The organism is Bacteroides sp. 3_1_13 (assembly GCF_001185845.1).
GTDB classification, from domain to species: Bacteria; Bacteroidota; Bacteroidia; order Bacteroidales; family Bacteroidaceae; genus Bacteroides; species Bacteroides xylanisolvens.
Window position 1 is genome coordinate 115,344 of record NZ_KQ236955.1, and the last position, 57,671, is coordinate 173,014.

At 40.3% G+C, this 57,671-nt stretch carries 48 protein-coding genes (2 of these 48 cut by a window edge); 23 read left to right on the forward strand and 25 right to left on the reverse strand.

The features are described from left to right. Positions 1–67, reverse strand: the start of a protein-coding gene (locus HMPREF9009_RS00395; protein ID WP_049701149.1) for a hypothetical protein. The gene continues 518 nt to the left of window position 1, outside the view; only the first 67 of its 585 coding nucleotides appear in the window; the start codon lies at positions 65–67; its stop codon lies beyond the left edge, outside the window. A 138-nt stretch (positions 68–205) separates the two neighbouring features. Here HMPREF9009_RS00395 and HMPREF9009_RS00400 point away from each other — a divergent pair, with 138 nt between their 5' ends. Together HMPREF9009_RS00400 and HMPREF9009_RS00405 are read left to right on the forward strand one after the other, a co-directional pair. Next, positions 206–2,269 carry a HelD family protein gene (locus HMPREF9009_RS00400; protein ID WP_049701150.1) on the forward strand — a complete coding sequence of 688 codons (2,064 nt, stop codon included), beginning with the start codon at positions 206–208 and terminating at the stop codon, positions 2,267–2,269. Positions 2,270–2,367: 98 nt separating this feature from the next. Further along, positions 2,368–2,664 carry a DUF1905 domain-containing protein gene (locus tag HMPREF9009_RS00405; protein ID WP_049701151.1) on the forward strand — a complete coding sequence of 99 codons (297 nt, stop codon included), beginning with the start codon at positions 2,368–2,370 and terminating at the stop codon, positions 2,662–2,664. A gap of 91 nt (positions 2,665–2,755) precedes the next feature. Here HMPREF9009_RS00405 and HMPREF9009_RS00410 read toward each other — a convergent pair whose 3' ends face one another. The 10 genes from HMPREF9009_RS00410 to HMPREF9009_RS00460 form a co-directional block, all read right to left on the reverse strand. After that, a complete protein-coding gene (locus tag HMPREF9009_RS00410; protein ID WP_049701152.1) occupies positions 2,756–4,312 on the reverse strand; it encodes an ATP-binding protein in 1,557 nt (518 codons plus the stop codon). A 147-nt stretch (positions 4,313–4,459) separates the two neighbouring features. Then, positions 4,460–5,380 carry an N-acetylmuramoyl-L-alanine amidase gene (locus HMPREF9009_RS00415; protein WP_049701153.1) on the reverse strand — a complete coding sequence of 307 codons (921 nt, stop codon included), beginning with the start codon at positions 5,378–5,380 and terminating at the stop codon, positions 4,460–4,462. Between the two features lie 30 nt (positions 5,381–5,410). Next, entirely contained in the window at positions 5,411–5,761 is a 351-nt protein-coding gene (locus tag HMPREF9009_RS00420; protein WP_049701154.1) for a hypothetical protein, read from the reverse strand. Between the two features lie 85 nt (positions 5,762–5,846). Next, positions 5,847–6,365, reverse strand: a complete 519-nt coding sequence (locus tag HMPREF9009_RS00425; RefSeq protein ID WP_049701155.1) for an HU family DNA-binding protein — start codon at positions 6,363–6,365, stop codon at positions 5,847–5,849. 357 nt (positions 6,366–6,722) lie between these two features. Then, positions 6,723–7,424 (reverse strand): TonB family protein, encoded by a 702-nt coding sequence (locus tag HMPREF9009_RS00435; protein WP_049701157.1) that lies wholly within the window; start codon positions 7,422–7,424, stop codon positions 6,723–6,725. 70 nt (positions 7,425–7,494) lie between these two features. Next, positions 7,495–7,932 carry a LytR/AlgR family response regulator transcription factor gene (locus tag HMPREF9009_RS00440; RefSeq protein ID WP_022274898.1) on the reverse strand — a complete coding sequence of 146 codons (438 nt, stop codon included), beginning with the start codon at positions 7,930–7,932 and terminating at the stop codon, positions 7,495–7,497. 128 nt (positions 7,933–8,060) lie between these two features. Continuing rightward, complete coding sequence (locus HMPREF9009_RS00445) at positions 8,061–8,822, reverse strand: LytR/AlgR family response regulator transcription factor (protein ID WP_022274897.1); 762 nt, start codon at positions 8,820–8,822, stop codon at positions 8,061–8,063. A gap of 2 nt (positions 8,823–8,824) precedes the next feature. Then, positions 8,825–10,021, reverse strand: a complete 1,197-nt coding sequence (locus tag HMPREF9009_RS00450; protein ID WP_049701158.1) for a sensor histidine kinase — start codon at positions 10,019–10,021, stop codon at positions 8,825–8,827. 158 nt (positions 10,022–10,179) lie between these two features. Next, positions 10,180–11,385, reverse strand: coding sequence for a membrane protein (locus HMPREF9009_RS00455; protein ID WP_049701159.1), 1,206 nt, complete (start codon positions 11,383–11,385; stop codon positions 10,180–10,182). Beyond that, on the reverse strand, positions 11,372–12,691 hold the full coding sequence (locus HMPREF9009_RS00460; protein ID WP_049701160.1) for a DUF4270 family protein: 1,320 nt from the start codon (positions 12,689–12,691) through the stop codon (positions 11,372–11,374). The genes HMPREF9009_RS00455 and HMPREF9009_RS00460 overlap by 14 nt, the downstream gene beginning before the upstream one ends. A 245-nt stretch (positions 12,692–12,936) precedes the next feature. Here HMPREF9009_RS00460 and HMPREF9009_RS00465 point away from each other — a divergent pair, with 245 nt between their 5' ends. The 3 genes from HMPREF9009_RS00465 (at position 12,937) to HMPREF9009_RS00475 (ending at position 15,210) form a co-directional block, all read left to right on the forward strand. Continuing rightward, positions 12,937–13,953 (forward strand): Kelch repeat-containing protein, encoded by a 1,017-nt coding sequence (locus tag HMPREF9009_RS00465; protein WP_049702183.1) that lies wholly within the window; start codon positions 12,937–12,939, stop codon positions 13,951–13,953. Further along, positions 13,940–14,287, forward strand: a complete 348-nt coding sequence (locus HMPREF9009_RS00470) for a DUF4907 domain-containing protein (RefSeq protein WP_049702184.1) — start codon at positions 13,940–13,942, stop codon at positions 14,285–14,287. The genes HMPREF9009_RS00465 and HMPREF9009_RS00470 overlap by 14 nt, the downstream gene beginning before the upstream one ends. A 443-nt stretch (positions 14,288–14,730) precedes the next feature. Continuing rightward, positions 14,731–15,210: a hypothetical protein gene (locus HMPREF9009_RS00475; protein WP_049701161.1), complete on the forward strand. Its 480-nt coding sequence runs from the start codon at positions 14,731–14,733 to the stop codon at positions 15,208–15,210. A 452-nt stretch (positions 15,211–15,662) separates the two neighbouring features. Here HMPREF9009_RS00475 and HMPREF9009_RS00480 read toward each other — a convergent pair whose 3' ends face one another. Together HMPREF9009_RS00480 and HMPREF9009_RS00485 are read right to left on the reverse strand one after the other, a co-directional pair. Further along, on the reverse strand, positions 15,663–17,942 hold the full coding sequence (locus HMPREF9009_RS00480) for a DUF2357 domain-containing protein (protein WP_049701162.1): 2,280 nt from the start codon (positions 17,940–17,942) through the stop codon (positions 15,663–15,665). 3 nt (positions 17,943–17,945) lie between these two features. Continuing rightward, positions 17,946–19,832: an McrB family protein gene (locus HMPREF9009_RS00485; protein WP_049701163.1), complete on the reverse strand. Its 1,887-nt coding sequence runs from the start codon at positions 19,830–19,832 to the stop codon at positions 17,946–17,948. 372 nt (positions 19,833–20,204) lie between these two features. Between HMPREF9009_RS00485 and HMPREF9009_RS00490 the strand changes: the two genes are divergently transcribed. Further along, entirely contained in the window at positions 20,205–20,891 is a 687-nt protein-coding gene (locus HMPREF9009_RS00490; RefSeq protein WP_151922102.1) for an N-acetyltransferase, read from the forward strand. Positions 20,892–20,996: 105 nt separating this feature from the next. Here HMPREF9009_RS00490 and HMPREF9009_RS00495 read toward each other — a convergent pair whose 3' ends face one another. Continuing rightward, positions 20,997–21,704, reverse strand: coding sequence for a TIGR02757 family protein (locus HMPREF9009_RS00495; RefSeq protein ID WP_049701165.1), 708 nt, complete (start codon positions 21,702–21,704; stop codon positions 20,997–20,999). A 42-nt stretch (positions 21,705–21,746) separates the two neighbouring features. Further along, positions 21,747–23,039, reverse strand: a complete 1,293-nt coding sequence (locus HMPREF9009_RS00500) for an MATE family efflux transporter (protein ID WP_049701166.1) — start codon at positions 23,037–23,039, stop codon at positions 21,747–21,749. A 439-nt stretch (positions 23,040–23,478) separates the two neighbouring features. Between HMPREF9009_RS00500 and HMPREF9009_RS00505 the strand changes: the two genes are divergently transcribed. Next, positions 23,479–24,645, forward strand: coding sequence for an amino acid kinase family protein (locus HMPREF9009_RS00505; protein WP_049701167.1), 1,167 nt, complete (start codon positions 23,479–23,481; stop codon positions 24,643–24,645). Between the two features lie 60 nt (positions 24,646–24,705). Here HMPREF9009_RS00505 and HMPREF9009_RS00510 read toward each other — a convergent pair whose 3' ends face one another. Beyond that, a complete protein-coding gene (locus HMPREF9009_RS00510) occupies positions 24,706–26,046 on the reverse strand; it encodes a sigma-54-dependent transcriptional regulator (RefSeq protein ID WP_009040193.1) in 1,341 nt (446 codons plus the stop codon). A 130-nt stretch (positions 26,047–26,176) separates the two neighbouring features. On the opposite strand from HMPREF9009_RS00510, the gene HMPREF9009_RS00515 reads away from it, so the two are divergent. From HMPREF9009_RS00515 to HMPREF9009_RS00530, 4 genes are all read left to right on the forward strand, one after another. Continuing rightward, a complete protein-coding gene (locus tag HMPREF9009_RS00515; protein ID WP_049702185.1) occupies positions 26,177–28,702 on the forward strand; it encodes an FAD-dependent oxidoreductase in 2,526 nt (841 codons plus the stop codon). 31 nt (positions 28,703–28,733) lie between these two features. Continuing rightward, positions 28,734–29,084, forward strand: a complete 351-nt coding sequence (locus tag HMPREF9009_RS00520) for a winged helix DNA-binding protein (protein ID WP_004314299.1) — start codon at positions 28,734–28,736, stop codon at positions 29,082–29,084. A gap of 227 nt (positions 29,085–29,311) precedes the next feature. Then, positions 29,312–29,947, forward strand: coding sequence for a DUF4136 domain-containing protein (locus tag HMPREF9009_RS00525; RefSeq protein ID WP_004314298.1), 636 nt, complete (start codon positions 29,312–29,314; stop codon positions 29,945–29,947). Positions 29,948–29,962: 15 nt separating this feature from the next. Beyond that, positions 29,963–30,589, forward strand: a complete 627-nt coding sequence (locus HMPREF9009_RS00530) for an outer membrane beta-barrel protein (protein WP_049701168.1) — start codon at positions 29,963–29,965, stop codon at positions 30,587–30,589. Between the two features lie 88 nt (positions 30,590–30,677). Here the strand turns inward: HMPREF9009_RS00530 and HMPREF9009_RS00535 are convergent, their stop codons facing one another. Genes HMPREF9009_RS00535 through HMPREF9009_RS00545 form a run of 3 tightly spaced genes read right to left on the reverse strand, consistent with a single transcriptional unit; the run spans position 30,678 to position 35,331 of the window. Next, a complete protein-coding gene (locus HMPREF9009_RS00535; protein WP_049701169.1) occupies positions 30,678–33,689 on the reverse strand; it encodes a glycoside hydrolase family 3 N-terminal domain-containing protein in 3,012 nt (1,003 codons plus the stop codon). Continuing rightward, the gene (locus HMPREF9009_RS00540) at positions 33,686–34,519 is read right to left on the reverse strand and encodes a bifunctional metallophosphatase/5'-nucleotidase (RefSeq protein WP_049701170.1); all 834 of its coding nucleotides are present in this window, start codon (positions 34,517–34,519) and stop codon (positions 33,686–33,688) included. The genes HMPREF9009_RS00535 and HMPREF9009_RS00540 overlap by 4 nt, the downstream gene beginning before the upstream one ends. Positions 34,520–34,545: 26 nt before the next feature. Continuing rightward, on the reverse strand, positions 34,546–35,331 hold the full coding sequence (locus HMPREF9009_RS00545) for a 5'-nucleotidase C-terminal domain-containing protein (protein ID WP_049701171.1): 786 nt from the start codon (positions 35,329–35,331) through the stop codon (positions 34,546–34,548). Positions 35,332–35,486: 155 nt separating this feature from the next. On the opposite strand from HMPREF9009_RS00545, the gene rplS reads away from it, so the two are divergent. Further along, positions 35,487–35,840 carry a 50S ribosomal protein L19 gene (gene rplS / locus HMPREF9009_RS00550; protein WP_008026232.1) on the forward strand — a complete coding sequence of 118 codons (354 nt, stop codon included), beginning with the start codon at positions 35,487–35,489 and terminating at the stop codon, positions 35,838–35,840. 453 nt (positions 35,841–36,293) lie between these two features. On the opposite strand, the gene HMPREF9009_RS00555 is transcribed toward rplS, so the two are convergent. Both HMPREF9009_RS00555 and HMPREF9009_RS00560 read right to left on the reverse strand, forming a co-directional pair. Beyond that, the gene (locus tag HMPREF9009_RS00555; RefSeq protein ID WP_157446463.1) at positions 36,294–37,427 is read right to left on the reverse strand and encodes a hypothetical protein; all 1,134 of its coding nucleotides are present in this window, start codon (positions 37,425–37,427) and stop codon (positions 36,294–36,296) included. A 182-nt stretch (positions 37,428–37,609) separates the two neighbouring features. Next, a complete protein-coding gene (locus tag HMPREF9009_RS00560; protein WP_049701173.1) occupies positions 37,610–38,590 on the reverse strand; it encodes an ROK family protein in 981 nt (326 codons plus the stop codon). 180 nt (positions 38,591–38,770) lie between these two features. Between HMPREF9009_RS00560 and HMPREF9009_RS00565 the strand changes: the two genes are divergently transcribed. The 6 genes from HMPREF9009_RS00565 to msrB all read left to right on the forward strand — a co-directional run bounded on the left by HMPREF9009_RS00565 (position 38,771) and on the right by msrB (position 45,713). After that, on the forward strand, positions 38,771–39,487 hold the full coding sequence (locus tag HMPREF9009_RS00565; protein WP_049701174.1) for an ABC transporter ATP-binding protein: 717 nt from the start codon (positions 38,771–38,773) through the stop codon (positions 39,485–39,487). 103 nt (positions 39,488–39,590) lie between these two features. Continuing rightward, positions 39,591–40,850, forward strand: a complete 1,260-nt coding sequence (locus HMPREF9009_RS00570) for an ABC transporter permease (protein ID WP_008026227.1) — start codon at positions 39,591–39,593, stop codon at positions 40,848–40,850. 4 nt (positions 40,851–40,854) lie between these two features. After that, a complete protein-coding gene (locus HMPREF9009_RS00575; RefSeq protein ID WP_049701175.1) occupies positions 40,855–42,096 on the forward strand; it encodes an ABC transporter permease in 1,242 nt (413 codons plus the stop codon). 56 nt (positions 42,097–42,152) lie between these two features. Beyond that, the gene (locus HMPREF9009_RS00580; RefSeq protein WP_008644983.1) at positions 42,153–43,253 is read left to right on the forward strand and encodes an efflux RND transporter periplasmic adaptor subunit; all 1,101 of its coding nucleotides are present in this window, start codon (positions 42,153–42,155) and stop codon (positions 43,251–43,253) included. A 9-nt stretch (positions 43,254–43,262) separates the two neighbouring features. Then, entirely contained in the window at positions 43,263–44,600 is a 1,338-nt protein-coding gene (locus HMPREF9009_RS00585) for a TolC family protein (protein ID WP_008644982.1), read from the forward strand. An 84-nt stretch (positions 44,601–44,684) separates the two neighbouring features. Beyond that, positions 44,685–45,713, forward strand: a complete 1,029-nt coding sequence (gene msrB, locus HMPREF9009_RS00590) for a peptide-methionine (R)-S-oxide reductase MsrB (RefSeq protein ID WP_049701176.1) — start codon at positions 44,685–44,687, stop codon at positions 45,711–45,713. Between the two features lie 142 nt (positions 45,714–45,855). Here the strand turns inward: msrB and HMPREF9009_RS00595 are convergent, their stop codons facing one another. Then, positions 45,856–46,371: a DUF3836 domain-containing protein gene (locus HMPREF9009_RS00595; protein ID WP_009040190.1), complete on the reverse strand. Its 516-nt coding sequence runs from the start codon at positions 46,369–46,371 to the stop codon at positions 45,856–45,858. Between the two features lie 313 nt (positions 46,372–46,684). On the opposite strand from HMPREF9009_RS00595, the gene HMPREF9009_RS00600 reads away from it, so the two are divergent. Continuing rightward, complete coding sequence (locus HMPREF9009_RS00600) at positions 46,685–48,643, forward strand: biosynthetic peptidoglycan transglycosylase (RefSeq protein WP_049701177.1); 1,959 nt, start codon at positions 46,685–46,687, stop codon at positions 48,641–48,643. A 27-nt stretch (positions 48,644–48,670) separates the two neighbouring features. Here HMPREF9009_RS00600 and HMPREF9009_RS00605 read toward each other — a convergent pair whose 3' ends face one another. From HMPREF9009_RS00605 to HMPREF9009_RS00615, 3 genes are all read right to left on the reverse strand, one after another. After that, positions 48,671–49,906: a hypothetical protein gene (locus HMPREF9009_RS00605; RefSeq protein ID WP_049702186.1), complete on the reverse strand. Its 1,236-nt coding sequence runs from the start codon at positions 49,904–49,906 to the stop codon at positions 48,671–48,673. Positions 49,907–49,992: 86 nt separating this feature from the next. Beyond that, positions 49,993–50,685 (reverse strand): DUF4476 domain-containing protein, encoded by a 693-nt coding sequence (locus HMPREF9009_RS00610; RefSeq protein ID WP_004314989.1) that lies wholly within the window; start codon positions 50,683–50,685, stop codon positions 49,993–49,995. Between the two features lie 115 nt (positions 50,686–50,800). Beyond that, positions 50,801–51,640 carry a CvfB family protein gene (locus tag HMPREF9009_RS00615; protein ID WP_004314988.1) on the reverse strand — a complete coding sequence of 280 codons (840 nt, stop codon included), beginning with the start codon at positions 51,638–51,640 and terminating at the stop codon, positions 50,801–50,803. A gap of 217 nt (positions 51,641–51,857) precedes the next feature. Between HMPREF9009_RS00615 and HMPREF9009_RS00620 the strand changes: the two genes are divergently transcribed. The 4 genes from HMPREF9009_RS00620 to HMPREF9009_RS00635 all read left to right on the forward strand — a co-directional run. Further along, on the forward strand, positions 51,858–53,924 hold the full coding sequence (locus HMPREF9009_RS00620) for an arylsulfatase (RefSeq protein WP_049701178.1): 2,067 nt from the start codon (positions 51,858–51,860) through the stop codon (positions 53,922–53,924). A gap of 140 nt (positions 53,925–54,064) precedes the next feature. Further along, complete coding sequence (locus HMPREF9009_RS00625) at positions 54,065–55,507, forward strand: sulfatase family protein (protein WP_049701179.1); 1,443 nt, start codon at positions 54,065–54,067, stop codon at positions 55,505–55,507. Between the two features lie 129 nt (positions 55,508–55,636). Continuing rightward, positions 55,637–57,019, forward strand: coding sequence for a sulfatase family protein (locus HMPREF9009_RS00630; protein WP_049701180.1), 1,383 nt, complete (start codon positions 55,637–55,639; stop codon positions 57,017–57,019). Positions 57,020–57,146: 127 nt separating this feature from the next. Then, positions 57,147–57,671: the start of a SusC/RagA family TonB-linked outer membrane protein gene (locus HMPREF9009_RS00635; protein WP_053095295.1), read on the forward strand. Its footprint extends 2,637 nt past the window's final position; 525 of the gene's 3,162 nt are visible here — the first part of the coding sequence; it begins with the start codon at positions 57,147–57,149; its stop codon lies beyond the right edge, outside the window.

Below are 57,671 nucleotides of genomic sequence, written 5' to 3' on the forward strand. Positions count from 1 at the left end.
TACGGGTATCCTCTATAATCTCCCAAGCTTTCTGCTGGTTACGTTTTGCCAATTCAAGAATATTCATCTTTTTCCTTATTAAATAAGTATGCAAAAATAGGAAAAAGGATACATATATAGCTATAAATAACTATTTAATCCCTAAATGGGTTGAGCTAACTTTGCCTGCAATTTCAATTCTTCATCATACAACTAAAAAGAGATTATGATATTCAATCAAACAGAGAAACAGGAAAATGAGTATTTACAGCAAGTCATAACCACTATCCATGATACGATTAACACTACCAGTACTTCCGTCAAAGAGCATATAGACACCCTGCAGGAGTACAAGGATTATCTATGGTCGAACAAAGATATCGATCCCCACGAAATCCGTTCCATGCGCGAAAGCATATTAAATCATTTTGCATTAGGTGAAAATGTAATTGACAAACGCAGGCGACTAAGCAAAATACTGGATATCCCCTATTTCGGACGAATCGACTTTCAGGAAAAGAAAGACAAAAGCCAAGTTAGTCCGATCTATATAGGAATACATACTTTCTATGACTTCAATCAAAAAAAGAATCTGATTTACGATTGGCGAGCTCCTATTTCAAGCATGTTCTACGATCATGAATTAGGCGAGGCGTTCTACTCTTCCCCGGCAGGCAAAATTAACGGAGCGATCTCACTCAAACGCCAATATCGTATTCGCAAAGGAAAAATGGAGTATATGATTGAAAGTTCCATAACTGTTCATGACGATATTCTGCAAAAAGAACTATCTTCCAATGCCGACAACAAAATGAAAAATATCGTCACGACAATTCAGAGGGAACAAAATCAGATTATCCGCAATGAAAACGCTTCTGTACTTATTATACAAGGTGTTGCCGGTTCAGGAAAAACCTCTATCGCGCTCCATCGTATTGCCTACCTGCTTTATGCACAGAAAGGACAGATTTCTTCCAAAGACATATTAATCATCTCCCCCAATAAAGTATTTGCCGATTACATTTCTAATGTACTTCCGGAACTTGGCGAAGAGATCGTTCCCGAAACCAGCATGGAGCAAATTCTGTCGGATGTAATTGACAACAAATATAAACACCAGAATTTCTTCGACCAAGTGACGGAACTATTAGAAAACCCGACACCCGACTTTATCGAACGGATTCAATACAAAGCCTCCTTCGAGTTTATATCACTACTTGACAAATTCATCCTTTACATGGAAAACAACTATTTCAAAGCAACAGACGTAAAACTCACCAAATATATCACCGTTCCTGCCGAATTTATTAACGAACAGTTCAAACGATTCCACCGCTATCCCATACGTCAACGATTTGAGACTATGACAGATTACATTCTGGAGATGATGCAACTACAATATAATCTCACAGTTAGCACTCCGGAGAAAAACCAACTAAAGAAAGAGATAAAAAAGATGTTCGCGGGCAATAACGATCTCCAAATCTATAAAGACTTTTTTGAATGGATCGGAAAACCGGAGATGTTCAAGACACGCAAAAATCGCATACTGGAGTATGCGGACTTAGCTCCTTTGGCTTATCTGCATATCGCATTAGATGGGAACAACGCCCAATCTTATGTCAAACACCTTCTGATAGACGAAATGCAAGACTATTCTCCCATACAATACAAAGTGATTCAAAAACTTTATCCGTGTCGAAAAACAATTCTTGGAGACGCTTCCCAATCCGTCAATCCTTATGGATCTTCCACTGCCGGTATGATTCAAAAAGCATTTGTAACAGGAGAAATAATGAAACTTTGCAAAAGCTATCGTTCTACTTTTGAGATTACCAGTTTTGCACAAAAAATTCAATCGAACAATGAATTAGAACCGATTATGAGACATGGAGAACACCCCAAGATTCTTCCATTCAAAAGTACAGAAGAAGAGATCCAAGGTATTGCGGATTTAGTAAACTCCTTCAGGAACTCCCATTATACCTCATTAGGGATCATCTGCAAAACAGAATCCCAAGCAAAAGAACTTGTTCAAAAACTCCAGATATATGCAAACGACATCTCACTTTTGTCAAATCAAAGTTCTGCTTATGTGAAAGGGATTATCATCACTTCTGCCCATATGGCGAAAGGACTAGAATTTGACGAAGTAATCATTCCGCAAACAGATGATAAGAACTATCATTCCAATATTGACAAAAGTATGCTTTATGTGGCAGTCACAAGGGCTATGCACAAGTTAACTTTGACTTATTCTACCACTTTGCCCAGTTGCCAATTCCTATAATAGATGTGTATTCAAACAAACATCGAAAATTAATTAAAAGAAAAAATTATAGCTAATCTCCTATTATTTTCTATTTTTGTACAATGGAAAATAAGGGAATGAAATACGAGTTTACCACAAAAGTTTGGAACTACTCATCAACCGTTGGAACAGGCGGTTGGCACATAGCCTGCCTGCCGAAAGAAATGTCCAAAGAGATAAGAGAGAATCTCGGATTCTTAGAGGAAGGCTGGGGACGGTTGAAGATGACGGCCAAAATCGGCAATACCCAATGGGAAACCGCAATCTGGTTTGACACCAAACTTGATACTTATTTACTTCCTTTCAAAGCAGAAATCAGAAAAAAGGAAAAGATCACAACTGATAAAGAAATAGAGATTATGATTTGGATTTAAAACAAGTGATAAGAAGAACTACCCGCAAAACAAGAGCCGCTTGAACAATCTCAAACGGCTCCGTAACTCCTTTAACAACATGGTTATCGAGCTAATATAACCACCGGTCTATATTCCTTTTTTCTGCACTGAACTCCACTCCAATTTTAACCAACTCACGCCCGTCTACCTGATAAGGTATCAGATAGCCTTTTTCATCAATCTGCTGCAAAGCCTGTTCGGCAGTACCATTCAGTTTAAATTCAAATACATAAATATACTTCGGAGTTTTCACCACTGCATCCGCCCGTCCGCGGGCACTAAGAACCTCTGCTCCGGTAAATTGTCCCATCAATTTGAATACTAAGTAAAATACAACTTGATAATGTCGTTCGGTCTTTTCATTCAGTTCATAAGGGAAATCTGCGAAGAAAGCCTGTAAGCGGGTAAGAAAAGCGTCAACATCACCACTTTCCAATTCACGTACAAATTTACCTAGATAAAAGCCCCGTTCATCATCTACCACTGATGTGTAATAAGGAACCCAAAAATCCATAAATCCATATCGCACTTCATCATTGGGAAATTTCAGCAGGTAGTTTCCAAAACGCTTGTCATACCCCTTTATAGTCAAATAGCCACTCTGATAAATCAACGGAATCGGATTATTAGCATCTACCCTATATTCCATAAACGAAGAAGCATTGGCTTCTACCCCATCAATCAACGTACGCAAATCATACTCACTCTTTTTAAGCAGTTCGACTAAAAAAGTAGGAGTACCGGTTTGGAACCAATAGTTACTAAACTTATACCCGTCAAAAACATTAAGCACACTGAATGGATTGAATACTCCTTCCGCAAACTCACAAAAATGATAGCCATCATATAAAGCCGTCATCTTGTTCAATGTTTCTTCATAAGTCAGTTCATTCGTTTCTGCCAATCGATTCAGTTCAGGAATAAAAGTATCCTCCAATTCTTGTCGTGTAATACCACAAATTGTGGCATATTGAGACGTCATGCTGATATCATTCAGCTGATTCAAATCATTACACATGCCAGTTTGTGCAAACTTAGTCACACCTGTAAGTAAAACAAAATGGAGATAACGATCAGAGCTTTTCAGTACACTATAAAAAGCATTCAAGGTTTTACGATAATCATCAAGCAAAACATCATTGCTCAATACTTTCAATAAAAGTTTATCATATCCATCAACAAGCACTACTACTCCACGACCAGACTGTTCACTGGCACGACGAATTGCACCGGCAAAACGTCCTGAAAGAGTTTCCTCATCCTCTCCTTTGCCATATTTCAGTTCCCATTGCGTCAACTGCCTACTAAGAATTTCGGCTAGAGCCTGGGAAGAATCATGTTTTCTCACGTTCAAATCCAAATGCAGTACGGGATATTTCCTCCAATCCTTTTCCATACCAGCAATAGCCAACCCTCCAAATAATTCTTTCTTGCCCTCAAAATAGGCTTTAAAAGTAGAGAGTAGCAGGCTTTTCCCAAAACGACGAGGACGAGTTAAAAGATAGGCTTTACCTGTGTTAGCTATTCGCCATACAAGAGTGGTTTTATCCACATAGAGATAATCTCCTTTACGAAGTTTCTCAAAATCATGTATTCCAATTGGAAGTTTGCGCAATACTCCGTTCATTATTTTTCCTCTATTTTGATTATTCAAAGATACGCATTTCCACGGGAATACACATACAAACTCCACAAAAAAGTACACAGTTTCACAGACAGCACTACCATGACTCCATTTTTCATCAAACTAGTTTTGTACCAGACAAACAACATCTCACTTCCTCTTCACTTTGCAAATCCAACACACAATAACCAGAACCAACAAAATAATTCCGTACCAATACCCACTTCCGATTATCCTATTAGTAGTTTTTTCAACTCCCGTTTTATGAATCTCTGTCTTAGCACTCATATCCGACAAACTCACAGACTGTGAATTCACTTCTTGAAGAAGTTGTTTCTCATTAACGTTTTTCCTATCCACCACAGTCTTCACCACCATCCCAGCCTTCAATCCAAGCGTATCCACAGGAAACACAAACACCATCTGTTCGATATGCTCTTCCACCACCTCCGAATCCTTTTCCGAAGCAACCTCGTTTTTAACAAGACTTTTTCCTGAGCTACTATTCAAGCTTGAATCAACCCTTATGTCACTCTCCCTGTTTACTACCTCTTTCTTACTCCTACACCCCGACAACAACACCGGCACAGCTAAGGCCACCAGCAACACAAACAGTAACTCCCTCCCACTCCTCAAAAACTCCTTCACATCAAAACAGGGACAAACCTTCACATATTCATAAGGTTCAATCACTCCGTCACCATTCAAATCCGGTGAAGTATCCCGATGTCCCAACACTTGGAGAATATTATATTCCCGCTGCAAATCCATAATAATCTGATAAAGCACCCGTTTTTGAGCATTCGTCCGGGTATCTGCCGGACGCCCGTTCGCATCCAATCCACCGATATAACATATCCCGACACTCCGCTCATTCCAACCTTTACAATGAGCACCGGCCAGAGAAACATCCCGCCCCTTTTCCAATTTCCCATCCAAACGGACCACATAGTGATACCCGATACCGTTGAACCCACGTTCCCGGTGCCAACAGTCAATATCCGCAGCAGTAAAATCCTGCCCGGCTTTCGTAGCCGAACAATGTACTATGATAGAATCTATATTTCTCATGATTATTCATTATTAGTTCAAACGCACCTGTTAATAATCCGAAGGTGGCATACGCTTCACACACCCTCTGGTCTCACACTTCTTCACTTCCGACTCCTTCTGTATCAACTCCACTTCATGACATTTATGTATCCAGTCAATCTTCTCTTCCTGCTCCTTGCGAAGTTCAATATAAAGCCCGTCTATCTTCTCGTCACGTTGAGTCAGCCGTTCTTCCAGCCAGTCCACCTTTTTACGGCGATTTTCTTCTTCCATACTGTTCACGGACGCTTCCTCTTTCCGTGCATCCGTCTTACGGCAAGTGATATACCTCACTAACCATTTCACAGCTTCCAAACCACCCATAGCGGTAAAAAAAGCAAGGATTGTAGTTATTTGCATATTTATATTTTTACGTAGTTATAAAGAAAGAATGAGGCCGAAGCCCCATTCCATACAAACCAGACAGTTCTCAACGATCTATGAATCAAGCCGCCGGATCCGGTGCTTCACCATTACCACCCGAACCACCATCCGGATCCGGAGTTTCACCCCCATCATCAGAACCGTCACCAATGCTACCCGAATCATTAATATGATCCAAATCCTTGAACTTCAATCCATCCGAACGGGTAGTCGTTCCCGTAAATAGACGAATGTCCGAATTGGCACGAAAACAAACACGAAGCCCTGAAATATTGGCGATAGTAAAGTCTTCAGCTTTCTCTGTTCCCTTGCTCTGCGCAGAGAGGAAGAAATACCCTAATCCCTTAATATTCACCGAACGTCCCGAAAGCAAAGTTTTACGCAACAGGGTACGAAAATCTTTCAATACACTAATCGTTTCACCTTCACTTACACCGGAAGTGGACGAAATATCTTTTGCAAACTCATCTAATGTTGCACTCGTATCATACTGATAAGAAATCACCGGATACACTTTCTTTCCTGCCTCTTTGTTTGTAGGATCACACAAACGTTGAACTCTTCTAAACCTAATTGCCATAATTTTTGTCCTTTCTTTTTTTAATGAATTACTGTTTTAATTACTTCTTCGCTAACGTTAACGATGCAAAGATGCAGTATATTCATCGGACATGAAACGACAAGTATTTGTCGGCTCTACAAGCAGTCTGAACAGTATTTTTAAGTCTAAAAACTACCAAATAAGAAGAAAAAAGCGACAAGGAAGGAAGCTAGGGAACAAACAAAAACAAATAATAAATCAAAAGTATATAGACAATATTAGAGAAATAAACCGCCTTGATATATTATGATACACCAAGATAAGTTTATTTCTCCAATATATTATTAGTATGATATTTCTTAAAGGAATATTCGAATATGAATATTCACGCTTTAACTACTTATTCTTTTTATCAATGGTTATTATACTATTATCCATATCACTGACTCTAACAGACATCGTCTTTATAACAACAGAATCCTCTCCCACACCAGGTTCTCCATAAACAATCATAGAACCATAATTTTTCCCATCCATTCTTTTAACAGAAAGTTTCGCATTACTTGTTTCTACTCCGATAATAGACATTTTCGGCTTAAAGACCAAAGTCCCATCTGACAAATTAAAGTTCATAGTAACCCTATAATCCATATCCTCTTTTATAGGCACACATTTGGGAATTTCTTTTATAACCCGAAGCACTTCTTCATTCAAATCAGAATAAAGACCTTTGATAATCCTACCATTCGCCACCTCGCCATTTTTAGTCATGGTAAAACCAACTATTATATCCCCTTCTACTTTGTTATCAATCGCTTTGGGCAGATAATCAATATGCTTTCCAAGGTAGGTAAATACAACCTGCATATTATTCGAACAACAAGAACCGTTATTATGTAAAGAATCAGTTTTTATTTGAGAAATAATAACCGTATCATTTTTCATACCCGACATAATAATAGTATTAACACTTGTCTTATCAACACAATTCTGTGCTTTACCAGAAGAATAAGCTACCATCACTAAAAGAAGAACTAGGGACAGCCATAAAATAGCGTTCTTCATCCCTGTTTTTAAAGATTTCATTTCGTAATTCATAAGATTGTTTTTTTAAATGTGATACATCAAAAATATTTATAATTCATACTACATAACCTATTAAATCAATCTATATTTGTATGCGCAGTCTGCTCATTAACATAGGTAGATAAGAATCACTGACCGGAATCAAAGTACCTTCGATACGGATTCTTTTCCGTTCAATATAATTTATATGAGACAGTGAAATGATATAAGAGCGATGTACACGACAAAAATTCTCTCCAAGACATTCTTCAAAACGTTTCAGACTCACTTGTGAAAGAATAGGTTTTCCTTCTATACGGTGTACTTTAACATAATCACCACCGTACCCTTCCAAATATAAAATATCCTCTTGATTAAGACGCACAATCTTGGAGCCTTCACGAAGATAAACAGCTTGTTCAGCCCGCTTGTTAGCTAACAACTCATTGACTTCCGCCAAAGTGCGGTCAATCTTTTCTAAATACTCCATCAAATCATTGAGCGTAGAAACATCGCCGTCCAAAGTGATACATTTCAGCATAACATCTCGTTTAATTTGTTCTTATTATCTGTTACAAATTAAAGGGAAACATTAGCAAACTAAAGTTAAACTCCGGCAAACAGGGATTCTTCGCAGGTGAGACGTACAATAAGCAAAGGTGAACAGATTCAATTATCTTCCTGCATAAGCCACTTTTTGAATACCGGAGTCTTTACCTTACTTATTATAATACGCTCCGGAACAGGCAATAGTAAGTTTACAGAAAGTCGGTTGCCCAACCAAAGATTTACATCTTTAATTGATTTACGGGATATAATAAATTGACGATTAGCACGAAAGAAAAGCCGTTTATCCAGTTGTTCACCAAGTGTATCCAGTGTACGGTCTACAGGATGTTTTTTACCGTCAAAGGTATAGGCAGTAACTTTCTCCCGAGTAGTATAAAAATAATAAATATCATCTACCGAAAGCGGATAGAACTTATCAGCAAGCATTATCAGCAACTTTTTTACCTCATTACGATTTTTAATAGCAGAATTAGTTTGTCGAATATGCTCCTCTCGTTCCGCCGGATTGAAAAGGAAAAACTTATTCAAAGCATGTTCTAATGTATTGAGTGTAACAGGTTTCAACAAATAATCAATGCTGGTCACCTGAAAAGCCTGTAAAGCATACTCATCATAAGCAGTTGTAAATACTACAGGAGCAGCAATTTCCACTTGCTCAAAAATTTTAAAAGCCAGTCCGTCCGCCAAATGAATATCCATGAAAATAATATCCGGTTGCGATGAACATCTGAACCACTCCACACTTTCTTCAATACTTTCCAGTTCAGCAATCACTTCAATCTCCGTGACCGAATTTTGTTGCAAAACAGCTTTCAAACTGTTTACTGCTGCTGTTTCATCTTCAATAATTATTGCTTTCATATTCACTCCGGTGTATTTAATAAAGGCAGAGAAACCACAAAGTATCCATTAGAATTATCTATCTGTATATTCTTGCCAACCAACATCAGATAACGTCCCTGAAGATTCTTTAATCCAATCCCATTACAGACACACTCTTCCATTTTGGGTTGAATAAAATTTGAAACGGCTAATAAATCTTCTGAAGTTGTATAAATCTCAATCTGTAAAGGATGTTGCATGCTAATAACATTGTGCTTAACCACATTTTCAATCAATGGAAGCAAACTTAGGATGGGTAAACGCTTCTGTAAGCAAATATCAGCTATCCGAATTGAGAAAAACAACTTATTCTCATATCGTACACTTAGTAAATAAGTATATGCCTTAATAAATTGCAGTTCTTCATCGAGGCTTACCAATGTCTTATGATTACTTTGCAGAATATACCGGAAAACATTAGATAATCCATTCAGATACTCAAGTGTCTTTTCCTGCTCTCCCATACGAATTAATGAATTAAGCCCATTCAACGAATTGAAAAAGAAATGCGGGTTGATTTGTCCCATCAGTGCATTATATGAGTTTTGCAGTTTCTCTACTTTTATCTTCTCATACTCTAATTTCATTTCCTGCTTTTTATCAAGCAAGTGAAGTAACAGCATACTTAACATAATAGTCAACAATACAAAAATATGCTCTATCAATAAAGGATTCGAATAAGCTGTTGAAAACACGGTATTCACCCCTACCCGAACCTTATCCGGTTCCAGTACAGAACCAGAAACTGTATCAAGCGTCTTTCCCGAAACCTCTGTTATCATAATTGAACGCTCTGCACAATCGTGAAGAACAGATACATTACATACCTTTCCCATTATAGCCGTATTTATAACAGGATATGCCCTGTACAGCCCTAAAGCAACAATAAAAATACTTCCCATTGCAAGTCCTATCGTCTTCACTTCTTTATGTTGAAACACCTTATCACCCCATCTGTATGTCCATCTATAAAGAACAAACAATACAAAAGAGAAAAAGAAAAACCATAAGACAGAGAACCACAATTCATATTTCTCTATCGCATAAGAAGAACCAGGCAATTTTGAGTCCATCATCAGATCATAACGGCGTATCAACAATGCAAAATTGGCGAAAAGAGAAAGAATCACCGATAGGGTGAATCCAATAAAAAATTCATTTCTTGTTGATCGCAGCATAAGCTCTTTTATTTTTTAATCTACAAAAATAATCAATCTATTCACTTTCCGGCAAGCAGTCCGGTGAAACGGATAAAACAGGCGGTAAAACGCCCGCATTTTATGAGTAAACGGAAAATTAAGCTTTATATTGCACCCCACCCATTCATTTATTTCTATTATTTGAGTTTACTGTGATAGAATATCTCACCTAATGTAAAAGAAACAGTAGCACCTATCACATCCCGATTTAACGTACCTTTTTTCAGTTGCATACGGTCATAAAAAATGCTGGTATCTATTCTTCCTCTAAATACAGGCAAACTCAGTCCTGCATTAAATCGCAAAGAAAATCCCGTGTTTCCATTAATCGTCATATACGAACTGGAAATATTAATTCCCGTCTTATAGGCTACTTGCTTCCAGAAGCTATCTGAAGAATAACCATTGGGAAAATAACATACTCCGATGCGACATTCATTTACATCCCTGAATTCAATTCGACTGTCCGTCGATGTCAAAGAGCTATATTGCTGAAAAGCATAATCTAAAGCATACGTCCATTTCTTATATTGTAGACATCCACCTATGCCAAAATATTGAGGCAAACTTTGTTTTTGACTTCTTTGTTTCTTCTTTTCATGTGCGTTGCCATTTACTATATATTTAGCATTAGTAATATCAAGTTTTTGCCGATAACCATAAACCGCTCCTAATGTGTAAGACAAATCATGGTTCAATGCACGGTGATACTGAACACCTAAATTAGCATAAAGTGCTCGTGCATGCATCTTCCTATCAACAATCAAGTCACTTTGTTGCTCAGACAACACAATGTTACCAAACAAATAACTGATATTCATTCCCAACGACCAATGTTGAGACAGGAGATAAGCATTAGACCAAGTAACTTTTGAAATTCCCCCACTTCCTATAAAGGCAGCATCATAATTTTCATGAGGATTTCCTTCTACCGGCTGGGAAGACTGAAAATAATAACCTACCGAACTATAAGGAGTCAGACTGACTGCCGTATACCACCGCGGAATCACCCGGCCTCCCAACATTAAAGCAGAAAAACTTCCTGTAAAAGCCTGATTCGAACTTCCCCCGGAAGTATACGATTCATTTTTTAGAAATATGGAAAGTTCCGTCAACAGCCGTTTACTCTCCAGCGCTGTCAATCCTGCCGGGTTCTCAATATTAATAAGTGTATTATTTCGCATCCCGTAGGAAACACCACCCATAGCTGCATTTTGTCCGTAAAGTCCGGATTCCAATTCTCCAATACCAAACATAGAATAAGGAGATGAAGTCATAACGTTCTGTGCCTGTGATTTTAGCGCAACCAACAAAAGAAAGATTATGCAGTTAATAGCTTTCATATATTTTATAATTTAGTTGTAAAATAATAGGATGCTGCCCATTGGGGTCACCGAAAGTCAGGTTCTTCAGTGTCTTGGTATAATCATCACTATTAAATACCAACTGAAGATTATGTTTATATTTACCAGAAGTTCCCAACTCATCTTTCATAAACTTGGTAACATCAAAATAGTAATATGTATTTCCGAGAAACAAATCATCTTTCACCAGCTTTCCACCCTGTACCTGCTTTCCTAAATAGTCTTTTACAGCATCAGTCACTACATTATTTTCATCTGCTATGTATAGAAAGATACTATCCGGCAACGCATTATATCCCGAATAAGTCCCATATTCAGGATATATTTTCAATCCGGCTTTTTCGATATGTATATACTCTCCCTGTTCCATAATATTATTAAGATAAGGAAATTCAAGACGAGTGTACCAGCCGATACCACTGAACAATATTCCACGATTTCCTAATTTTTCAGAAGGTATCTCTACCTTTTTCAACGGATAAGGTTCCATAGGAGTACCGTGGCGTTCATGAGTCAACTGATTAAATTGCGTAGTTGTATTCGGCGAGAAAACCAGCTTCTGTTGATTCTCATATCCCCCTTCAATATGATAATGCAATACCAAAGCCGACAATGAATCCGAAACTTGAAAACTCAGCAATGAATAACTTTGCTTTTCATCAGGCATTATAACAATCCCTTTAAAATAATCTTCAAAATGATTGATAGCAACAGACTCATCATGATTGTGAAAACGGGTCAGCAAATCTTGTCCTAACTCATCAGGCAAACGTATTTCCAGTTTCTCTGTAACATGAGGCCTAGGTATAAAAGAATAACTGGCTATCGGTTCGGATTCATAAGCAAATGAAGAATTATTATACAAATAACCATTATCATTCAGAAGAATTTTCTCCGTAAGTAAATGAATAAAATATCGTTGCTGTAAAGTCGTATCACCAACAAAATCACCACTACTGGAAAGTACCAACATTAATGAGTCAAACTTCACCGTCACATCCGCTTCTGTCGAATATTGAGGCCGCACGTAAGGTATGTAGCTGGCAGCAGAGACCTTCCCCCATACCGGATGCACATATCTTCCCGCAAGAACAACCTGTTTGCCGGAAGTTTCCAAAGAATCTATCAGCACAGCAGTCATGACAATGGTACTTGTATCCATACTTATATTGCGCAAATCCGAATCAACCAACCTGTCCCCAAAAGTATTGCGCTCATCATAGCACGATATCACTCCTAAAAATGTGACTAAACAAAAGCCAATAACAATCAACAATTTATGCATATTCTATTTTTGCGGCAAAAGAGGGAATAAGCATTCATTCATACAATTTTATCCCGCCAACCAATACATATCTTCCGGCAACATGCCATTAACAAAGGCAAACCATGTATTAAATATAGCAAGGCCGTTTACCTTCTCAAATACTCAATTTACGGCATAAATCCGGACGCTTACCGATTCGATTTGTCAAGCACGTGAAAGCCTTGTTCTTTTGTATCCATAAAATAATAACAATGTATAATATGATGAAACATCAAAATTTATTAGCACTTCTGTTAACAATGTTCTCTGTTATCACAGTTTCTTGTAGTAACGATGACGAGGATGAAGATTTAATGGGTAAATGGTATCGTGTTTCCGATTTTGACGGCCTGGCACGTGGAGAAGCAACCTCTTTCACTATCGGTAACAAGGGGTATCTCACCGGTGGTTATGACGCTAGAAAACACCTGAATGATCTATGGGAATATGATATGGAACTCGACTTTTGGACACAAAAAGCTTCTTTCCCGGGAACTTCCCGTAGTTCATCCACAGCATTTTCCGTTGGCGGCAAAGGATACTTCGGAACAGGTTATGACGGAAAAAACTACTACAATGATTTCTGGGAATATAATCCGGGCACAAATGCCTGGAGTTCAAAAAAGGATTATCCGGGTAGCGCGCGAAATGATGCCATAGCATTTGGGTTATCAGATAAAGGTTATCTAGGTAGCGGCTATAACGGAAACTATCTGAAAGATTTCTATTGTTATGATCCGCAAACTGATACATGGGAACAAATTGTCAGCCTGGGTGGAAGTAAACGTCGGGGAGCTGCCTGCTTTGTGATAAATGATATTGCTTATGTTTGTTCCGGATTCAATAATGGTGAATACGTTAAAGATTTCTGGAAATATGATCCTTCTCAAAAGCGTTGGATTCAACTTCGTGATATCACAGATACCTCAGATGCAACATACGACAATAAATATAACAGTATCACACGAATTTACGGAGTTGCCTTTGTCATTGACGGGCAAGCATACCTAACCTGTGGTGGAGCGCCTGACTTACGCAGCAATACTTGGAAATACTCTCCTACTAATGATTTATGGGAAGAAGTTGCCAAATTCAAAGGTGCTCCACGCACAGCAACCGCCTCCTTCTCTAATGGCGACAAAGGTTTCATTGTTACAGGCAGAAGCAATAATTACCGCTTTGACGACATATGGGAACTTCATCCATACGAATATGACGATGACAATTATGAAAATAATTAATATCAAAATCAGAACTTGCGTACTTTGGATTAGTTTACTGTCATTACTAACCATCATTCTTCTTCATCACTCAATTATGGTAATTGAGGATGAAGGAGAACCGAAAGCTGAACTGGAAATATTTCAATATGAAAATGGTTGGGGATATCAAATTGTCATGAATCAGAAGATTTTGATATACCAACCCACTATCCCGGCTCTTGATACAGTAATCCCTTTCCCTGACGAGGTCAGCACACGTAAAGTAGGTATTCTAGTCTTAAAACGATTTAATGCTCACCGCAATTTTTCTGTATCAAAGCAAGAAGTTCTTCAATGCTTACCTTCTTATTAACTTTTTTCTATTGTACTATTCTTAAGGTATAGTTTCAAAACAACTATTCCATTTATACTATTTGGCTTATATACATTCAGAATGTATATAAGCCAAATTCAATATACAAACGAAATTTCAATACATTTCTAATCAAATAAATTACATCCTATAACAATAAATCAAAAGCAACAAACATAGTTTTATTAACCTAACTTCCAAACAACTTCTCCCTTTAAAAGGAAGAGGGCGTTTCTCAGTATGCAACGGGTCGTTTCTTTAAAAGAAACGACCCGTTGGTTTTAAAGGAAATTAGGCACATATAAAGCACTATTATACAACGAATTACCCAGTTCATTCAATCATATACTTTCAGCAAAGTTTTTCAATACAAGAAAAAGAATATCAATATCAAAAAATTACAATCTAACAGCAATTATTTTACAAATCAAATCTAAAAAACAATGGTTACAGTTACTTTTCAAATCAAGCCCTATCTAGCGGCTTACATGTACACACGCTACAAAAATCACCTTGACCTCCCCCCAGACCGTTCTTCCTCCGCACTTTCTGCCATCCATCTCCTCGACACCCACCCCATCTACCACTTCCTCCACCAACTCTCCACTCCCCATCCTCCCAATATTTCATGGCACGAAACCGGAAATATCACTTTCACTCTCCCCCACCCAAGAAACGGTAAAAATCCAAATATATATAATTATATAGGTCATGACAGTGCACTTATCATCGAAAAGGCAATGGAAGTAGAAATGAAGGCCGAACTTTACGAATTTCTACTAGACAACAAATACTGCCATGGCATCATGTTCAAAAAGTCGATGGAAACTTTCGTTGAACATTATAATATGGTAGAATTAGTGGAAGAAGAAAGTTTGATAAGAGGGTTTCAGAGGTGGAGGAAGATGATGAAAGGAAAATAATCATTATATGAAAACAAGAACTTTTTCAATCAAACATTATAATTATCAAAAATACTTTTCATTAATTTGTCAAAAACAAGACATAAAGCTATGAAATACTATATAAATCTTTTTTCTCTTAGCATTGCATTGGCATTTTCTGATATTATTTGGAATCACATATCATTTACCCAAAAGTTACCAAATGATAGTACCTGATGGACTTATATGGTATTTTCCACTCTCAGACTTTGGCCTAAAGAAAATTGTGAATACTTTAAACAAGTTATTTTACAACAACAATCTGAAATGAAAGATTATCCTTTTCTTAAAAAAGTACGTTCATTCACAAAAATCAAAGTTTCCTGTGAGAAAGAAACAGTCATAAAAATACCTGATGAAACATCACAAGCAAATGGCGAAATTCGCCCTAAAAGAAATACAGCAACTGTCTCAAATCAAACGTTAACCACCTATGAGACTTTAACTTTCATCAAATCAGCCAACGAAACAGAAAAAGCACTTGCAGACAAATTCCCTTTCTTATATCCATCTAAAAGCCTTATATCCCATTTCATGCCTTCAAATTCAGGTTCAGGTATTCCTTCTATATTATAAATTAAATAGTAATCTCCCGAAGGTTCTTTATACCCTATTTTTTTCAACTTCTCTTTCGAAAAGATCCGAGGCCCTTTAGGAACCAATTTATATAATCTTCCAGTCAATAATTCTCGTTCGCCATGTAATAATAAATAACGCGCAGATATAACTTCTTTACTCAAATGTAGAGAACCATTAGCACTACCAGTACGAGTATTATATAATTTTCTTTTTAGAATCCAATCTAATTGTTGTTCATTTTTATAATACCCAATTAAGACGTATGTCTCATCAGGTAATAGATCACGATTGGCCCCATAAGGTTCTGGCAGAGGCTCACGTAAACTACGATTATTATTTTTACTCAATACAGAATATGTATGATAAGCTAGCTTCTCACGTAAAGAGGTGCGATTTAAGAAATTATCAACTACATCATCAAGAAAAGTTAGAAAAGCCTGTATACTCTTATCATAATCCTTAGGCGAAATAGCAAAGGCTCCTAGCCCAGGAATGATTTCATGAAAGCCATGAATAACTTGATTTTCTGTTCCTGGATAAAGGATATAAGCTCCTCCTGTTCTTCGAATAGCATCTTTATAGGCATGCATTTTTAATAAATCAGCGCGCTTATAAGTTCCTCGCTCTTCCTCTCGCTTCATCTCCGATAAGTCATCGGATACTTCATCATTATTCTTATTTGTATTGTCACGAAGAAATAATTGTTCTATTCTATATTTCGCATCAAAATGTATATGCGTAATCAACTCTTCTCGTTCAGCTTCTTCACTAGTTATGTCTCCTGGCCATATTGTCAATGTATAGTCGGGACGAAAATTCCGAGTCCAGCTTCCTGATAATTGATAGTTATCTGTATAACTAAAAGTTCGATTATAAGAAAAACATATATTTAATTTACGACTATCTGTCTCATATATGCCACTCAACATAATCATTTTACCTTGCTTTAAGGTTAGGTTTAACTCATTACTACAATCAATGAGCTCTTCTTTACTTTTTGAGGGAATGTGAAACTTCTGGCTCAAAACATCTAATAATTTGAAGAAAAGCCAATACTCGTACAATCTGGCAACATCCTTTTTTCCAGCTCCATACACATCTTCACCACCTTGCCAAGTAAGCCGAGCAGCCATATCAAACATTAACCATTTCTGAAAGATTTCCCGATACCCTTCTTTTCTTTGTAAAATTGGACTATTTAAAGGCAGTACATTTATTTCTGAAATATTACGGAACAAAGGATATGACAGATACTGTAACAACTTCTCACAAACTAAAGAAGCTTCCTGTTTTAATCGTTGTCCAGCCTTAGAATGATGTTGTATAGAAGAACAAAATGTTAAAAATGAACGCAACACATACTTTATAAAACGATTTTCTGGAATATCGGCAGTTTCTTTTCTAAAAGCAACAGGTACACAGCGTGGCAATGTATCGAAACGATCTTTCAAAGGATGTTGATTAGACAAAGAAACTCTATTAGTTGCACGAGCAAGTTGTCTTAGCGTATGTTGCCCCCAACGTTTTACATTACAAAGTTGCCTTTCTTCTTCTGAATCAATCCATCTCTTAACTGGAGACAATTGAATCTGATACATCGCATCTGCAAAAGAGTCACTATCAACAAGCGAACGAACAAAAGCAAAACGCTGATAATCTGATCTAGGATCTTTAGTTATATCTACCTCATAACGTTGTATCACAGGAGAACTTTGCTGCATAAGTAGCTCTGTACAAAACTCTGTGATATCCTCTAACATTCTACGGTAGTCATCACGATAACCGACTTTGGCGGAACGAATCTCAAAAGCAACCTCACCTACCTTTTTATTATCCTCTTTTTGTAAAACATCAATACTATATGTACCCACATAAATTCCTGTAGATATACATCCACGACTAATTGCTTGGCGACTTTTGCTATTAGTTAAAATATCTCTATCTTCTTGTAAATAGTAGCTATTCTTATCAAGCTCAAAATCATACATACAACCTTCTTGTAATTGAAAAGGAGATTCTCCATATTCTTTGGCGTCCTCACTTTTAAACAAAGTATTCTTTCGCCTAGCAAAAACATATAAGGTTGTACAATCACCATTATTTAAAGCAATATGTATTGATAACTCATCCATACGTCATGCTTCAGCAAAACTAGTAAAACCATTATCCAACGCTACACAATACATACGCCATATTTTTTCTGCAGACAGCGGATATTTAAATTGGTCATTGTGAACAAACTCTATTGTATTTTCCAGGGTTAACTCGGAACCCTTAACAAGGCAAAGATTCCATAATGCTTTTAGTACAGGTTCCACTTTCTTACGAGAACCATGTAGTTTTGGCAACAATTTTTGTATAATTGCGGCATCAACAATAGCATCACCTTCCAACTTTGTATTAACTTTCTCTGCTAAAGCCATAAATCGAAAAATCTCACAGGCTGTGCGATACCCAAATTCTGCATGTATTTTTTTCAACTCATAAAAGAAACATTCTAAAGAAGTAATAATAGACGCTTTACGCTCTTCAGAGATTTGCAAGCCCCAAGAATCAACTGCCAATTTTACGAAGGAAGTTGCTTGCTCAACGCCTTTATTATTGATAATATCTTTATGAATAGGCTGAAGCTTCTGTAAGAAATCTTTCATGTCCTTCTCCATAATACGAAATTCTAAGACATTAGCACGGTCTAAAACCTTAGGGCTAAACATATAAGTCGTTTCATCTACATTAATCGTTCCTATTATAAATAAGTTACGAGGCAATTTTATAACAGGAGTAATTTCTCTATCTATACAATTCTTCATTAAAGGAATCCCTTCTTCTGACTCCATTACACTCAAAAAATCAGAAAAGTAACGTTCAACATAACTTAGATTCATTTCATCAAGAATTAAGAAGTATGGCTTTCTTGGATTCTTGTTTGCTTCTATTATAAGATCCAATGCTCCATTATCGGGTTTTACATAAGCTCCTTTTTCCAGTGCATTAGGATATCCAATCAAGAATTCTCGATTTGTCCAATCTGCTCCAACAGGAATCATACAAACCTGTTTATCTATATCCTCACAAATCCATTTTGCAAACATCATAGCTAATTGCGTCTTACCAGAACCAGCTAGACCACTTAAAATAACAAAAGGCTTTGTCAACAATGACAAGATAAAACGAGAAACAAACTCTGATGAGAAAACAAGCCCTGTAGAATTTAAATCGTTCATAAATGATTCAGGCTCAAAATCTTTCTCGTCGTACTTTTTACTTTGACCAGATAAAGCAATCAACGAGTCTTTATCTGAAGTTATTATGCTCTTATACTGGGCTATTATTCTTTTCAAGTCTTCTTCAATTAAAGTATAATTCAAAGGTTTGGTTGTATCGTACACCGCATAAACATAAGAATCTCCATATCTATCCGGTATTATATTTCTTTTTTTAAAATAGGAATTAATCGTTTCTACATTAGTATCTAAATTCCAGGTAACAACCGGTACAGTCCCTTCGCTGACGCCATAAGCCAATACCAAAATATTATACTTTTTGTAAAAGAGATATACAGGATATATTCCATTACTAGTTTTTTGTCCCTGTGCTAAAAAAGAAATCCATGGTACACGTGCTAAACTAGCCATTCCGAAGCTTACTTTCACTTGCAAATCATCAAAATACCTTATATAATCCTTAGTTTTCAAACTATTACCTTTAGCTTGTTCCAAAAACTTTACTAATGTTTCCGATATAGAATTGGATTCGTTCTTCAAAACAATTTTAAAACCATTATCTTTCAATATCTTAAAACAAGTAGTACCTTTTCCGCCTTCAAATTCATTACGATCTAATTCTTCTCCATTTGCAAAAATATTAGCATAAGCTAAAACCAATTTAGGTGGAAACCTTTTTCCATTGTATAACAGATCATAAGTGGACGAATGAGCTTGAGGTGGAATACCCTCTTCTTCTATTTTACGGATACCCTGAAGAATATCATCGCGTTTTATGTTTCTAGGTAATTCTTTCATAATAAAGTTATTTGTACTTTTAACTTCCTAACTAAATCACCGTAAAAGTACAAATTATTTAGAAAAATCAAACAACAAACGGGTATATCATAATTATTATTTTACAGGGTGTTATAATAACAACTATCATCGTACTATACCCAAAGGGGGATATTAAAAGTCCTAATCATCATTTTTACACCCGAAACAGACAAATTAAATCGACTTTCTCAGTTATAATCAAATAAGGCCAAATTACCTAGACAAAAATCATTTGGAAAAACATCAAGCCAATGTGGTCGCTATCTGATGTACATTTTCTTAAAAGAACAGGGAAAAAAATTCCATTCTCAAAAACAATCACTATATTCGCAAATCAATAATACTTTATTTATGAACACTGACATTATTACATTCTTAAGATTAAACTATAGTTTATCATCAAGCACTGGATATATTGAAGAGGAGCGTTATATCAATAAATACAACATCGAAGTATATGAAATCCAAATAGATAAAAACGACAAAGAAAGTGCTTCATTAATAGGAAAAGTAAACGTTAAACTTTTCTTATGGGAGCTATGTATAGAAGATAATTATTGGGTTGATGATTTATTTTCCCAACTCGATCATAATGAACTAGGAGGTCTATTATTTGATTATGATACTAATAGTTTAAAAAAAGAATGGCAAGAAGAAATCGACGAATCATTCAACTCAAATATTCTATATTTAGATCGAATTGAAATTCTACCTGAATATCGCGGAAAAGGATATGGTAAACTTATCACGAAAGATATCCTGCTTAGATTAAATAGTTCATATGGAATTGCAATCCTAAAAGCTTTTCCATTACAATTAGAAGTTACTCATCCTAACTCTTCTAAACAGGATAGTGAATGGAATACTAAAATGAATTTTAAACAAATGGAACAGGATAGTAATATCGCAAAAAAACAGTTATACAATTTTTATAAGAAAATGGGATTTAAACGTTATAAACGTAGTGAATACTTTTACCTGAACCCTGCTTTTCAAAATCCCCAATTAGACAAAATAAATATTAATGAATTATCCTAACAACATTTTAATAACTCTCTAATTTTTCGATTATAATCGAAAACAGTTCGCTTAACGTAGACTTTTCCGGTTATAATCGAAAATTTCATTTTATCAGGTCATGCATTAAATCTCCCCATTCACCCCTAAGCCGAACAAGGCGAAATCGCCCAGGCAAGGGTCATCCGGGAAAACCTCAGCCAATGCTGCCGTTATCTGACGGGCATTTTTCAGAGAAAATGTTTCCGCATCCGTCAACTTGAAATAATGGGCTACCCGGCATACATGTGTATCCAAGGGAACAAGCAAATCCCTGCGATCAAAACTCTCCCAAATGCCCAAATCGACTTCCGAGTCCCGACGAATCATCCAACGCAAAAACATATTCAGTTTCTTTTGAGGGCTTTTGGCAGAGACTTCAAGAAATGCACATAGCTTTTCCATCGGTATTCCGGGGTATGTCTTCAAGGCTTCTTCCAGACTTTCAAACTGTGTATAAGCAATGTATAGTCGCTGGAAATATCCATAGAAATCAGCATGTGACAGCATCCGATAAAAACTACCGGTTGCTCCCGATGGGAAATCTCTCTCCCACTGACGGGACAGTACATACTGATAAGGCGAATCTCCCATTAGCCCGTGCAATTCGTCCGCTTTCTTCAAAATCTGTTTGCGATTGCCAAAACTCATAATCGCCGTCAGCAAACCGCTGACTTCGATATCCTGTTTCAGCGTATAACGATGGGGAAACTGCACCGGGTCACTTTGTATAAAGTCTGCGCGATGATACATCTCCGCACACATTAAAAGTTTATTCTTTATATCTTCAGTCATTTCGAGAAAGTATCAAGTATTGAAAGTACAAAAATACATATTCTAGTTGGATTTCCTCTTTAAGTAAATGACGGATTGTATCCCTAATAAAATAACAAACAAATATTCTGCCGTCATATACACAGTCAGAGAAGCATGAAAACATTCACTTAACAGATACAGATAAATCAAATATACAAGAATGGTGATTAACTGGAAGATAAAGGCGAGCTTCGTCTTTCCTGTACCGGTAACAGCATTGATATAAACATATCCGGGCAGTGCAAAAGCATAATTCAACAGCATAACTATAAAAGGATAGAAAGCTAGTCTCACCAGATTATCGTTATTCGTATAAAATCCGATAACCCATTGGTTACCCCAAAGAGCCATAACTATCAATGGAACTCCCACGGCATAACCCAACCTAAGAACTTTATAGCAAACGGGAAAAAGTTCCTTCCCCTGCCCCGCCCCAATTAGATTGCTGACTAATGAACCAGTAGTGGATGCAAAAGAGTTGACAATCACAAAAAAGACGGTAGAAACACTACGAGTAATATTGGAAATAGCAAGCTCTGTCCTTCCCAGATGCTCGATAGCAACAAAAAACAGAAACCAGGGAGCAACGCTGATAAAAGAGTGAAGCATACTCCATACAGATAGCCTCAACAACTTTATTAACAATTTTCCATCATAAACGACCTTCAGCCCATATTTCACTTTATCTACCCTCACCCACATATATAATAGGAGTACGATAAAAGCTCCGAACTCTGCTAAAGAAGAAGCCATAGCCGCTCCGGATATGCCCAGATTCAGTTTGAATATCAGCAGATAGTTAAAAGGAATATTGATACAGATAGCCATGATAGCTGCTGCGGACAATGCTTTGGTCGTTGTTATCCCTACCAGAAAAGACCGGAAAGCTAAAAAAGGAAATGAGAACAACAAGCCGAAGCTACGCCAATCCAGATAATGAATCACTGCCCGGTAAATCTCATCCGAAGTTATCAACCGGTGCAGGATCAAGGGAGAAGCCAAATGGAGCAATAGGCAAAGAATGATTGCCATTCCCGACAGGAAATATAATCCCTGAAAAAATGTACGTCCCGTCTCTTTATAATGTTGTTCCCCATTTCTCCGGGCAATCATTACCTGCAGCCCGATGCTGAATCCGAAGCCCAGCATATAAACAGCCAAATAATAGATTCCAGAAAGCGCAGAAGCTCCCAGTTCGACTTCTCCCACATGCCCCAAGAAAATAGCGTCGGTAATATTGATTAATTGTTCCATCAGAATGCTCATCATCACAGGAAAGTTGATGAGCCATATTTGCTTATATGTATAATTCATTGCTCAACTTAAAAATAACACGATACGGCATACCACATCATAGCAGCACACAGTTCCGTAAATTTATAAAAATGGATATAAAACTCTTTGGCAGGCGAGTAGTTGCCTGTCGGATAGCTGAATAGCCCTGTTAGAAATGATGCTATTCGTTGAGCTTAGCTAGATACAGAGTTTCATAAATGGACGAATATTACTGGTTTATCAATCAATTACGCAACAAAGATAAGAAATCTTATTTTCATATCCCAATGTGGTATGGTATTAGCAGATTACTTATAGTAAAGAAATGTATTAAAAACATTGATTGCAACATTAACAGATTGATTTATATAGATATACCATATTCTAAAGCTAAGGAATGATTCTTAAATATCTTTCTCTTTTGAAAAAAGGCATATCATTTTGAAAAGAGTAGTAACCAATAAATAATCAGACAACAATGAAAGTTTGTAAATTCGAGAAAATTAAAGATGAGGATGAAATGAAGCAAGTAATCAATTGTATTCAGAAAGAACATCCTTATGTAGCTGTAGTCCCTATATTGGCACAATTACAGGAGTGGTTACAGGCTATTTCCATCAGTTGGTTTCACGAAGAAGATGAAGCTTCTCATGCCACAGTCAATGCCATCGAAGCATATTGCTATACCCTTGCCAATCATCTCATTACAGATTTGCACTTAAATCAGGAAATTAAGAACCGGATTCTGGAGTGCATAAAAAAAATACATATACTTGTAGAAGACAAAGCAGATTTGCTGATTGATAAAATGATAAAAGCCGAGGTATACGGATTATCCAGCGATTTATTCACTTATTGTTTACGTCAACAGGGGCTTCGTGCCCAAACATTAGATACCGGCAAACTTATACAGATCAACCTGGAAAGAAAGCCGGATATCCCATATATTCAGGAATCTATCCAACAATACATTGACGAGAACCGGAATGTGGATATTTTTATCGCCCCACTTTCCATTTGCAGGAATGTGTATGGTGAAATAGACTTCATGAGCGAACAACGCAATGATTACTATGCAACAGTGCTTGCCACCCTATTCAAAGCGGACGAAATGCTGTTATCCACCCCTATCAACCATATCTACGCAAACCGGAATTGCCTGCGAGAACAACATTCACTAACTTACATAGAAGCCGAACAACTGATTAACAGCGGAGTACACCTGCTCTACGCAGATTGTATCACCCTTGCGGCACGCTCTAATATAGTTATCCGCCTAACCGATACACACGATCTGTTAACAGAACGCCTCTATATATCTTCCCATGACACAGGCAACAGTGTCAAAGCCATCCTCTCACAGGATTCGGCTACCTTTGTACGTTTTACCTCATTGAATGTATTGCCCGGATATTTGTTTATGGGTAAGATATTGGAAGTTATCAACAAATATCAAATCAATGTCATCTCAATGGCCTCATCCAATGTATCTATCTCGATGATGCTGACAGCCAGCCGGGACACCCTGCGAATCATTGAAAGGGAACTACACAAATATGCCGAAATGGTAATGGACGAAAATATGTCTGTAATACATATCATCGGCTCACACTATCTGTGCACAGCACAGATAAAAACCAACTAATCAGTTCGCTATCCAAACAATTTCTCGAAAGCCAGTGCGTGGCCTGATTAAAATGTATATTCAGATTTTATATTCCTCTATCTTCCGATACAACGTAGTAAGTCCGATTTTCAACAAGCGGGCAGCTTCCGTTTTATTCCCTTTCGTATATTCCAACACACGCGCAATATGCCTGCGCTCCATTGCAGCCAGTTCAAAACTACCTGTACTATCGTCCGAACATTCATAATGAGTGTTCTGGATTTCCAAAGGAAGGTCGCAGATATCCAGCCGTCCACCTTCGCAAACAATCAGGCTACGCTCAATCACATTTCTCAACTCACGGATATTCCCTTTCCACGGCTGTTGTTCCAGCGCTTCCAAAAAAGCAGGAGTCATCTCATTGACGGCATACGAAAGTTTTTCAGAGAAACTTTTGGCGAAAGCAGTCGCAAGAATCCTGATATCACCGGTACGTTCGCGAAGCGAAGGAAGATGCACCTGAAAAACCGAAAGACGATAAAACAAGTCCTCACGGAAATGCCCGGCTTTGATCTCCTCCTGCAAATTCCGGTTGGTAGCAGCGATGATACGCACATTGACTCTTGTCGGCTTGGTATCACCGATCTTTATATATTCTCCTGTTTCAAGGATACGCAGTAACTTTGCCTGCAATTCGAAAGCCATCTCTCCGATTTCATCCAGAAAGATCGTTCCGTTATTGGCCTCTTCAAAAAGCCCTTTCTTATCTTTCAACGCACCGGTAAACGAACCTGCCTTATGTCCGAACATCTCGCTTTCGAGCAGTTCTTTGCTGAAAGACGAACAGTTGACCGCCACAAAATTCTGTTTGCTCCGCTTGCTGTTATAATGTATAGCCTGCGCAAAGACCTCCTTTCCTGTTCCGGTTTCTCCGGTCAGCAATACGGGAACATCTGTCACAGATACCTTCTGCGCCAAAGACACCGACTCTTTCAGCACTTTTGACTCCCCCAGGATAGAATCGAACGAGTACATCTGCCCGACCTTCTTTTCCAGTTTTTCGAGACGGACATTCATTTTTGCTTTCTCTACGGCACGACTAATGAGAGGGATAATCTTGTTATTATCATCTCCTTTTGTTATATAATCAAACGCACCGTTTTTGATAGCCTGCACCCCGTCGGGAATATTGCCGTGGGCAGTAAGAAGGATCACTTCTACATTGGGAGCAATTTTTTTGATATTCAAAACCAGATCCACTCCGTTTCCATCAGGAAGAAAAACATCGCATAAAGCTACGTCGGGCGATTGAATTTCCAGTTGTTTGATGGCAGTTTTGCAATCACCTGCCTGACACACTTCATAGCCCTCAAGTTCCAGCATACGAGCTAAAAGGCTGCGAATCTGGACTTCATCGTCAATAATAAGAATTTTATTCATACAAATTGTCTACATTAATATAGAAGAATGAAAAACAGGGTGCGCAAATATAGTTTTTTTATCTGAATCCATGAACATTTCTTCGACCCTGTTTGTTATTTCCACAGGAAACTATTTACACTATAAACAGATGAAAATAATTATTATTGGGGGAGTTGCAGGAGGAGCCACCACTGCTGCCCGAATCAGACGAGTAGATGAAACAGCAGAAATTATCCTTTTGGAAAAAGGAAAGTATATATCATACGCCAATTGCGGCCTTCCTTATTATATAGGAGGAGTGATAGAGGAACGGGATAAATTGTTCGTGCAAACGCCCGAAGCCTTTTCTACGCGCTTCCGTGTGGATGTACGTACAGAAAACGAAGCGATTTTCATTGACCGGAAAAGAAAGACAGTGACCATCCGGCAAAGCAGTGAAGACACTTATGAGGAGAGCTATGATAAATTAGTCATCTCCACCGGAGCTTCCCCGGTGCGTCCTCCTCTTCCGGGAATCGACCTTAGCGGAATCTTCACGTTAAGGAATGTCACCGACACGGATCGGATCAAAGAATATATCAAGAGCCACGCTCCGCGAAAAGCCGTTATCGTAGGAGCCGGATTTATCGGTCTGGAAATGGCGGAAAACTTACATACACAGGGAGCGAAAGTGTCGATTGTGGAAATGGGCAATCAAGTGATGGCTCCTATTGACTTCTCGATGGCATCGCTCGTCCACCAGCACTTGATGGATAAAGGAGTCAATCTTTATCTGGAACAAGCTGTCGCCTCTTTTAGCCGGGAGGGAAAAGGGTTGAAAGTAACGTTCAAAAATGGTCAGTCCATTTCTGCCGATATCGTTATCCTATCGATCGGAGTACGCCCGGAAACCAGTCTGGCACGAGCTGCCGAACTGACTATCGGCCCCGCAGGAGGTATTGCCGTGAATGATTACCTGCAAACGTCTGATGAATCGATTTATGCCATCGGTGACGCAATCGAGTTCCGCCATCCGATCACCGGAAAACCCTGGCTCAACTATCTTGCCGGACCTGCCAACCGTCAGGGACGCATCGTTGCAGACAACGTTCTCGGGGCAAAAATACCTTACGAAGGTTCTATCGGCACTTCAATCGCAAAAGTTTTCGATATGACCGTTGCTTCAACCGGTTTACCCGGCAAGCGCCTGCGCCAGGAAGAGATAGATTATATGTCATCTACCATCCATCCCGCCTCTCATGCCGGCTACTATCCGGATGCCATGCCGATGAGTATCAAAATCACTTTCGACAAAAAGACGGGAAAATTGTACGGCGGGCAAATCGTCGGTTACGACGGAGTGGACAAACGGATTGACGAACTCGCGCTTGTCATCAAACACGAGGGAACGATCTACGACCTGATGAAAGTGGAACAAGCGTATGCTCCTCCGTTCTCTTCGGCCAAAGATCCGGTAGCACTGGCAGGATATGTAGCGGAAGACATCATTACCGGCAAAACCAATCCAGTATATTGGAGAGAGTTGCGGGACATTGAAATGAAAAATAAGTTCCTGCTGGATGTCCGCACCCCGGACGAATATTCTTTAGGCAGCTTACCGGGCGCCGTAAATATTCCGCTGGATGAGCTTCGTGACCGGCTGGCCGAACTGCCGAAAGATAAAATGATTTATACCTTCTGCGCTGTCGGACTACGGGGGTATCTTGCCTACCGGATATTGACTCAACATGGATTTGACAAGGTGCGTAATCTCTCGGGAGGACTGAAGACTTATCGAGCCGCCACTGCTCCGATTATCATACGCGAAGAAAATGGAAATGAAATAGACGAATCACCCGAACAACAAGGAGGTAGTCCCCAAGTTGGGCAACCTGCGGTTGCTAAGGTTTCGGATACCACGGTTACTGCCACTGCTGCCGTCACCGCCGATGCCCTTGCAACCCCCGCTAAAACAGTTCGGGTAGACGCCTGCGGGTTACAATGTCCCGGCCCGATTTTGAAAATGAAGAAAACAATGGATACACTGGCGTCAGGTGAACGGGTGGAAATCACCTCAACCGATCCGGGATTTCCGCGTGACGCCGCCGCATGGTGCAGTTCAACGGGCAATCAACTGATTTCGAAAGACAGCTCCGGAGGAAAATCTGTTGTTGTCATAGAAAAAGGAGAACCAAAATCGTGCAATATTGTTACTTCATGTGAGGGCAAAGGAAAAACCTTTATCATGTTTAGTGATGATTTGGATAAAGCTTTGGCTACTTTTGTACTAGCAAACGGCGCAGCAGCTACGGGACAAAAAGTCACCATCTTCTTTACGTTCTGGGGACTGAACGTCATCAAGAAGTTGCACAAACCGGAAACCGAAAAGGATATTTTCGGAAAAATGTTTGGCATGATGCTGCCTTCCAGCTCCAAAAAGCTGAAACTTTCTAAGATGAGTATGGGCGGAATAGGCGGAAAAATGATGCGGTATATCATGAACAAAAAAGGGATTGATTCACTGGAATCCCTGCGCCAGCAAGCGCTGGAAAACGGTGTGGAATTTATTGCTTGCCAGATGTCAATGGACGTGATGGGAGTCAAACAAGAAGAACTCCTGGACGAGGTGACCATTGGCGGCGTAGCAACGTATATGGAACGGGCGGATAACGCAAACGTTAATCTATTTATTTAAAAAATGAACAAATGAAATATTTAAATAAGGTATGAAAACAATATGTGCAATGCGTGATGTATTCAAAGCAATGGGAAACTTTGAAACAGCATTTGAAAAAATGTACCAGATAACGCTTAATGAAGCAATGATATTGTGTGCCCTTAAAGAGGCTTCGGACAAAGTGACGGCTACCAACCTGTCTAAACAAACCGAACTAAGCCCCTCACACACATCCAAAATGCTGCGGATACTGGAAGAAAAAGGACTAATCGTCCGATCACTCGGAAGTGAAGACCGGAGACAGATGTATTTCCATCTGACTCAATTGGGTAAACAACGGGTAACTGAACTGGAACTTGATAAGGTAGAAATACCGGATCTACTAAAACCTCTGTTTTAATAAACGGATTTTTCAAATAAATATCTGTAAATAATAAACGGTGAGCAAACTCCCTGATAATAGGGCAGAGCGCTCACCGTTTTTCTTTCCGCCGGGCCAAAGAAATATGTTAATTTTCCGGCAAAAGAAATTTCCACGCGAACCTTTTTCCACCTTTCTTGTTGTTTGTATCAAAAGCCCAAGGTACCTGGGCGTGATTTTTATATAACCTAAACATTATAAAAGATATGAAGAAATTAATTCCTATTTTATTGGCGGTCTTTGCACTCGCTTCATGTGAAAAAGACCCGGACATGGGTAAACTGGATGACAATTATCTGGTATACACTAACTACGACAAGAAAGCCGATTTCAAAGTTCCTACATTCTATCTGGCACCACAGATTCTGGTCATCAGTGATAGTAAAGAACCGGAATATCTCGAAGGTGAAGGCGCAGAACAAATTCTGGCAGCTTATACAGACAATATGGAAGCTAGAGGTTACGAAGCAGCAGCTGACCAGGAAAGCGCAGATCTTGGTATCCAAGTGAGCTACATCGCAAGTACTTATTATTTCACCAGCTACACACAACCTGAATGGTGGTGGGGTTATCCCGGATATTGGGGTCCTGGCTACTGGGGTGGCAACTGGGGTGGTGGATGGTACTACCCGTATGCAGTAACTTATAGTTATAGCACCAACTCCTTCCTGACAGAAATGGTGAACTTGAAAGCCGAACAGGGAGACAGTAAAAAACTGCCTGTTGTATGGACAAGTTATCTGACCGGATTTGAAACTGGTTCCAAAGCTATCAACCGTACTCTTGCAGTAGAAGCTGTCAACCAGTCATTTACACAGTCACCTTATCTTACTAACAAATAAACAACTACAACTGTTATGAAAACAAGAAAAAATATATACTTCAAGGTAGTAGCCTTGGCGGCTATTGCCATCGCCTTCGCCATGCCGGCTAAGGCACAGCTATCGGACAATGGATATGCGAATATCGACTGGCAGTTCAACGCTCCGCTAAGTAATCATTTTGCAGATAAAGCAAGCGGTTGGGGTATGAACTTCGAAGGTGGTTATTTCGTTACTCCTAACATCGGTTTGGGTCTTTTCCTCAACTATCACAGCAACCACGAATATGTAGGTCGCGAAACCTTCCAGATGGGCGCCGGTGAAGTGACTACCGATCAGCAACATACCATTTTCCAATTGCCTTTCGGTGCTGCTGCACGTTACCAGTGGAATCGCGGTGGAGCCTTTCAACCATACGTCAGTGCTAAATTAGGTGCTGAATATGCTAAAATCCGCTCTAATTTCAGCATGCTGGAAGCAAGAGAAAACAGTTGGGGATTCTATGCTTCTCCTGAAGTAGGTATCAATGTATTCCCATGGGTTTACGGACCGGGCTTGCACTTTGCTTTGTACTACAGCTATGGTACCAACAAGGCTGACGTACTGCATTACAGTGTAGATGGATTGAGCAACTTCGGCTTCCGCCTGGGTGTATCCTTCTAAGACTGGCTGACAACTATCAGAATATTACGTTAATAATAAAAAAGGTAAAAGGTAGCTTTTAATATAGGCACCTTTTACCTTTCTTTTTTTATTTTTTCTTCATCGCATCATAAATAGCTCCCTGTATTCGCTCACGAATATGCAGTTGGTTCAGTTTGCGATTTGTTACATCCGGATAAATCCGGTTGCTAAGGAATACATAAACCAGTTCATTGACCGGATCTACCCATGCACATGTACCGGTAAATCCGGTATGACCGTACACTCCGGCAGGTGCGGCAGAAGCACAATTTCCTTTCTTCGGATCATCAGCATCCGGTTTGTCAAAGCCCAAGCCACGCCGGCTGATCTTTGAAGTTTCAGTAGTAAACAACTGGCAGGTTTCTTTGCTTAGATAGCGTTGACCGTCTATTTCTCCTCCATTCAGCAACATCTGATAAACACGGGCTACATCACGGGCAGTAGAGAAAAGTCCGGCATTTCCGGCCAACCCGCCAAAGAAAGCGGAAGCCTCATCATGCACAAATCCCTGCAAAGTCTCTTTACGCAAGAAACGGTCTTTGTTGGAAGGGACAATTTCCGATTTGGCAAAACGGCGTAAAGGCAAGTAGCCTGTATGCTCCAACCCCATCGGTTCGTAAAACTCACGTTGCAGATAGGCTTCCATAGGCATACCGGCCAGTTGTTCTACCAACATACCCAACAGAATGAATCCGACATCACTATATACATAGCGTTTCTGCTTTAACGGAGCTTCCATTATTTTCTCTTCCATCACCTTCCGGAAGGAACGGTTTAACCACAAGCTATCGCAGATTTGAACAGTGTAATCACCGGTCTTGACGGGAGAGACGTATTCACTTTTGAATTTGAACTTCGGATTCGCCCATGAGGTCGTTCCCAACTGTAACGGATGATGTGCGTCTTTGCGTGCGCTGAACAATCTTCCGTCATAGCTATCTTTATCAATGGCTTCTTGGTAGAAAGGAATCCAGGAAGGTAAACCGGACTGATGATACAGGATTTCCTGAATCGTTATATCTTTCTTATCAGTACGTTGCAAAAACGGTAAATGATCCGAAATCTTATCTGTCAGATTGAAACGTCCCTTATCGTAGAGTTTCATGATGGCAAGCAAAGTGCCCGTCGTCTTTGATAGGGAAGCCAAATCGTAGATACTGGTAGATTCGACACGCGGACTTCCTTTACCCGCATAAGTGCCGAAAGATTTGTCGAACATGATATGCCCGTTTTTCAACACTACCACCTGGCAACCGGGATAAGCTCCCTGACGAATACCGTCTAATGCGATAGAATCGATGCGTTTCAGATGAGTGGAAGAAAGTCCGTATTCTTCCGGCACGAAATGCAATGGCGTCTTGGGGGTAATGGTCACTCCTGCTCCCGTTGGAAACAGTTCTCCCAAGCTTGCCGACAACTGTCCGTCTGCGGATGCCTTGGCAAATAACACATCTGCGACCTGACGCTGCACGTCTACATTATAACTATGTCCCAACACGACTGCCGAAGCATGAGCCACGGCCCGCTGAATCTGTAACATCATCTTCCCAGGAGTGAAGAACAGATAAATAGCCGGACTTTGAGGAGCAAACTTCGCAAAGAAAGGCTGATAAGAAGCCAGCCGCTGTTCGCTAATGGCTACAATGATTCGTTTATAGGTAGACAGAGAATCACGCAACCGTTGGTTTTCCTCTTCTGTCTGATTAGCGCGAAGGCAAAAGCGGGCCAAAGAGGTATAACGGGAAAGTTGTTTGGCCAATACATCAGTTTTTCCAGGATTTCCCACTTCGAGCAGTGCAATCTTTTGTTCCTTGTCTGTATGTAGAGGAAGGATATGATTCTTATTGCTCAAAACAGTTATTGCCGCTAAATTCAACCGACGAACCAGGTCACGTGTCTGCGGACTATTAATGCGTTGTTCCAGACCGGATAATTGTACATACGATTTCTTCTTAAGTCCCAACACATATTTATAAGTCAAGACTTTGCGGCATTTGTTTTCAATCTCTTCACGGCTTAGTTCCCCTTTTTCAACAGCTGCCAGTACGGCCGGTATCTCGTCCTTCAGGTTACGGGGAGACAGTACCATGTCATTACCTGCTTTCAAAGCCTGCAAACTGACATTTCCATTTCCTGCCACACCTTTCATGGCAAGCGCGTCGGTAAATATCAGCCCTTTGAACGCCAGTTCATCGGTCAGCAAATCATACACGACATTGCGGGACAAGGAAGACGGAAGTCCGCCAATAGGTTCAATCACCGGAACTTGCAGATGCCCCACCATCATACCGCCCAGTCCGGCACGGATGGCCTCTTTAAACGGATAAAGCTCCACACTATCCAGACGCTCGCGAGTGAAAGGAAGTACCGGAAGCGCTTTATGCGAATCGACATCGGTATCCCCGTGTCCGGGAAAGTGTTTGCACACAGATAACACCCCTCCACCTTCCAAACCGGAAGCATAAGCGATTACCTTATCGGCCACTTGGATCGGATCTTCGCCAAAAGAACGGGTATTGATGACAGGATTTTTAGGGTTTATATTCACGTCCGCCACGGGAGCGAAGTTTACCTGTACTCCAATCTGCCGGCATTGACGGGCAACTTCACGTCCGTACTCATAAAGCAGCCGATTGTCGCGGATACATCCCAGCACCATATTTCGCGGGAAGACAGGCGTACCACGCAAGCGCATAGACAATCCCCATTCTCCATCAAAGGTAATCATCAAAGGAACTTTGGCTTGTCGCTGCGCCCGGTTCGTCAGTTCGACCTGGTTTTGCATCTTCCCGCCGGAAAAGAGAAGACCGCCTACTTTATAAGTGTCGATGACTTCGCGCAGCAGTTCCAGGTTTCGTTTGGTGTCTACCGGAGCAATGGTATAGATGAATAACTGACCTACCTTTTCTTTAAAGGAAAGTTTATCCATCACCGAATCAACCCAGTGCCGGCAGTCCTTGTCCTGAAGGGCTTTATACACCAGTAGAGGTTCAACGGTGGTAGCATTTTGCGCCGGACTCGAAACTGTGCCGACCGCGATAAGGAATAAAAGCGTTACTATTAAGGGAATTATCTTCATTTATGTTTCAATGTCAAATCAAGACGGCCTACACGAACACCATTTTTTCCTGTGTGCATAACAGGCACCTCTTTTCCGTCCATATTCAAGTATGTTTTGGGGCCTTCCATAAATGTATGGGAGTGTCCACCCAGAATCACGTCGATATTGTGTGTTCCGGCAACCAGATGTTCATCCATCTGGATGCCCAGATGAGACAGGCATACGACCAGATCACAACCTTCTTCCTCTTTCAACAAGGTAGCTATCTCGTTGGATACACGGATAGGATCTTCATAAACGACTCCTTCGCATTTATTGGCCTGAATCATTCCTTCCGGCTGGGTTCCGAGGCCGAACACGCCAATTCTCAAACCATATTTCTCCAGAACGACGTAGGGCTTGACTATATCTTTTAACACCGTAGCATCCAGATTATAGTTGGCACAAACGACCGGAAAATCAGCCATCTTAAAAATACGGGCCATATTATCCACATCGAAATCAAACTCATGGTTACCGATTGTCATTGCATCATAGCCCATTTCATTCATCAGTTTGATTTCTACTTCTCCACGGAACATATTATAATAAGGTGTCCCCTGGGAAATATCTCCGCAATCGAAAAGCAATACATTCTTATGATCTTTGCGGAACTGTTCGAGAAAAGCAGCCCGGCGGACAAAACCACCTTTGTTATAATATCGGTCGCCCTTCTGATTGATAGGTTCGATACGGCTATGCACATCGCTTGTTTGTAAAATGATCACTTCTTTGGTATCCTGCGCAAAGATTGAAAAAGTGAAACTCAATGCAAGACATAGCAGGAATAATATCTGAAATCTTTTCATATTCAATATTTTTAGATTCTCCTTTTTTATTTTATCGTAATACGTCCGTCCAGTTTGGAGGTAATCGCTTTGCCTTCGGCTGTTTGTTTGCGTACATAATCAAGAAACAGTCCGCGTAAGGTAGCATCTTCGGGGCATACTCTCTTTTCTGCCTGCAGGAACGCATCCATTCGTCCGTTTCCATCTGCCAGATAGTCGATAGTAGCCACTGTGTAAAGCTGGTCATCTTTTAACGGTTTTCCGGCAATAAATGCGTTCAGCAGCTTTCCGTCTTTTGTGATTTCGAGGCGGATACCGCTCACTCCTTCACCATGCAGAGACGCTATTGCTTCACAAAGCCGTCGCAAGTCTGTCCCTTTCATAGTCAATACACAAAGGGAATTCTCGAAAGGAAGAATTTCAAAAACATCTCCTACCGTGATATCTCCTTCGGGCAAGATATTACGCAAGCCGCCCATATTTACCAATCCCATATCGGCCGGTTTCCCCAATACCTGGGTTGCCGCTTGCTGTAGAACACCCGCGACAAGGTCGGATAGCAAGCTTTCAGGAGCTCCTTTATCCATCTTCATCGCACTGGTACCGATGACTTCATACATCATCGCATCCACCTTTTCCTTATAAGGCTTTAAGATTTCGGTAGCTTTCACGTTGGGGGTGGTGTCCCAAACAGAATCAATCGTTATCATGCTACCCTCTACTTTGGTTACTTCGTACTGTGCCGTAGTCTCGCGTGCGGTCCGGCAGGAAGTAAACAGGAAACCTCCTGCAAACGCTGCCACCATCAGATACTTTACATAAGTCTGTTTCATGTTCGCTATTTTTAGATATGCTACAAATATACAAAAACATTTGGCTATCTGGCAAATAATTCGTTACTTTGCACCGCTTTCGCGCAATCGCTGTCAAGAGAAGAGATACTTGGTATGTTGCGTTGTAACGATGAAACAATTTAATAATAACAACAATGGATTTAATTAAAATTGCAGAAGAAGCATTTGCTACCGGAAAACAGCACCCGAGCTTCAAAGCAGGAGACACTGTAACAGTGGCATATCGTATTATCGAGGGTAACAAAGAACGTGTACAGTTGTACCGTGGTGTTGTTATCAAAATCGCCGGTCACGGAGACAAGAAACGTTTTACTGTACGTAAAATGTCAGGAACTATAGGCGTAGAAAGAATTTTCCCAATCGAATCACCGGCTATCGATAGCATCGAAGTGAACAAGGTAGGTAAAGTTCGTCGCGCTAAATTGTACTACCTGCGTGCTCTTACTGGTAAGAAAGCTAGAATCAAAGAAAAAAGAGTTAACGGCTAAGCCAAACTTTTCGATTCGAAATAAAAAAGGGAACTTCATTCATTATGAGGTTCCCTTTTTTATTGCTACCATCCTCTAAGCAATCCTATTTCTTCAATTTACTGACCGTATGATTATTCAATTCCGCACGGTTTTGAATAAAATAATGGAGTATTCTGGAAACGTTGTGGTAAATCTGAAAAAGACGATTAAGTTTTTAAGATTCCCCGTTATCTTTTTATTATAATGAATGGGTCAAGGGTGAGGGGTGGTGAGGGTAGATTTATAACTTTCGTATTTTTTTTTATAGATAAAAAAGGAGATAGTATAGAAAATAATAAAATAAAAGGTTATAAATCCACCCTCACCACCCCTCACCCTTGACCCATTCATTAGCGCACCGTTTAACTCGTTTCTGCACTGAAATGTTTCTCCTGACATATAAAAATAACAAATAAGTTTCTTAATATTGTGTTATTTTTCTTGTTGATGCAACATTTTATATTTTATACGTTTGTCTATCAGCCACATGAGTACCCAGTAGAAGGGTAATATAATGGGATAAAATATTATTATCAGTGCAATATATCCATGTCTTTGCGAAGCGTCTTTGCCAATAACAAAATCTATTATTGAGTAGGAGTAAATGAAAAAGAGCAAAATAAAGAATGGAACCAAAATACTTCCCAGAATGACTACCCATGAGAATCGCTTTTGACGATTACTCTTTCGATAACAGGTTATAAATTTCAAGTGTAGCAGAAATAAGAATATTCCGTACACTGCTGCCAATCCTTCCGGACCAAAGGTTAACAATATTTTAGCATAAGAATTCGGTTCGGGCTTATAAGTCAGTTCCATGAATTCGTCTTCGGGCAACGAATCAAAATGCCATGTGTTGATTTGTTTGATTCCACCCTCTTGGGGCTTTCCAAGGTTACTTGAATAGTCTTTTATCTTTCCTGCTTGTTCAACAGTAATGTCCAGTGTGCCGAAAGATTTCCATTTTTTGGCTGGCGACAGAGAGTAACGAAAGTTGTATTTAGTTATCCAATCAAGACAGTTTCGCCAGGGATATGCAGTGTATTCCACCCGGATACGATGAGTACCTTGCGAGAGTTCGGGCTGGAAGTACTTCATTTCAAAAGAATAATATGTTTCGCTCGTATTATCGTCCCATTGACATTCTATTTTTCTGTTGTTGTCGTCACAACGATCACAACTGTTAGTGAAATCACTGAATATAGAATCAGAAGATTCTTCCCCCTCTTCTTTTTTGAACGGAATATCGAACACTTTTACCGGACGATCATCAAGCCATACGCAAAAGTCGTCTTTATAGTCAACGGCACAAAAAAGGAGAGGAATTTGCTTACCGACTACGTCACTTTTGATCGTGTATTCTACCTTATATTTTGCAGTATGGAAATTCTCGTCTATCTGAATAAAGATACTTTCATGTAGAATATCCACATGCCTGCTCGAAATGGCACTGGCTGCTTTGGTTCCTTCAATGAAAGGTGATGCCATATTGGCTTTTGCAGAATTACAGATAAATAATAACATCAGGGATATAATGAGGACGGTGAATGAGGATATTTTTTTCATGTCGTATTTCTTCTATTCTTAGTATATGCCACAAAAGTACCAAAAATATAGGGTTATTTATTATTAACTTCGTTTTTTGTATCTCAACCGAATAAACACAACCACAGGATAGCATCTAAAAACAAAGCCCCGAAAGTCATAGACTCCCGAGGCTTCATCACCTTTATTATAATAATGATATATTATTCTTTCAAATCTTTCAGTTCCCAAGCCAATGCACTGGCACCCAGTACAGCAGCATCAGAATCCTTCAATTCGGAAACGAGCAATTTCGTCTTACCTTTATAGATATTCAGGATATTATCATCAATGGCCTTCTGAATCGGTTTCATGATATAGTCACCGGACTTAGCCAAGCCACCGAACAATACAATGGCTTCAGGGCTGGAAAATGCGATGGCGTCTGCCAAAGCTTCACCCAGAATGTTACCTGTAAAGCTAAAGATTTCCTGTGCCAGTTTATCTCCTTGTACAGCTGCATCATATACATCTTTTGAAGTAATGTTTTCTGCAGGAATGTTACGAAGCAAGCTGGCATCCGTACGAGCGGCAAGGAATTCGCGAGCTGTGCGAGCTACACCGGTAGCCGAACAGTAAGTTTCCAGACATCCCTTACGTCCACAACCGCAAAGACGACCATCGCGACGAGCGATCACGTGTCCTAATTCGCCTGCAAAACCGTCATGTCCATATACCATCTGGCCGTTGATAACAATACCACTACCCACACCGGTACCCAGTGTAATCATGATAAAGTCTTTCATACCACGGGCAGCGCCATAAGTCATTTCACCGATAGCAGCAGCATTTGCATCGTTTGTCAAAGCAGTGGGGATACCCAGTCTTTCTTCAAACATGGCAGCCAACGGAAGAATTCCTTTCCAAGGCAAGTTCGGAGCAAATTCAATCGTTCCCGTGTAATAGTTACCATTCGGAGCACCGATACCGATACCTCTGATTTTATCAACGCCACCATTAGCAATAATCAATGGAAGCAGGCTTTTACACACTTCATCAGCGTATTCTTCTACTGTAGGATAACCAGATGTTTTGATTGAACTGCTGGCAATAATAGTTCCGCGTGCGTCTACAATTCCAAAGACGGTATTCGTTCCGCCTATGTCAATACCTACTACGTAGGGCTTTTCCATGTTTGAATTCATGATACTTTTATTTAAAAGGGTTAGTTAATCATTAAGTTTACTGCACACAAATTACGTAAAGAAGATTGAGTCTACAAAATGTTTTTCAAAAAAAGTTCAACCTCTTTGCAACTTTTCGTATCTTGCAGCCGTCTAATAGTAGAAAATTATTAGAAAAACAGAATCTAAATAAAGAAAATTGTGATACAACTAACAAACGTCAACAAGACCTACAACAACGGAGCGCCTCTCCATGTACTTAAAGGTATCAATCTCAATATCGAACAGGGAGAATTTGTTTCCATCATGGGAGCATCCGGGTCTGGGAAATCAACTTTACTCAATATATTGGGAATTCTCGACAACTACGACACCGGAGAGTATTATCTGAATAACGTACTCATCAAGAACTTAAGCGAAACCAAAGCTGCCGAATACCGGAATCGCATGATCGGATTTATCTTCCAGTCATTTAACCTGATTTCCTTTAAAGATGCCGTAGAGAATGTAGCACTTCCTTTATTTTATCAAGGGATAAGCCGCAAGAAGCGAAATGCACTTGCCTTGGAATATCTCGACCGTCTGGGTTTAAAAGACTGGGCACATCACATGCCCAACGAAATGAGTGGCGGTCAGAAACAACGTGTGGCAATCGCACGGGCTTTAATCACCCAACCGCAAATCATTCTGGCAGATGAGCCTACAGGAGCTTTGGACAGTAAAACTTCCGTGGAAGTGATGCAAATTCTGAAAGATCTTCACAAACTGGGAATGACAATTGTGGTTGTCACCCACGAAAGCGGAGTTGCCAACCAAACAGACAAGATTATACACATCAAGGACGGAGTCATCGAACGCATTGAAGATAATATCGACCACGATGCCTCTCCGTTCGGCAAAGACGGGATCATGAAATAAGTAATAAGTATTAAGTATTAATTCCGTGCGATCGCAGCGCAGCCTAATACTTAATACTTAATACCTAATACTTAATACTTACTTATCACTTAATACTTAAAAAATGATTGATATTTGGCAAGAAATATACAGTACCATCAAGCGTAACAAGCTAAGGACTTTTCTCACAGGATTTGCTGTGGCATGGGGTATCTTTATGCTGATCGTCCTGTTAGGCGCAGGCAACGGATTGATCCATGCATTCGAGCAATCGGCTTCCGAACGTGCCATGAACTCCATCAAGATTTTTCCGGGATGGACCAGCAAATCATACGATGGACTGAAAGAAGGAAGACGAGTGCAACTGGATAATAAAGACGTAGATGCTACCGACCATTATTTTCCGGACCATGTCATTAAAGCGGGGGCAACTGTGTGGCAAGGAGGTATTAACTTAAGTTTCGGACAAGAATACGTCAGTTTGAATCTTTCCGGCGTATATCCCAACCATACGGAAGTAGAAGTGGTGAAACTCTTCAAAGGACGTTTCATCAATGAAATTGATATTAAAGAGCGCCGGAAAGTAATTGTGCTCCATAAAAAGACAGCAGAGATTCTTTTCGATAAAACGCATACCGAGCCTATCGGGCAGTTTGTCAATGCCGGTAATGTGGTTTATCAGGTAGTAGGGCTGTATAATGATAAAGGAGACAGCGGAGACAGTGACGCTTATATCCCTTTCACCACCCTGCAAACGATTTACAACAAAGGAGACAAGTTGAATAACCTCGTCATGACTACCAAGAACCTGGAAACGATAGAAGCGAATGAAGCATTTGAAGCTCATTACCGCAAGGTGCTGGGGGCTAATCATCGCTTTGACCCGACAGACCATAGTGCTATCTGGATTTGGAACCGGTTTACCAACTACTTGCAACAGCAGCAAGGCTCGAACATGCTACGCATCGCTATCTGGGTGATCGGTATCTTCACACTGTTAAGCGGGATTGTAGGAGTGTCCAACATCATGCTGATTACCGTAAAAGAACGTACCCGTGAATTCGGTATTCGCAAAGCTCTGGGTGCCAAGCCGCTTTCTATTCTCTGGTTGATTATCGTAGAGAGTGTCACCATTACCACGATATTCGGATATATAGGTATGGTGGCGGGCATCGGAGTGACCGAATGGATGAATAACGCCTTTGGCAATCAGACAATGGATACCGGAATGTGGACGGAAACTGTTTTCCTGAACCCGACAGTAGATATAAGAATCGCCATACAGGCTACACTCACATTAATAATAGCTGGTACGTTAGCCGGATTATTCCCTGCCCGAAAAGCAGTCAGCATCCGACCAATCGAAGCACTTAGAGCAGATTAAGACTATGAGAATAGACATGGATACCTGTGAGGAAATCCTCATTACCATTACAAGAAATAAAACGAGAAGCCTGCTGACTGCATTCGGTGTTTTCTGGGGAATCTTTATGCTCGTCGCCCTGATCGGCGGCGGACAAGGTCTGGAAGACATGATGAAAAAGAACTTTGAAGGATTCGCAACCAACTCCGGCTTCCTTGCCGCACAGAAAACGGGCGAAGCTTACAAAGGATTCCGCAAAGGCAGGTGGTGGAATCTGGAAGCTATCGACATCGAGCGTCTCCGTTCGAAAGTCAAAGATGTGGAGGTCATTACTCCTTCCATTGCCCGTTGGGGTTCCAAAGCTGTATACGAAGATAAGAAATACGATTGCAGCGTGAAAGGATTATATCCGGACTATCTCCACATCGAATCACAAGAAATGGCCTACGGCAGGTTTATCAACGAAGTGGATATACAGGAAGCACGTAAAGTGTGCGTTATCGGAAAACGTATCTATGAAAGCCTGTTCAAACCGGGAGAGGATCCTTGTGGAAAATACATACGTGTGGACGGAATTTATTATCAGGTGATCGGCATGTCTTCCTCCGAAGGGGATATGAACATACAGGGACGGGCTTCGGAAGCTGTCACCCTGCCTTTCACCACGATGCAGCAAACGTATAACTTAGGGGGACGGATCGACGTCATCTGCTTCACCGTGAAGCATGGAATCAAAGTGTCCGACGTACAACCGGAAATGGAGCAGATTATTAAAGCTGCGCATTATATCGCGCCTAACGACAAACAGGCACTTATGTACCTGAATGCGGAAGCGATGTTCTCGATGGTAGACAATCTGTTTACCGGTATCAATATACTGGTTTGGATGGTAGGATTGGGGACTCTGTTGGCAGGTGCCATCGGCGTATCTAATATTATGATGGTAACCGTGAAAGAACGTACCACCGAAATTGGTATCCGCCGGGCAATCGGCGCACGCCCCAAAGATATTCTGCAACAGATTCTATCGGAAAGTATGGTGCTTACTACTATTGCAGGAATGTGTGGAATCTCTTTTGCCGTCATGGTGTTGCAATTGGTAGAGATGGGAGCAAACGCCGATGGAGGAGACGTCCGTTTTCAGGTTACCTTCGGACTGGCAATCGGCACTTGTGCTCTTCTGATCGCACTGGGAATGTTGGCAGGTCTCGCACCTGCTTATCGGGCTATGGCTATCAAACCGATTGAAGCTATCCGCGACGAATAAAGAAGTGCGAGGGATTTCAATTATTAATCGTAAACAATAAAAATATAAATAAAGTCATGAAAAAGTATCTGAAAATCACATTATTGGTAGTCATTGCTATCATTCTTGTCGGAACATTCGTATTCCTTTATCAGAAGTCTAAACCCAAGGTAATCACTTACGAAATAGTAAAACCGGAAGTCACTGATCTCCAAAAGACTACAGTAGCTACCGGAAAGGTGGAACCGAGAGACGAAATTTTAATCAAACCGCAGATTTCGGGTATTATCGACGAAGTGTACAAAGAAGCCGGACAAGCTGTGAAGAAAGGGGAAGTGATCGCCAAAGTAAAAGTAATCCCTGAACTCGGTCAACTGAATTCTGCGGAAAGCCGTGTGCGCTTGGCAGAGATTAATGCAACACAGGCAGAAACGGATTTTGCCCGTGTAAAGAAGTTGTACGAAGATCAGCTGATTAGCCGGGAAGAATATGAGAAAAGTGAAGTAGCCTTGAAACAGGCTCGTGAAGAGAGACAGACGGCTAAAGATAATCTGGAAATCGTAAAAGAAGGGATTACTAAAAACAGTGCATCGTTCAGTAGTACGATGATTCGTTCTACCATTGACGGGTTGATTTTGGATGTACCTGTAAAAGCCGGTAACTCTGTGATTATGAGTAACACGTTCAATGATGGAACCACGATTGCTACGGTAGCCAATATGAACGACATGATTTTCCGTGGTAATATTGATGAAACGGAAGTGGGACGTATCCACGAACAGATGCCGATCAAACTGACAATCGGAGCTTTGCAGAATCTGACTTTCAACGCCATTCTGGAATATATCTCTCCGAAAGGGGTAGAAACCAATGGTGCCAACCAATTTGAAATCAAGGCTGCAATTACCATTCCAGATTCCGTTCAGATTCGTTCCGGATATTCGGCTAATGCGGAAATCGTGTTGCAAAGGGCAAATCAAGTATTGGCAGTCCCCGAAAGCACTATTGAGTTTAATGGAGACTCTACATTTGTGTACATCATGACAGATTCAGTGCCCGAACAAAAGTTCCAGCGTACGCAGGTGACTGCCGGTATGAGTGATGGAATCAAGATAGAAATCAAGAAAGGAATAACTGCACAGGACAAAATACGGGGTGCAGAGAAAAAAGATAAATAATTGAATTCAATGAAAATAATTCGTAAAACCATATCAGCCCTTCTGCTTGCCGGGATCGGAATCACTTCTATCCAAGCACAGAACAACTCCCCGCAAGCATGGACATTGCGGCAATGTATCGACTATGCCATCGAGCATAATATAGAGATTCGTCAATCGACCAACAGTGTTGAAGCCAATAAAGTGAGTGTAAACACTAGTAAATGGACACGTCTTCCGAATTTGAGCGGTAGCGCCAGCCAAAACTGGAGTTGGGGACGTACTGCTTCTCCGATAGACAACTCGTATAGTGACATTAACAGTGCCAATACCAGTTTCAGCTTGGGAACCAATGTACCGATATTTACCGGTTTGCAGTTATCCAACCAATATTCACTTGCCAAGTTGGATTTAAAAGCCGCTATAGAAGATTTGAATAAAGCCAAAGAAGACATTGCAATCAATGTCACTTCCGCTTATTTGCAGGTTTTATTCAACCAAGAATTAAGTAAGGTTGCTCATAATCAGGTAAATTTAAGCAAAGACCAGCTAAAGCGTATCCAAGGACTTCACGGAGTAGGTAAAGCATCCCCTTCTGAAGTGGCCGAAGCACAAGCCCGTGTCGCACAGGACGAAATGACTGCTGTACAATCAGACAATACGTACAAGTTGTCATTATTAGACCTCACCCAACTTTTGGAATTACCTACGCCTGAAGGATTCGTGCTCGAAAGTCCTAAGGAAGAACTAGAGTTCGAATCTCTCACCCCACCGGATGATATATATACACAGGCTCTTGCTTACAAACCAAGTATTAAGGCTGCAGAATACCGTTTACAAGGTAGTCTTAATAGCATTCGTATTGCTCAAAGTGCATTCTATCCACAACTCTCTTTCAGCGCCGGTTTGGGTAGCAATTATTATACGGTGAGCGGAAGATCAGAAAACAGCTTCGGCAGTCAGATAAAGAACAACCTAAATAAGTATATAGGATTCAATTTGAGCGTTCCGATCTTTAATCGTTTTTCTACACGAAACCGAGTACGCACCGCTCGTTTACAACAAATAGACTTATCTTTGAGATTGGATAACGCAAAGAAAGTACTCTACAAAGAGATTCAGCAGGCTTGGTATAATGCTCTAGCTGCTGAAAGCAAGTACAACTCCAGTGAAGTGGCAGTGAAAGCCAACGAGGAGTCTTTCCGCCTAATGAGTGAGAAATTCAATAACGGCAAAGCTACCTTTGTAGAATATAATGAAGCCAAACTTAATCTGACGAAAGCTCTTTCGGATAAGTTGCAAGCTAAATACGACTATCTGTTCCGGACTAAAATTCTGGATTTCTACAAAGGACAGATCATTGAATAAAAAGAAATATATTTGAGTTTAGTATAGTAGTTCCTTCAAACATATCCGTTGGTTCATTCGTTATTATAGAAAGAACTAACGGATATGAAGTATTTTATCATCATAGTGATCGTAGTGATTAGTAATACATTTTTAGGAGTTGCTAAACCAATGAAAAATCAAGCAGAAATCTATTTTGCAGGAGGATGCTTCTGGGGAACAGAACATTTCCTGAAACAAATTCGAGGAGTAGAAAGTACTCAAGTAGGATATGCCAACAGTAATGTTGCCAACCCGAGTTATGAACAGGTCTGTTCAGGAAAAACCAATGCTGCGGAAACAGTAAAGGTGGTTTATGATCCTAAAACGGTAGATTTAAATTTGCTGCTCGATCTGTATTTCAAGACAATTGATCCTACCAGCCTCAACCGTCAGGGTAATGACCGGGGAACACAGTATAGAACCGGAATTTATTATGTAGATAAAGAAGATCTTCCTATCATTAACCAGGCTATTAAACTATTGTCTGCACAATATAAGACTCCTATCGCTATAGAAGTAAAGCCATTGACTAATTTCTATCCGGCAGAGACTTACCATCAGGACTATCTGGATAAAAATCCGGGAGGATACTGCCATATCAATCCTGCTTTATTTGAAATGGCACGCAAAGCCAATGCACCGAAAACAAAAGTGTATCAAAAACCGGATGACTCAACCCTCCGCAAGAAACTGTCGGCGGAACAATATGCAGTAACCCAGAAGAATGCCACCGAACCGGCCTTCCACAATGAATACTGGAATGAGCATCGCCCAGGCATTTATGTTGATATTACCACCGGAGAGCCTTTGTTTGTTTCTACCGACAAGTTCGATTCGGGTTGCGGGTGGCCTAGCTTTTCCCAGCCGATTCAAAAAGATATCATCGCAGAGAAGAAAGATACTTCGCATGGCATGATACGTACGGAAGTACGCAGTAAAACCGGAGATGCACATCTGGGACATGTATTCACAGATGGTCCGAAAGAGAAAGGCGGATTACGTTATTGCATCAATAGCGCCTCCCTTCGTTTTATCCCGAAAGAGAAAATGAAAGAGGAAGGTTATGGAGAATATTTGCCGCTCGTTAAATAGGCACCGCACCGGAAAGTAATACAAATCAATATAAGCTGTTTATCAGATAAACAGAACGGTGGATTTCCTCATAGGGCAATCCACCGTTTTTAATGCAGTTAAATTAAGAGAGAGAAGGAGTTTCACAACTCCTAATTTATTTTTATCTGCTGGCAGTCAACAGAGTTGCTTCATTCGTTGCCGGAGTAGCCACGTTCATAGCCCAGTTCACACTAGATTCTTCAATCCATTTATCATTCCATTTATAGTTCATATAAGCTACCGGCATATTAGCGTCGTTCAATTCGTACACGCTCTTTTCAACAGCCGCATCGTAAGCTCTGTGAGAATCATTCCAACGTGCGTATACCAAAGTGATTTCATTAGAAGAATAAGTATAATCAATCTTGAAGTACGGCAGCCATTTGTCAGTGGAAGCATCCCATTTGAAAGCCTCTTTGGTAGCCATTCTCTTTTGATCGTCATAGGTAAAATCATATTTCATGTGGCGATAAAGAGAGCCATCTAATCTGTAAATCACCTTCGATACTACAAGATCACCTACTGTTTCTTCATTAGTAATGAAGTTATTGTTTTGTGCCTTCACTGTTGCATTAGAGATACCTGCAAATACCATAGCAACTAAAACGATCATTCTGAATAATACTGTAGTTTTCATAATTGTATATTTTTTATTTGTTCAACATTCTGTTTTTTGTTCTTCTGTTTATTAGACGGATCAAGTGTCTCAAACGGTTGCAACATTCTGAACTTTTTTCATGTTTCTTCGTTGTCCGCTTGCGACTATAGATATGCAACGAGCGTGCCAAAAAGATAACAAGCTAATAATCAGAAAGATTGCGAAACAGAGTGGTGTACGAAAATGAACAGTTGTACGCTTAGAATCGAACAACCAATTAAAAAAACAGTTTATATACTACGAAACAGAATATTGTCTACCTTTGCATCCGATAAATTATCAAAATCAAACGATGAAAAAGAACAGTAAGAAACATATTCTTCTGCTGTCAGCCAGTGGGGGGCTACTCATCTGTCTCATCAGTATTTATTTAAGTCGCAACGCTCTCTTAAGAAGCATAGTTGACAAACGTACCTCCCATATTGAGCAAACTCACGGGCTACGTATTCATTACGATAATCTGGAAATGAATGGATTGAATGAAATCATCCTCGAAGGTCTCTCTGTTGTACCCGAACAACGAGACACATTACTGACACTCACATCCACTCGTGTCAAACTGAACTTCTGGAAATTACTAAGCAGAAAAATAAAAATACGTTATGTAGCCGCAGACGGAATTACACTTGCATTCACAAAGCGGGATTCCGTCGCCAACTACGATTTTCTTTTTAGAAAGAAACCAGAATATCTCACTCGAACGTCGCCACAAACGGCCCCCCAAACAAATTACGCAGAAAGAATCAACAAAATATTAAATTTATGTTATGGTTTTATGCCCGAAAACGGACAACTAAACAATATCTGTATCACGGAAAGAAAAAACAATAATTTTGTATCTCTCACTCTTCCTTCTTTTATCATTAAAGAAAATCATTTTCAATCCGTCATCACCATACAAGAAGACAGTTTAGCACAGCATTGGATAGCCAATGGTGAACTGCACCAACATTACAACTCATTAAAAGCAACGCTTTATTCATCTGATTCTCTAAAAGTTTCCATACCTTATATAACACGTAGATATGGTGCTAAGATAACCTTTGACACTTTATCGTATAGCCTGACGAAAGAAATAGGGTCTTCCAAACAAGTCTATCTCAAAGGAAAAGCAAGAGTGAACGGGCTGGACGTATTTCATAAAGCCCTCTCTCCTGAAATCATTCATCTCGATCGCGGACAACTCTGTTACGAGATGAACATAAACGGACACTCATTTGAATTGGACAGTACCACCATTGTTGACTTCAACAAACTCCAGTTTCATCCTTATTTACGGGCCGAGAAGGAGAAAGGAAACTGGCATTTCACTGCAGCAGTCAACAAATCCTGGTTTCCGGCAGACGATCTGTTCAGTTCTCTGCCGAAAGGATTATTCAGTAATCTGGAAGGCATCAAGACAAGTGGTGAGCTGGCTTATCATTTTCTGTTAGACATTGATTTTGCGCAACTGGATAGTCTCAAACTGGAATCTGAATTGAAAGAAAAAGATTTCCATATCATAAGCTATGGAGCTACTTCACTCTCCAAAATGTCCGGTGAGTTCATTTACACAGCTTATGAGAATGGAGTGCCGGTACGAACCTTCCCTATCGGCCCTTCATGCAATCACTTTACACCCTTAGACAGCATTTCCCCCATTCTAAGAATGTCTGTCATGCAAAGCGAAGATGGAGCATTCTTTTATCATCGCGGTTTCCTGCCCGATGCCTTACGGGAAGCACTGATTTACGACCTGCAAGTGAAACGCTTTGCACGCGGAGGAAGTACGATCACCATGCAACTGGTAAAGAATGTATTCCTGAACCGTAACAAGAACTTTGCGCGTAAACTGGAAGAAGCATTGATTGTGTGGTTGATAGAGAATGAAAGACTAACTTCCAAAGAACGTATGTACGAAGTATATCTGAATATTGTAGAATGGGGACCACTCGTTTATGGTATTCAGGAAGCGTCTGCTTATTATTTCAAAAAACGCCCTTCGCAACTGACCACGGAAGAAAGTATTTTCCTGGCTTCCATTATCCCGAAACCCAAGCATTTCCGCAGTTCTTTTGCAGAAGGCGGACAATTAAAGGAGAATATGGAAGGTTACTACAAGCTGATTGCAAAACGTCTTGCACAGCAAGGAGTAATAAGTGAAATCGAGGCGGATAGTATCCGCCCCGATATCCAAGTTACGGGCGACGCCCGGAATAGTCTAGCCGGTGAAAAACCGGAGTCTAGTTCTCCTACCGCTGAGGAGCAATGAGATTGATATAAATAATAAAGGAATAGGTTATCTTCTTGAACTGCTGTTTCTTTCAGAAGAACGGGAAGAGCTTTGAGTGCTATTACTTCTCGTACTTCCGGAAGAAGAGCGTCTTTCTGTTTGTCCGCTGGAAACATTGCTCCGGGTAGAGCTACCGCTGCTTCGAGTAGAACTCGAACTACCGCTACTACGGCTAGAGGTAGTACGACTGCTACGGCTGGTAGTATTTTCACTACTGCGACTGGAATTACTACGACTGGAGCTAGAACTGCCACGATTGGAACTAGAACTGCCACGACCGAAGCTACCACGACTGGAAGAACTATTGTTTCTATCAGAACTGTTATTTCTATTATAGGAACCACTACTATCGTTTCGCCTACTTGAACTTTCCCTTGAGCTGCTACTTGTTTTTCCACTTTCACGGTTGGAACCGCTACTTGTCGAACTTCCGCTTGTCGGCCTGCGATTAGAGCTTGAAGAACCGGAACTTGTTTCCGGACGGGGACGAGTAGACGTACCAGGTCGCGTTGTCGTTCCGGGACGAGACGTATCAGGACGAGTAGATGTGCTTGGACGAGACGTTCCGGGACGTGTTGTTGATGAACCCGGACGGGAAGAATTACCCGGACGTGTCGGTGCATTATGCGGACGAGTGGAAGTATTCGGACGGAACCGGACAGAACCGAAGTCCGAACGACGATAAGAGTGATATACTCTCTGATCTCTCACTCGGTGCGGTGCAGAGTAATGGTTGAAATTAGTATATCTTCCCCGATAGTAGCTTGTATGGTGAAAGTGCGGACGATAATGCGCTCCACAATAAGTACGGTAATGATAAGGCACACCAAAATAGAATAAGCTACGGTTCGGGTAATTGATGTACACCCTGAAACTCCATTTCCCTCCGGTAACATAAATCGGCCGATAGAAATACTCGGCACCGAGAAACCGGCGATACTGCGCATCACTCAATACCCAGCGAAGATCGTCGTTACGGATATCCAAAGCTTCATAATAATCATCCAATGCCCATTCGTAACCACGTGCTACGTAATCCATTATATTACGGACAGAATAAATAAAGTCGTAATTAATCTCATACGCATCATTATATTGCTGTGTACTCAAACTCAATTCATACGCCATCTTATCGGTAAGAAAACGTGTCTCCTTACGTACCTTGCTGGTGCTCATTCCAGCCATTACGGTCATATTGGCAGTCAGACCGACCGCAAAGAGTAAAAACAGTATTCGTTTCATCATTTAATCTCCTATCATTTATTATTCCGATAATATTCCTCAATAAACATGCGTAACATATCTCTATAACCGTACAGTTAATAGTATCAACGCCGACCATACCCTATCACAAAATCATTCATCTTGTCCTTGCTGGAAGTAAATGTCAGGGTATTAATCACTGTAAAGAAAGCTTCTTTATCTACAATGCGGGGATACATTATCTTCATAATTTCCATCCGGTCATCGTCAAATGTATAAAGTTTGGTCAGTTGGAGACATTGGGCAGATGTAAAATCAGAACCGGCCAATGCAGCATTAAGCAACTTTATACGATCATCTTTAAAAGGCTCCTTCTTCATCTCATTATAAAACGTTTGAAAGAGCTGATCGTTCATGACCCTGTTGTAACCATATCCCGGGCGGTGTTCTCCTTGTCCCGGACGATGTCCCCCCTGTCCGGGGCGGTCGGGTCTTTCCGGATGCATGTTATCACGTCCGTCTACCCATATCTCTTTCACTCCCCTACCATCGAAATAAACATAGTCTTTATACAATTTTTCTCCTTTCCATACTCGCTCTCCCGGACGGGTAAAGCGGGTGGCATATACTTCAACAGTATAATGTCCGGGATTCAAATTGGCTATAAAGCAGGTAGTAGTAGGCAAACTGATTTGGTTTCCTCCCAAGTAAACAAGTATCGGAGTATTCCCGCCATCGATACGGATTCCGTTAACAGACTGCGCTTGTAAGGAAAGGGCAGCGAACAGGATGCAGAAACTTATTATAATCTTACGCATAACTTATCTAGTTTTTATTATTTATATCTTTAATCTGATACCACAAAAATAGGGTGAGGAAACTCCCCACCCCAATGATTCTCTCTATTCGTATGTAGGGAAATCCCTATTCTGTTTAGGAATCCGCCAAAACAATGCCATCCTCGTGCAAGGTTATCAGACGTTTCTTATACAAGTCGCCCACTCCTTTCTTAAAGGTTTTCTTGCTGACACCAAACGTGTCGTAGATATCTTCCGCAGGACTTTTATCATTCAAGTTAATTCGTCCCCCGTGCTCTTTGATATAGTCTAGCAGCGTTTTCGAAAAATCGTCAATCTTTTCAAAACCGGGTTTCTGAAGAATCAAATCTACTTTACCATCTTCACGCACCTGTTTCACAAAAGCTTTCATTTCCATCCCTGTCTCCAACGGACAGAATATTTCATTTTCATACAACAAACCGCTATACATATCATCTATAATTGCCTTAAAACCTAAGTCCGTCTTCTGCCAGATAAGAATATTCACCTCTGCTCCCGGAGCATATTCCGGCTTTTCTTTCGACAGATAACGTTCCACTTTTGCTGAAGCCACAATACGGTAACTCTCTTCATCCACATGTGCATGAACCACGTATTTCCGTCCAACCTGCATTTTCATCTTCTGCTCACGGAACGGCACAAACAGGTCTTTCATCAATCCCCAGTTCAGGAAAGCTCCGTATTGATTTACCCAGGAGACTTCCAGACAAGCAAACTGTCCGACCTGCACTAACGGGGTTAGTGTCGTAGCAATCAGCCTCTCATCCATATCCAGGTAAAGAAACACATTCAAAAAATCTCCTATCTTACAATCCTCGGGCACATAGCGGGTAGGCAACAAAATCTCACCTTCTTCTCCACCATCGAGATATACGCCGAAATCGACTTCCTTCACGACTTCAAGCTGGTTGAACTTTCCTAATTCGATGCTCATATTCTTATCTATTATATTAATACTTTCAAGGTTTATTACAAAAGTAGTGATTTACTTGAAATACTGCATGTCATTGGGAAAAAATATAAGACGGAACACATAAATACAGAAACTATGAACATTTTTTCTAATGGAAAAACATGAAAGAGACGTAATTTAGCCACCGTTCTCTATATCCCAAGGTAACTTTAAATACTCAACCTAATACAAAATAGAAATGAACAGAAAAAACATCTATCTGGCAGTTTTGCCTGCATTACCCTGGATTCTGACCAATTGTTGCCAAGCTCAAGCAACAGACAATCGTCCGAACATCATCCTTATTTTGGCGGATGACATGGGATACTCAGACATCGGTTGTTATGGTGGAGAAATACAAACGCCGAATTTAGATAAATTAGCGAGCGAGGGATTACGTTATCGACAGTTTTATAACGGAGCAAGAAGTTGCCCGACACGTGCCAGTCTATTAACTGGTCTTTACGCACACCAAGCAGGAATGGGCTGGATGACTACTGCCGACATGCAACGTCCTTCCTACCAGGGATGCCTCAACAACGAATGTGTAACCATTGCTGAAGTTTTAAAAAGTGCAGGTTACAGTACGTATATGAGCGGTAAATGGCACGTCAGTAGCGAAAGAAAAAATTCCGGAGGCGTCCAGGAACATTGGCCCAACCAACGGGGATTTGATGAATTTTATGGTATCGTAGGAGGAGCAGCCAACTATTTCAATATGAAGTATAACCGGAACAATCAACAGTTTCATTCCCCTAAAGACGGCACATTCTATTTTACGCATGCAATCAGTGACAGTGCCGCAGTATTCATCAAACAGCATTCATTCGAAGAAAACCCTTTGTTTCTTTATTTGGCATATACTGCACCACACTGGCCACTTCAAGCTCTACAAAAAGACATAGACAAATATGTGGATATCTACAAAGCAGGATGGGATCAACTACGTGAGACCCGTTTCCAACGCCAGAAAAAAATGGGACTCTTTTCTCCAGACGTGCAAATGTCTCCACGCGATGAAGCTGTTCCGGCTTGGGATAGCCTTTCAAAGGAAGAACAAAAAGAATTTGCCATGCGCATGGCTATTTATGCAGCCCAAATTGATGCAATGGATCAAGGAGTGGGACGTGTTGTAGAAGAACTGCGTAAAAAGGGGCAACTGGACAATACAATTATTATGTTCCTAAGTGATAATGGAGCCTGTGCTGAATTTATCAGTAGCGGAAAACGAAAGGCAGTAGACGGTAAGGAAGATACTTTCGAAAGTTACCGCAGAAATTGGGCGAATGTAAGCAGCACGCCTTACAAAGAATATAAACACCATACCAATGAGGGTGGAATCGCGACCCCTCTAATTGTTCATTATCCAAAAGGAATCTCCCCAAAGCTCGATAACTCATTCGTTAATGAATACGGACATATCATAGATATCATGGCCACATGCGTAGATTTCGGTAAAGCATCCTATCCTACCACATATAAAGGACATACCATTGTTCCGATGCAAGGAGTCAGTCTCCGACCTAATTTCATCGGAAAAAACACAAAACGCGGAAAAACATTCTGGGAGCATGAAGCCAATATTGCTGTAAGAGAGGGAAAATGGAAGATAGTCACCAAAGTGATCGAAGGGCAATCATTTGACGAAAACGCCATTCACTTATATGACATGAACGCGGACCCGACAGAGCTAAATGATCTTGCGACCACCTATCCTCAAAAAAAGAATGAATTATACACAGCCTGGAAAGAATGGGCCGACAAAGTAGAGGCACTCCCGCTGGATACACGTTCTTATGGAGAACGTCGACGTGATTACAAACGTCGGTGTATAAACGGACAATTCGATGATAACTTTGGCGACTGGAAGTATGGTGCTACCAACACAGCAGAAATCTATTTTTCTATAGACAGCGCCCATACAATCAGTGGAGACAAAACAGCCCGTATCGATATCAAAAAAAGTGGAGACAAACCGGCAAATGGATTTCTGAAATGGATGTTCAATGCCAAAGCCGGAGAAAAGGTCTCCATTAGATTCAAAGTACAAGCAGAAAAAAAGACCCCAATTATATTCCGATTGGAGAGAGAGCAGAACCTGGCTACAAAGCTCATTGATGCCCCCCTTTCTCTTACTACTGATGTCCGTACTTTCGAATTCAAAGATATTCCAATCAAGGAGAATGGAAATTATCAGCTGGTATTTTATGTAGGAAAATCAAATGGAGTAATCTGGATAGATGATGTTGAACTAGACATAAAATAAAAGTAGAATACGGCTATATAGGGTCTGTGGACAGGTAAAAACACATAATTCCTATTTTTAGATAGATTTTTTCTACTTGTCATTTACACCAGAACCTATCTTTGGAAAATAAAATGACCAGACATATAAATCAATAAAATATGAAAAACTATTTAGTAAGCCTTGCACTGGCGGCTGGATGCACAGCCAGCATGTATGCACAACAAACTGAGAAACCGAACTTGGTATTATTTATAGCCGACGACTGTTCGTTTTATGATCTTGGATGTTATGGAAGCCCGGATTCCAAAACACCCAACATCGACCGCTTTGCAACACAAGGAATACGCCTCACGAAAACATACCAGGCTGTTCCAATGTCTTCTCCCACTCGTCATAACTTATATACAGGCGTATGGCCTGTAAGAAGTGGAGCATTCCCCAACCATACCCGCGCCAATGAAGGAACTTTGAGTGTAGTTCAACAACTTCATCCTCAAGGTTACAAAGTAGCTTTAGTAGGAAAATCACATGTGGCTCCCGACTCGGTATTTCCATTCGATCTTTACGCACCGACACTGCAAGGAGGGGATATTGATTTCGACGCTATCCGCAAATTCATCTCCGAGTGCAAAGATAAACATGAACCATACTGCTTACTAGTAGCTTCCCGTCAACCCCATACTCCCTGGAATAAAGGGGATGCTTCCCAATTTGATGCAGATAAACTAACTGTTGCACCAATGTATGTAGATATACCTGAAACACGCAGAATGTTGACGCACTACCTGGCTGAGATTAACTATATGGATAATGAGTTCGGCACCTTGTTATCTATCCTTGACCAGCAAAAAGAGACTGACAAATCAGTAGTAGTATATTTAAGTGAACAGGGAAACAGCCTGCCATTTGCCAAATGGACCTGTTATGATGCAGGTGTACATTCTGCTTGCATCGTTCGCTGGCCCGGCGTGATAAAACCTCATTCAGAAAGTGACGCATTGGTAGAATATGTGGATATAGTTCCCACTTTCATTGATATCGCAGGAGGAAAACCGATTGCTCCGGTAGATGGAAAAAGTTTCAAAAACGTATTGACTGGCAAAGAAAAGACACACAAACAATATACTTTCTCGCTGCAGACAACCAGAGGTATTTACAAAGGTTCTCCATATTATGGCATCCGCTCCGTATCAGACGGACGATACCGCTACATCGTGAATCTTACTCCGGAAGCCAAATTCCAGAATACAGAAGTCTTTTCTCCTTTATTCAAACAATGGGAAGCGAAAGGAGAGACCGATAAACATGCCTGGGAAATGACACACAAATATCAATATCGTCCGGCTATCGAATTATATGATGTGGAGAAAGATCCCTATTGTATGAAGAACCTGGCAGATGATCCCAACTATAAAACAAAAATCAACGAACTGGATAAACAGCTGAAAGGCTGGATGAAATATTGTGGAGATGAAGGGCAAGAGACGGAAATGGATGCATTGAACCATTTGGCTAGCAATCTACAAAAGGATACTACAACCAAAGAGAAGAAAAACAATCAATCAACCAAAGGCAAGAAAAAAAGAAACAAAAAGCATTAATATCAGGATATAGCATAAGACAATGATTATTATCGGGCAACATGCCATTGCTTTCACCATTCGCAATGGTATGTATGAGCCTATACATTATCTTATTCACATATAAACAACCCAATAAAATAATACTATATGGAAAAATCATTAATTAGCCTGTGTTTATTAAGCGGCTTGTCAATAGGCAATAGCTTTGCCCAAACACCTTCCAAACCCAATATTTTATTAATAGTAGCTGATGACTGTGCGTACTATGATATTGGATGTTTTGGGGCTGTAAACAATAAAACACCCAACATAGATGCATTAGCCCGTCAGGGAATTAAATTCAACTGTGCATATAATTCTGTATCTATGAGTACGCCAACCCGTCATTGCCTTTATACAGGAATGTATCCGATGCATCATGGTGGTTACGCAAACCATAGCCGTGTAAACGACGACGTGAAGTCTCTTCCAAGCTATTTGGGAGAACTAGGTTATCGAGTTGGATTAGCAGGAAAATGGCATATCAATCCTTTAGCTAATTTCCCATTTGAAGAAGTTTCAGGATTTCCAAAAGGGTGTACGAGTCCCAAAACAGACTATACTACAGATGGAATCAAAGAATTTATGGGACGTGAAACCTTGCAGCCTTTCTGTCTGGTTCTAGCTTCTATTAACCCTCATGTCCCTTGGACAGGTGGCGACGCCTCCGTTTTTGACCGGAAAAAGCTTCAACTACCTCCACATTTTGTGGATACCGAAGCAACACGCGAATATTACGCTAGATATTTAGCAGAAATAGGACTGCTGGATCAACAAGTAGGAGATGCCATGAAGATTTTGAAGGACAAAGATTTGCTTAAAAATACCCTTATCTTTTTCATATCCGAACAAGGCCCACAGTTCGCGGGAGCCAAATGGACCAACTGGAGTGCAGGTGTAAAGTCAGCGATGCTTGCTTCTTGGAAAGGGGTTATCCGACCGGGGACGGAAACTTCTGCAATCGTGCAATATGAGGATATTCTTCCCACCTTCATTGAAATCGCAGGTGGCAATGTACCTGATGTTATAGATGGAAAAAGCCTCGTAAATATATTACAAGGCAAAACAGAAAAACATCATAAATATGCTTATCATGTTCACAATAATATCCCGGAAGGTCCAGCTTATCCTATCCGCTCCATTTCAGATGGGAAATATCGTTTAATCTGGAACTTAACTCCAGAAGCAACATACATAGAGAAGCATATTGAAAAGAATGAATGGCATGTCTCCTGGAAAACTCAAGACACAGAACAGGCCCGGAGAATATTGAAGCGTTATCAACATCGCCCCGAGTATGAATTGTATGACATAACGAAAGATCCATTTGAACTTGATAATCTTGCAGATAAAATAGAGTACAAACAGAAGAAAGCGGAACTCATTCGAGAATTAGAAAGCTGGATGAAACAACAAAAAGATACAGGGATAGACAAAGATGTACCACGTACACCTAATAAAAAGAGAGCCCAAAATCCCTCTGCCGCTTAACTAAAGCTGTATCTAAATAATCACACAGCAAAATTTATGATTAATAAATAATTAGTACGGATGGATGCAAAATGTATTCATCCGTTAGAAATCCTTTGATTAATTTGTTAACTATATCCTTAATATCATGAACAACATTAAGTTTAAACGATGTCTATGGCTGGTAATCATATTCTTATTATGTCAGTCAGGATATGCACAGCAAGCTATAACAGTACGAGCCAAAGTTGTAGACAGTAGTGACAACCGTCCTTTAATTGGGGCTACTGTAAGTGTCAGAGGGACTTCCCAAGGTGTAATAACTGATCTTGACGGATTCTTCCAGTTAAAAGTTCTTCCTCATCACAAATTAGTTATATCCTATGTAGGGTACAGGAAACTGATTATTGATGCCAAAGAAGCTAAAAAAGCAGGTACAATAGTCTTGTCGAGTGACAGTGAAGAGTTAGACGAAATTATTGTTGTGGGTTATGGTATCCAGAAAAAAGCATCCACAGTAGCATCTATCTCAACAACTAAAGGAGACGACTTATTGCAAGGAGGAAGCCTCAACAGTGTATCAGAAGCTTTGCAAGGAAAACTAAACGGTGTAGTAGCAATCAATTCCAGCGGAATGCCCGGAGAAAATTCCGCCAGCATCTTCATCCGTGGT

What these genes read in the sequence shown, in the direction of transcription:
- HMPREF9009_RS00400 (WP_049701150.1), top strand. Translation starts at nt 206, where the DNA reads ATGATATTCAATCAAACAGAGAAACAGGAAAATGAGTATTTACAGCAA.
- HMPREF9009_RS00405 (WP_049701151.1), top strand. Translation starts at nt 2,368, where the DNA reads ATGAAATACGAGTTTACCACAAAAGTTTGGAACTACTCATCAACCGTT.
- HMPREF9009_RS00410 (WP_049701152.1), bottom strand. Translation starts at nt 4,312, where the DNA reads ATGAACGGAGTATTGCGCAAACTTCCAATTGGAATACATGATTTTGAG.
- HMPREF9009_RS00415 (WP_049701153.1), bottom strand. Translation starts at nt 5,380, where the DNA reads ATGAGAAATATAGATTCTATCATAGTACATTGTTCGGCTACGAAAGCC.
- HMPREF9009_RS00420 (WP_049701154.1), bottom strand. Translation starts at nt 5,761, where the DNA reads ATGCAAATAACTACAATCCTTGCTTTTTTTACCGCTATGGGTGGTTTG.
- HMPREF9009_RS00425 (WP_049701155.1), bottom strand. Translation starts at nt 6,365, where the DNA reads ATGGCAATTAGGTTTAGAAGAGTTCAACGTTTGTGTGATCCTACAAAC.
- HMPREF9009_RS00435 (WP_049701157.1), bottom strand. Translation starts at nt 7,424, where the DNA reads ATGAATTACGAAATGAAATCTTTAAAAACAGGGATGAAGAACGCTATT.
- HMPREF9009_RS00440 (WP_022274898.1), bottom strand. Translation starts at nt 7,932, where the DNA reads ATGCTGAAATGTATCACTTTGGACGGCGATGTTTCTACGCTCAATGAT.
- HMPREF9009_RS00445 (WP_022274897.1), bottom strand. Translation starts at nt 8,822, where the DNA reads ATGAAAGCAATAATTATTGAAGATGAAACAGCAGCAGTAAACAGTTTG.
- HMPREF9009_RS00450 (WP_049701158.1), bottom strand. Translation starts at nt 10,021, where the DNA reads ATGCTGCGATCAACAAGAAATGAATTTTTTATTGGATTCACCCTATCG.
- HMPREF9009_RS00455 (WP_049701159.1), bottom strand. Translation starts at nt 11,385, where the DNA reads ATGAAAGCTATTAACTGCATAATCTTTCTTTTGTTGGTTGCGCTAAAA.
- HMPREF9009_RS00460 (WP_049701160.1), bottom strand. Translation starts at nt 12,691, where the DNA reads ATGCATAAATTGTTGATTGTTATTGGCTTTTGTTTAGTCACATTTTTA.
- HMPREF9009_RS00465 (WP_049702183.1), top strand. Translation starts at nt 12,937, where the DNA reads ATGAAACATCAAAATTTATTAGCACTTCTGTTAACAATGTTCTCTGTT.
- HMPREF9009_RS00470 (WP_049702184.1), top strand. Translation starts at nt 13,940, where the DNA reads ATGAAAATAATTAATATCAAAATCAGAACTTGCGTACTTTGGATTAGT.
- HMPREF9009_RS00475 (WP_049701161.1), top strand. Translation starts at nt 14,731, where the DNA reads ATGGTTACAGTTACTTTTCAAATCAAGCCCTATCTAGCGGCTTACATG.
- HMPREF9009_RS00480 (WP_049701162.1), bottom strand. Translation starts at nt 17,942, where the DNA reads ATGGATGAGTTATCAATACATATTGCTTTAAATAATGGTGATTGTACA.
- HMPREF9009_RS00485 (WP_049701163.1), bottom strand. Translation starts at nt 19,832, where the DNA reads ATGAAAGAATTACCTAGAAACATAAAACGCGATGATATTCTTCAGGGT.
- HMPREF9009_RS00490 (WP_151922102.1), top strand. Translation starts at nt 20,205, where the DNA reads ATGAACACTGACATTATTACATTCTTAAGATTAAACTATAGTTTATCA.
- HMPREF9009_RS00495 (WP_049701165.1), bottom strand. Translation starts at nt 21,704, where the DNA reads ATGACTGAAGATATAAAGAATAAACTTTTAATGTGTGCGGAGATGTAT.
- HMPREF9009_RS00500 (WP_049701166.1), bottom strand. Translation starts at nt 23,039, where the DNA reads ATGAATTATACATATAAGCAAATATGGCTCATCAACTTTCCTGTGATG.
- HMPREF9009_RS00505 (WP_049701167.1), top strand. Translation starts at nt 23,479, where the DNA reads ATGAAAGTTTGTAAATTCGAGAAAATTAAAGATGAGGATGAAATGAAG.
- HMPREF9009_RS00510 (WP_009040193.1), bottom strand. Translation starts at nt 26,046, where the DNA reads ATGAATAAAATTCTTATTATTGACGATGAAGTCCAGATTCGCAGCCTT.
- HMPREF9009_RS00515 (WP_049702185.1), top strand. Translation starts at nt 26,177, where the DNA reads ATGAAAATAATTATTATTGGGGGAGTTGCAGGAGGAGCCACCACTGCT.
- HMPREF9009_RS00520 (WP_004314299.1), top strand. Translation starts at nt 28,734, where the DNA reads ATGAAAACAATATGTGCAATGCGTGATGTATTCAAAGCAATGGGAAAC.
- HMPREF9009_RS00525 (WP_004314298.1), top strand. Translation starts at nt 29,312, where the DNA reads ATGAAGAAATTAATTCCTATTTTATTGGCGGTCTTTGCACTCGCTTCA.
- HMPREF9009_RS00530 (WP_049701168.1), top strand. Translation starts at nt 29,963, where the DNA reads ATGAAAACAAGAAAAAATATATACTTCAAGGTAGTAGCCTTGGCGGCT.
- HMPREF9009_RS00535 (WP_049701169.1), bottom strand. Translation starts at nt 33,689, where the DNA reads ATGAAGATAATTCCCTTAATAGTAACGCTTTTATTCCTTATCGCGGTC.
- HMPREF9009_RS00540 (WP_049701170.1), bottom strand. Translation starts at nt 34,519, where the DNA reads ATGAAAAGATTTCAGATATTATTCCTGCTATGTCTTGCATTGAGTTTC.
- HMPREF9009_RS00545 (WP_049701171.1), bottom strand. Translation starts at nt 35,331, where the DNA reads ATGAAACAGACTTATGTAAAGTATCTGATGGTGGCAGCGTTTGCAGGA.
- rplS (WP_008026232.1), top strand. Translation starts at nt 35,487, where the DNA reads ATGGATTTAATTAAAATTGCAGAAGAAGCATTTGCTACCGGAAAACAG.
- HMPREF9009_RS00555 (WP_157446463.1), bottom strand. Translation starts at nt 37,427, where the DNA reads ATGAAAAAAATATCCTCATTCACCGTCCTCATTATATCCCTGATGTTA.
- HMPREF9009_RS00560 (WP_049701173.1), bottom strand. Translation starts at nt 38,590, where the DNA reads ATGAATTCAAACATGGAAAAGCCCTACGTAGTAGGTATTGACATAGGC.
- HMPREF9009_RS00570 (WP_008026227.1), top strand. Translation starts at nt 39,591, where the DNA reads ATGATTGATATTTGGCAAGAAATATACAGTACCATCAAGCGTAACAAG.
- HMPREF9009_RS00575 (WP_049701175.1), top strand. Translation starts at nt 40,855, where the DNA reads ATGAGAATAGACATGGATACCTGTGAGGAAATCCTCATTACCATTACA.
- HMPREF9009_RS00580 (WP_008644983.1), top strand. Translation starts at nt 42,153, where the DNA reads ATGAAAAAGTATCTGAAAATCACATTATTGGTAGTCATTGCTATCATT.
- HMPREF9009_RS00585 (WP_008644982.1), top strand. Translation starts at nt 43,263, where the DNA reads ATGAAAATAATTCGTAAAACCATATCAGCCCTTCTGCTTGCCGGGATC.
- msrB (WP_049701176.1), top strand. Translation starts at nt 44,685, where the DNA reads ATGAAGTATTTTATCATCATAGTGATCGTAGTGATTAGTAATACATTT.
- HMPREF9009_RS00595 (WP_009040190.1), bottom strand. Translation starts at nt 46,371, where the DNA reads ATGAAAACTACAGTATTATTCAGAATGATCGTTTTAGTTGCTATGGTA.
- HMPREF9009_RS00600 (WP_049701177.1), top strand. Translation starts at nt 46,685, where the DNA reads ATGAAAAAGAACAGTAAGAAACATATTCTTCTGCTGTCAGCCAGTGGG.
- HMPREF9009_RS00605 (WP_049702186.1), bottom strand. Translation starts at nt 49,906, where the DNA reads ATGAAACGAATACTGTTTTTACTCTTTGCGGTCGGTCTGACTGCCAAT.
- HMPREF9009_RS00610 (WP_004314989.1), bottom strand. Translation starts at nt 50,685, where the DNA reads ATGCGTAAGATTATAATAAGTTTCTGCATCCTGTTCGCTGCCCTTTCC.
- HMPREF9009_RS00615 (WP_004314988.1), bottom strand. Translation starts at nt 51,640, where the DNA reads ATGAGCATCGAATTAGGAAAGTTCAACCAGCTTGAAGTCGTGAAGGAA.
- HMPREF9009_RS00620 (WP_049701178.1), top strand. Translation starts at nt 51,858, where the DNA reads ATGAACAGAAAAAACATCTATCTGGCAGTTTTGCCTGCATTACCCTGG.
- HMPREF9009_RS00625 (WP_049701179.1), top strand. Translation starts at nt 54,065, where the DNA reads ATGAAAAACTATTTAGTAAGCCTTGCACTGGCGGCTGGATGCACAGCC.
- HMPREF9009_RS00630 (WP_049701180.1), top strand. Translation starts at nt 55,637, where the DNA reads ATGGAAAAATCATTAATTAGCCTGTGTTTATTAAGCGGCTTGTCAATA.